At 74.5% G+C, this 54,676-nt stretch carries 61 protein-coding genes (1 of these 61 cut by a window edge); 28 read left to right on the top strand and 33 right to left on the bottom strand.

All coding sequences use genetic code 11. The features are described from left to right. Positions 1-201: 201 nt before the first annotated feature. Complete coding sequence (locus tag AB0F68_RS26615) at positions 202-690, top strand: flagellar biosynthesis protein FlgA (RefSeq protein ID WP_357343066.1); 489 nt, start codon at positions 202-204, stop codon at positions 688-690. A gap of 13 nt (positions 691-703) precedes the next feature. Here the strand turns inward: AB0F68_RS26615 and AB0F68_RS26620 are convergent, their stop codons facing one another. Next, positions 704-889: a hypothetical protein gene (locus AB0F68_RS26620; RefSeq protein ID WP_151465544.1), complete on the bottom strand. Its 186-nt coding sequence runs from the start codon at positions 887-889 to the stop codon at positions 704-706. A gap of 102 nt (positions 890-991) precedes the next feature. Between AB0F68_RS26620 and AB0F68_RS26625 the strand changes: the two genes are divergently transcribed. Then, complete coding sequence (locus AB0F68_RS26625; RefSeq protein ID WP_357343068.1) at positions 992-1,675, top strand: hypothetical protein; 684 nt, start codon at positions 992-994, stop codon at positions 1,673-1,675. A gap of 24 nt (positions 1,676-1,699) precedes the next feature. Here AB0F68_RS26625 and AB0F68_RS26630 read toward each other — a convergent pair whose 3' ends face one another. Then, positions 1,700-2,182: a DUF2231 domain-containing protein gene (locus AB0F68_RS26630; RefSeq protein WP_357343070.1), complete on the bottom strand. Its 483-nt coding sequence runs from the start codon at positions 2,180-2,182 to the stop codon at positions 1,700-1,702. Positions 2,183-2,356: 174 nt separating this feature from the next. On the opposite strand from AB0F68_RS26630, the gene AB0F68_RS26635 reads away from it, so the two are divergent. Together AB0F68_RS26635 and AB0F68_RS26640 are read left to right on the top strand one after the other, a co-directional pair. After that, positions 2,357-2,785 carry a Fur family transcriptional regulator gene (locus AB0F68_RS26635; RefSeq protein ID WP_357343072.1) on the top strand — a complete coding sequence of 143 codons (429 nt, stop codon included), beginning with the start codon at positions 2,357-2,359 and terminating at the stop codon, positions 2,783-2,785. A 64-nt stretch (positions 2,786-2,849) separates the two neighbouring features. Next, positions 2,850-3,701: an oxygenase MpaB family protein gene (locus tag AB0F68_RS26640; protein ID WP_357343074.1), complete on the top strand. Its 852-nt coding sequence runs from the start codon at positions 2,850-2,852 to the stop codon at positions 3,699-3,701. A 7-nt stretch (positions 3,702-3,708) separates the two neighbouring features. Here AB0F68_RS26640 and AB0F68_RS26645 read toward each other — a convergent pair whose 3' ends face one another. The 11 genes from AB0F68_RS26645 to AB0F68_RS26695 all read right to left on the bottom strand — a co-directional run bounded on the left by AB0F68_RS26645 (position 3,709) and on the right by AB0F68_RS26695 (position 11,971). Next, positions 3,709-4,557, bottom strand: coding sequence for a PD-(D/E)XK nuclease family protein (locus AB0F68_RS26645; RefSeq protein ID WP_357343215.1), 849 nt, complete (start codon positions 4,555-4,557; stop codon positions 3,709-3,711). A gap of 132 nt (positions 4,558-4,689) precedes the next feature. After that, a complete protein-coding gene (locus AB0F68_RS26650) occupies positions 4,690-5,304 on the bottom strand; it encodes a MarC family protein (RefSeq protein ID WP_357343076.1) in 615 nt (204 codons plus the stop codon). A 31-nt stretch (positions 5,305-5,335) separates the two neighbouring features. Next, positions 5,336-6,202 carry a PHP domain-containing protein gene (locus AB0F68_RS26655; RefSeq protein ID WP_357343078.1) on the bottom strand — a complete coding sequence of 289 codons (867 nt, stop codon included), beginning with the start codon at positions 6,200-6,202 and terminating at the stop codon, positions 5,336-5,338. A 30-nt stretch (positions 6,203-6,232) separates the two neighbouring features. After that, the gene (locus AB0F68_RS26660; protein WP_357343080.1) at positions 6,233-7,498 is read right to left on the bottom strand and encodes a hypothetical protein; all 1,266 of its coding nucleotides are present in this window, start codon (positions 7,496-7,498) and stop codon (positions 6,233-6,235) included. After that, positions 7,495-8,181, bottom strand: a complete 687-nt coding sequence (locus AB0F68_RS26665; protein ID WP_357343082.1) for a SigE family RNA polymerase sigma factor — start codon at positions 8,179-8,181, stop codon at positions 7,495-7,497. The genes AB0F68_RS26660 and AB0F68_RS26665 overlap by 4 nt, the downstream gene beginning before the upstream one ends. A gap of 102 nt (positions 8,182-8,283) precedes the next feature. Then, complete coding sequence (locus AB0F68_RS26670; protein ID WP_357343084.1) at positions 8,284-9,159, bottom strand: PH domain-containing protein; 876 nt, start codon at positions 9,157-9,159, stop codon at positions 8,284-8,286. A 6-nt stretch (positions 9,160-9,165) separates the two neighbouring features. Continuing rightward, positions 9,166-9,324: a hypothetical protein gene (locus AB0F68_RS26675; RefSeq protein ID WP_167544553.1), complete on the bottom strand. Its 159-nt coding sequence runs from the start codon at positions 9,322-9,324 to the stop codon at positions 9,166-9,168. Positions 9,325-9,442: 118 nt separating this feature from the next. After that, complete coding sequence (locus tag AB0F68_RS26680; protein ID WP_357343086.1) at positions 9,443-10,141, bottom strand: TFIIB-type zinc ribbon-containing protein; 699 nt, start codon at positions 10,139-10,141, stop codon at positions 9,443-9,445. Positions 10,142-10,194: 53 nt separating this feature from the next. Further along, on the bottom strand, positions 10,195-10,818 hold the full coding sequence (locus AB0F68_RS26685; protein WP_357343087.1) for an RNA methyltransferase: 624 nt from the start codon (positions 10,816-10,818) through the stop codon (positions 10,195-10,197). Between the two features lie 53 nt (positions 10,819-10,871). Continuing rightward, positions 10,872-11,363 (bottom strand): hypothetical protein, encoded by a 492-nt coding sequence (locus AB0F68_RS26690; RefSeq protein ID WP_357343089.1) that lies wholly within the window; start codon positions 11,361-11,363, stop codon positions 10,872-10,874. A 92-nt stretch (positions 11,364-11,455) separates the two neighbouring features. Beyond that, positions 11,456-11,971 (bottom strand): MaoC family dehydratase, encoded by a 516-nt coding sequence (locus AB0F68_RS26695; protein WP_357343091.1) that lies wholly within the window; start codon positions 11,969-11,971, stop codon positions 11,456-11,458. 546 nt (positions 11,972-12,517) lie between these two features. Here AB0F68_RS26695 and trxA point away from each other — a divergent pair. From trxA to AB0F68_RS26710, 3 genes are all read left to right on the top strand, one after another. After that, positions 12,518-12,886, top strand: coding sequence for a thioredoxin (trxA, locus tag AB0F68_RS26700; protein ID WP_262286952.1), 369 nt, complete (start codon positions 12,518-12,520; stop codon positions 12,884-12,886). 175 nt (positions 12,887-13,061) lie between these two features. After that, on the top strand, positions 13,062-13,502 hold the full coding sequence (locus tag AB0F68_RS26705; protein ID WP_357343094.1) for a hypothetical protein: 441 nt from the start codon (positions 13,062-13,064) through the stop codon (positions 13,500-13,502). Beyond that, complete coding sequence (locus AB0F68_RS26710) at positions 13,499-14,401, top strand: MFS transporter permease (protein ID WP_357343096.1); 903 nt, start codon at positions 13,499-13,501, stop codon at positions 14,399-14,401. Before AB0F68_RS26705 ends, AB0F68_RS26710 begins: the two co-directional genes overlap by 4 nt. On the opposite strand, the gene AB0F68_RS26715 is transcribed toward AB0F68_RS26710, so the two are convergent. From AB0F68_RS26715 to AB0F68_RS26725, 3 genes are all read right to left on the bottom strand, one after another. Further along, a complete protein-coding gene (locus AB0F68_RS26715) occupies positions 14,315-15,781 on the bottom strand; it encodes a dynamin family protein (RefSeq protein ID WP_357343098.1) in 1,467 nt (488 codons plus the stop codon). The genes AB0F68_RS26710 and AB0F68_RS26715 overlap by 87 nt on opposite strands. Beyond that, positions 15,778-17,634, bottom strand: coding sequence for a dynamin family protein (locus tag AB0F68_RS26720; RefSeq protein ID WP_357343100.1), 1,857 nt, complete (start codon positions 17,632-17,634; stop codon positions 15,778-15,780). The genes AB0F68_RS26715 and AB0F68_RS26720 overlap by 4 nt, the downstream gene beginning before the upstream one ends. A gap of 101 nt (positions 17,635-17,735) precedes the next feature. Then, positions 17,736-18,662 carry an IniB N-terminal domain-containing protein gene (locus AB0F68_RS26725; RefSeq protein WP_357343102.1) on the bottom strand — a complete coding sequence of 309 codons (927 nt, stop codon included), beginning with the start codon at positions 18,660-18,662 and terminating at the stop codon, positions 17,736-17,738. Positions 18,663-18,951: 289 nt separating this feature from the next. Between AB0F68_RS26725 and AB0F68_RS26730 the strand changes: the two genes are divergently transcribed. From AB0F68_RS26730 to AB0F68_RS26755, 6 genes are all read left to right on the top strand, one after another. After that, positions 18,952-20,211 (top strand): Hsp70 family protein, encoded by a 1,260-nt coding sequence (locus AB0F68_RS26730; RefSeq protein ID WP_357343104.1) that lies wholly within the window; start codon positions 18,952-18,954, stop codon positions 20,209-20,211. A 5-nt stretch (positions 20,212-20,216) separates the two neighbouring features. Next, positions 20,217-22,790, top strand: a complete 2,574-nt coding sequence (locus AB0F68_RS26735; RefSeq protein WP_357343106.1) for a LuxR C-terminal-related transcriptional regulator — start codon at positions 20,217-20,219, stop codon at positions 22,788-22,790. Between the two features lie 35 nt (positions 22,791-22,825). Beyond that, a complete protein-coding gene (locus AB0F68_RS26740; RefSeq protein WP_357343108.1) occupies positions 22,826-24,652 on the top strand; it encodes a nitrate- and nitrite sensing domain-containing protein in 1,827 nt (608 codons plus the stop codon). Continuing rightward, on the top strand, positions 24,653-25,099 hold the full coding sequence (locus AB0F68_RS26745) for a roadblock/LC7 domain-containing protein (protein WP_357343110.1): 447 nt from the start codon (positions 24,653-24,655) through the stop codon (positions 25,097-25,099). It abuts the gene before it with no gap. After that, on the top strand, positions 25,077-25,457 hold the full coding sequence (locus tag AB0F68_RS26750) for a DUF742 domain-containing protein (protein WP_357343112.1): 381 nt from the start codon (positions 25,077-25,079) through the stop codon (positions 25,455-25,457). Before AB0F68_RS26745 ends, AB0F68_RS26750 begins: the two co-directional genes overlap by 23 nt. Before the next feature lie 71 nt (positions 25,458-25,528). Next, a complete protein-coding gene (locus AB0F68_RS26755; RefSeq protein ID WP_357343114.1) occupies positions 25,529-26,275 on the top strand; it encodes a cellulose binding domain-containing protein in 747 nt (248 codons plus the stop codon). 22 nt (positions 26,276-26,297) lie between these two features. On the opposite strand, the gene AB0F68_RS26760 is transcribed toward AB0F68_RS26755, so the two are convergent. Next, a complete protein-coding gene (locus AB0F68_RS26760; protein WP_357343116.1) occupies positions 26,298-26,678 on the bottom strand; it encodes a DUF393 domain-containing protein in 381 nt (126 codons plus the stop codon). Positions 26,679-26,770: 92 nt separating this feature from the next. Here AB0F68_RS26760 and AB0F68_RS26765 point away from each other — a divergent pair, with 92 nt between their 5' ends. The 3 genes from AB0F68_RS26765 to AB0F68_RS26775 are packed head-to-tail and all read left to right on the top strand — an operon-like array spanning position 26,771 to position 30,036. Beyond that, positions 26,771-28,807 (top strand): intein-containing Rv2578c family radical SAM protein, encoded by a 2,037-nt coding sequence (locus AB0F68_RS26765; protein WP_357343118.1) that lies wholly within the window; start codon positions 26,771-26,773, stop codon positions 28,805-28,807. A 23-nt stretch (positions 28,808-28,830) separates the two neighbouring features. Beyond that, a complete protein-coding gene (locus AB0F68_RS26770; protein WP_357343120.1) occupies positions 28,831-29,580 on the top strand; it encodes a hypothetical protein in 750 nt (249 codons plus the stop codon). A 48-nt stretch (positions 29,581-29,628) separates the two neighbouring features. After that, positions 29,629-30,036: a CoA-binding protein gene (locus tag AB0F68_RS26775; RefSeq protein WP_357343122.1), complete on the top strand. Its 408-nt coding sequence runs from the start codon at positions 29,629-29,631 to the stop codon at positions 30,034-30,036. A 13-nt stretch (positions 30,037-30,049) separates the two neighbouring features. Here AB0F68_RS26775 and AB0F68_RS26780 read toward each other — a convergent pair whose 3' ends face one another. Next, positions 30,050-30,658 (bottom strand): TetR family transcriptional regulator C-terminal domain-containing protein, encoded by a 609-nt coding sequence (locus AB0F68_RS26780; protein ID WP_357343124.1) that lies wholly within the window; start codon positions 30,656-30,658, stop codon positions 30,050-30,052. Between the two features lie 88 nt (positions 30,659-30,746). Between AB0F68_RS26780 and AB0F68_RS26785 the strand changes: the two genes are divergently transcribed. Next, positions 30,747-31,397, top strand: a complete 651-nt coding sequence (locus AB0F68_RS26785; protein WP_357343126.1) for a hypothetical protein — start codon at positions 30,747-30,749, stop codon at positions 31,395-31,397. 40 nt (positions 31,398-31,437) lie between these two features. Here AB0F68_RS26785 and AB0F68_RS26790 read toward each other — a convergent pair whose 3' ends face one another. Next, positions 31,438-32,634 carry an acyl-CoA dehydrogenase family protein gene (locus AB0F68_RS26790; RefSeq protein ID WP_154229816.1) on the bottom strand — a complete coding sequence of 399 codons (1,197 nt, stop codon included), beginning with the start codon at positions 32,632-32,634 and terminating at the stop codon, positions 31,438-31,440. 180 nt (positions 32,635-32,814) lie between these two features. On the opposite strand from AB0F68_RS26790, the gene AB0F68_RS26795 reads away from it, so the two are divergent. Beyond that, positions 32,815-33,246, top strand: coding sequence for a DUF4190 domain-containing protein (locus AB0F68_RS26795; RefSeq protein ID WP_357343128.1), 432 nt, complete (start codon positions 32,815-32,817; stop codon positions 33,244-33,246). Positions 33,247-33,249: 3 nt separating this feature from the next. Here the strand turns inward: AB0F68_RS26795 and AB0F68_RS26800 are convergent, their stop codons facing one another. Further along, the gene (locus tag AB0F68_RS26800) at positions 33,250-34,140 is read right to left on the bottom strand and encodes an SDR family NAD(P)-dependent oxidoreductase (protein ID WP_357343130.1); all 891 of its coding nucleotides are present in this window, start codon (positions 34,138-34,140) and stop codon (positions 33,250-33,252) included. A 114-nt stretch (positions 34,141-34,254) separates the two neighbouring features. Between AB0F68_RS26800 and AB0F68_RS26805 the strand changes: the two genes are divergently transcribed. After that, positions 34,255-34,854, top strand: coding sequence for a DUF4190 domain-containing protein (locus tag AB0F68_RS26805; protein ID WP_357343132.1), 600 nt, complete (start codon positions 34,255-34,257; stop codon positions 34,852-34,854). Between the two features lie 56 nt (positions 34,855-34,910). Here AB0F68_RS26805 and AB0F68_RS26810 read toward each other — a convergent pair whose 3' ends face one another. Further along, positions 34,911-35,867 (bottom strand): CoA ester lyase, encoded by a 957-nt coding sequence (locus tag AB0F68_RS26810; RefSeq protein WP_357343133.1) that lies wholly within the window; start codon positions 35,865-35,867, stop codon positions 34,911-34,913. A 126-nt stretch (positions 35,868-35,993) separates the two neighbouring features. Here AB0F68_RS26810 and AB0F68_RS26815 point away from each other — a divergent pair, with 126 nt between their 5' ends. Both AB0F68_RS26815 and AB0F68_RS26820 read left to right on the top strand, forming a co-directional pair. Then, entirely contained in the window at positions 35,994-36,818 is an 825-nt protein-coding gene (locus AB0F68_RS26815) for an SDR family NAD(P)-dependent oxidoreductase (protein WP_357343135.1), read from the top strand. Between the two features lie 49 nt (positions 36,819-36,867). Beyond that, positions 36,868-37,584: a GNAT family N-acetyltransferase gene (locus AB0F68_RS26820; RefSeq protein ID WP_357343137.1), complete on the top strand. Its 717-nt coding sequence runs from the start codon at positions 36,868-36,870 to the stop codon at positions 37,582-37,584. A gap of 3 nt (positions 37,585-37,587) precedes the next feature. On the opposite strand, the gene AB0F68_RS26825 is transcribed toward AB0F68_RS26820, so the two are convergent. Beyond that, on the bottom strand, positions 37,588-39,747 hold the full coding sequence (locus AB0F68_RS26825) for an APC family permease (protein ID WP_357343139.1): 2,160 nt from the start codon (positions 39,745-39,747) through the stop codon (positions 37,588-37,590). A gap of 66 nt (positions 39,748-39,813) precedes the next feature. Next, the gene (locus tag AB0F68_RS26830) at positions 39,814-40,770 is read right to left on the bottom strand and encodes a DMT family transporter (protein ID WP_357343141.1); all 957 of its coding nucleotides are present in this window, start codon (positions 40,768-40,770) and stop codon (positions 39,814-39,816) included. A gap of 104 nt (positions 40,771-40,874) precedes the next feature. Here AB0F68_RS26830 and AB0F68_RS26835 point away from each other — a divergent pair, with 104 nt between their 5' ends. Then, the gene (locus AB0F68_RS26835) at positions 40,875-41,570 is read left to right on the top strand and encodes an HAD family hydrolase (RefSeq protein ID WP_357343143.1); all 696 of its coding nucleotides are present in this window, start codon (positions 40,875-40,877) and stop codon (positions 41,568-41,570) included. 27 nt (positions 41,571-41,597) lie between these two features. On the opposite strand, the gene AB0F68_RS26840 is transcribed toward AB0F68_RS26835, so the two are convergent. Together AB0F68_RS26840 and AB0F68_RS26845 are read right to left on the bottom strand one after the other, a co-directional pair. After that, a complete protein-coding gene (locus AB0F68_RS26840; protein WP_357343145.1) occupies positions 41,598-42,113 on the bottom strand; it encodes a hypothetical protein in 516 nt (171 codons plus the stop codon). Between the two features lie 69 nt (positions 42,114-42,182). Beyond that, positions 42,183-43,052, bottom strand: coding sequence for a PhzF family phenazine biosynthesis protein (locus tag AB0F68_RS26845; protein ID WP_357343147.1), 870 nt, complete (start codon positions 43,050-43,052; stop codon positions 42,183-42,185). A 33-nt stretch (positions 43,053-43,085) separates the two neighbouring features. On the opposite strand from AB0F68_RS26845, the gene AB0F68_RS26850 reads away from it, so the two are divergent. The 3 genes from AB0F68_RS26850 (at position 43,086) to AB0F68_RS26860 (ending at position 46,297) form a co-directional block, all read left to right on the top strand. Further along, on the top strand, positions 43,086-44,372 hold the full coding sequence (locus AB0F68_RS26850) for a CBS domain-containing protein (protein ID WP_357343149.1): 1,287 nt from the start codon (positions 43,086-43,088) through the stop codon (positions 44,370-44,372). Next, positions 44,365-44,973 carry a DUF1003 domain-containing protein gene (locus AB0F68_RS26855; protein WP_357343151.1) on the top strand — a complete coding sequence of 203 codons (609 nt, stop codon included), beginning with the start codon at positions 44,365-44,367 and terminating at the stop codon, positions 44,971-44,973. Before AB0F68_RS26850 ends, AB0F68_RS26855 begins: the two co-directional genes overlap by 8 nt. A gap of 175 nt (positions 44,974-45,148) precedes the next feature. Then, entirely contained in the window at positions 45,149-46,297 is a 1,149-nt protein-coding gene (locus tag AB0F68_RS26860; RefSeq protein ID WP_357343153.1) for an Mrp/NBP35 family ATP-binding protein, read from the top strand. A gap of 68 nt (positions 46,298-46,365) precedes the next feature. Here AB0F68_RS26860 and AB0F68_RS26865 read toward each other — a convergent pair whose 3' ends face one another. Then, positions 46,366-46,788 (bottom strand): preprotein translocase subunit TatB, encoded by a 423-nt coding sequence (locus tag AB0F68_RS26865; protein ID WP_357343155.1) that lies wholly within the window; start codon positions 46,786-46,788, stop codon positions 46,366-46,368. A 70-nt stretch (positions 46,789-46,858) separates the two neighbouring features. Beyond that, positions 46,859-48,169 carry a trypsin-like peptidase domain-containing protein gene (locus AB0F68_RS26870; RefSeq protein ID WP_357343216.1) on the bottom strand — a complete coding sequence of 437 codons (1,311 nt, stop codon included), beginning with the start codon at positions 48,167-48,169 and terminating at the stop codon, positions 46,859-46,861. A gap of 209 nt (positions 48,170-48,378) precedes the next feature. On the opposite strand from AB0F68_RS26870, the gene AB0F68_RS26875 reads away from it, so the two are divergent. Continuing rightward, complete coding sequence (locus AB0F68_RS26875) at positions 48,379-49,029, top strand: O-methyltransferase (RefSeq protein WP_357343218.1); 651 nt, start codon at positions 48,379-48,381, stop codon at positions 49,027-49,029. A 9-nt stretch (positions 49,030-49,038) separates the two neighbouring features. Here AB0F68_RS26875 and AB0F68_RS26880 read toward each other — a convergent pair whose 3' ends face one another. Next, positions 49,039-50,496, bottom strand: a complete 1,458-nt coding sequence (locus AB0F68_RS26880; protein ID WP_357343157.1) for a leucyl aminopeptidase family protein — start codon at positions 50,494-50,496, stop codon at positions 49,039-49,041. Between the two features lie 144 nt (positions 50,497-50,640). Continuing rightward, on the bottom strand, positions 50,641-50,808 hold the full coding sequence (locus tag AB0F68_RS26885; protein WP_013283866.1) for a DUF3117 domain-containing protein: 168 nt from the start codon (positions 50,806-50,808) through the stop codon (positions 50,641-50,643). Between the two features lie 190 nt (positions 50,809-50,998). On the opposite strand from AB0F68_RS26885, the gene AB0F68_RS26890 reads away from it, so the two are divergent. Then, complete coding sequence (locus AB0F68_RS26890; RefSeq protein WP_357343159.1) at positions 50,999-51,817, top strand: PaaX family transcriptional regulator C-terminal domain-containing protein; 819 nt, start codon at positions 50,999-51,001, stop codon at positions 51,815-51,817. A 4-nt stretch (positions 51,818-51,821) separates the two neighbouring features. Beyond that, positions 51,822-52,613 (top strand): enoyl-CoA hydratase-related protein, encoded by a 792-nt coding sequence (locus AB0F68_RS26895; protein ID WP_357343161.1) that lies wholly within the window; start codon positions 51,822-51,824, stop codon positions 52,611-52,613. Between the two features lie 11 nt (positions 52,614-52,624). Here the strand turns inward: AB0F68_RS26895 and AB0F68_RS26900 are convergent, their stop codons facing one another. The 4 genes in view from AB0F68_RS26900 to AB0F68_RS26915 are tightly spaced (at most 55 nt apart) and all read right to left on the bottom strand, a layout consistent with a single transcriptional unit that may run on beyond the window. After that, complete coding sequence (locus tag AB0F68_RS26900; RefSeq protein ID WP_357343162.1) at positions 52,625-53,248, bottom strand: hypothetical protein; 624 nt, start codon at positions 53,246-53,248, stop codon at positions 52,625-52,627. A 55-nt stretch (positions 53,249-53,303) separates the two neighbouring features. Beyond that, complete coding sequence (locus AB0F68_RS26905) at positions 53,304-53,888, bottom strand: DNA-3-methyladenine glycosylase I (RefSeq protein WP_357343164.1); 585 nt, start codon at positions 53,886-53,888, stop codon at positions 53,304-53,306. A 47-nt stretch (positions 53,889-53,935) separates the two neighbouring features. Next, positions 53,936-54,430 (bottom strand): SRPBCC family protein, encoded by a 495-nt coding sequence (locus tag AB0F68_RS26910; protein WP_357343167.1) that lies wholly within the window; start codon positions 54,428-54,430, stop codon positions 53,936-53,938. Further along, on the bottom strand, positions 54,427-54,676 hold the 3' portion of the coding sequence (locus tag AB0F68_RS26915; protein WP_357343168.1) for a DivIVA domain-containing protein. Its footprint extends 446 nt past the window's final position; only the last 250 of its 696 coding nucleotides appear in the window; the start codon falls outside the window, past its right edge — the gene reads right to left on this strand; the stop codon is at positions 54,427-54,429. Before AB0F68_RS26915 ends, AB0F68_RS26910 begins: the two co-directional genes overlap by 4 nt.

Consider the following 54,676-nt stretch of genomic DNA (forward strand, 5'->3'; position numbering starts at 1 on the left):
GTCATCGGCGGCGTTGACACCCACGCCGATACCCACACCGCCGTGGTCATCGACGAGATCGGCCGGATGCTTGGCCATCGCCAGTTCCCCACCACAGGCCGGCGGGTTTTCCACAGGTGAGCCGGCTGGGGCGGCGGCGGGGGTCGCGCGCGGCCTAGCCTGCCCGCGTACCGGATCGGATCCGTGGGCGGGAGGGCACTGGTGGCGGGTGGGGAGGCACCGCTGCGGCCGGTGCGCTGGCGCGGGCTGCCGCGGGGCCGGACGCTGCTCCGGATGGCGCTGGTCGCGGTGCTGCTCGGGCTGGCCGCGGCCGTCCTGCGGACCCCGGCAGGCTGCCCGCCAGGTGCGACCCGGGCCGTGGCACCCGCGCCGGGCAGTCCCACCCCGGCCGGCGGTGATCACTCCACCGCCCTGCCGCTGCCCGCCGGGGCGGTCGGGGTTCCGATCCGGCTCGCCGAGCCGGCCGCGCTGGCGGTGCTCCACCCGGGCGCCCGGGTGGACCTGCTGGTCGTGCCCGTCGGCGGCGCGCCGACCCTGCTCGCCCCGCGGGCGCTGGTGCTCGAGGTGGTGGGGGCGGCCGGGGCGGTCGACGGCTCCTCGGCCCTCTACCTGGCGCTCCGCCCGGAGCAGGCCCACCACGCGGTCGGCCTGCCCGACAGCAGCCGCTTCGCCGTGGTCGTACGCGAATGACCGCGGCGGAGGATCAGTCCCAGTGCGGCGGGCGCTCGGCGAGCAGCCAGTCGTCGTTGCCGGACGACCGCTCGCCCCAGCCACGGTCGGTGTCGTCGGTGGTCTGCTCGGGCAGCACCACGAAGTCTTCGCTGAGGTCGACCACGCGGTCGTCGTCGCCGCGCGGGACACGGATGCCGGGATCGCTCACGAGCGGCAAGGATACCGCCGGAAGGGAAACCGTCGACCGTCGCGGCATGAACGCCGGTGGCCCGTCGCGTCGGGCGGCCGACCGGCCGGGGCGTTGGTAGCGTCGGACGGCGTGACGACGCCGAGCGGTGGCAGCCCCGAGGACGAGACCTGGCGACGCCCGGACCAGCCGGCCGGCGAGACCCCGGCGGCCGGCCCGGACCAGCCCGGCTCGCCGGACCGGCCGGTCAGCGGGCCGCCCGACCAGCGCGACAGCTCGGCGGCCGGCAGCAACCAGCCCGAGGGCTCGGCAACCAGCGGGAACGCGCCCATCGCTGGCGCGGGGACCCGGCCGGACGATGTGGCGCACGGCAGCCCGCCGGCCGGCGGGGTGCCGCCCTCGGAGCCCAGCCCCTGGTCGCGCGACGGCCACGCGGACAGCCCGTGGGCGAGGCCCGGCCAGGGCGCCACCCCGGCCGGCGGCGGGTCCGGGCAGGTCCTGCCGACCGGCGGCTCTTCCGGCCAGGCCGCCCCGGCGGGTGGCTGGCCTCAGCCGGCCGCCTCGGCCTCTGGTTGGGCCCCGGGCGGCGCGCCGGCCGGGTACGCCGGGCCACCGCCGACCATCCCGCCGCCGCCCGGCTGGCGGCCGCCGGTGCACGTGCAGCCGGCGCCACCCCGGCGACTCCCGCCACAGGACATGGCCGCCATGGACCGGGCCGAGGGGCAGGCCCAGCGGCTCACCTACGGCATCGGCGCCGTCGCCGGCGTCGTGCTGGTGCTGCTCACCTGCCTGCTCTGCTCGCGCGTGCTCTTCTGAGCCGGCCGGCTCGGCACCACCGGGTCAGACGATGCCGCTCCACACCATCTTGGCGCCGCTGTCACCGGTCAGGTAGACGTACAGCAGCGCGAACACGGCGAGCACGACCACCACCCCGGTGAGCACCAGGGGCAGCCAGCGGGGCAGGTTGCGGGTCCGGGCGAAGCCGCTGGTCACCAGCAGCAGCAGGAGCGCCGCCACGGCCAACCCGACGGTGAACCAGAACAGCTTGTCGCCGTACTCGGAGTGCTCGTGGATCTTCTGCAGGCCCTCGGGCGGGTAGCCCCGCTTGCGCAGCACCTCTTCCAGCGCCTCGCCGGACTCCGTCGCCACCCAGGTGACGATCGGGGTGAGCACGGCGAGGATCGCCACCGCCCAGTCCAGCCGGGGCCGCCAACGGGGCAGCACCCCGTACGCGACGGAGAGCAACGCCAGCAGCGGCACCAGCACCACGGCGGCGTGTACGACCAGGACGTGGCCCGGTAGACCGTTGACTTCCCTGAACACCAACACCTCCGGCGAGTGGACGGGATCGCGCGGCCAGCCTACGACGGGATGATCAGCCGTCGCGCTTCCGTACATCGACACACGCACGGGTCGCCGGCGCGGTTCACCTGTGGCCCGGGCCACCCGCGGTCACGCTCGCTTGTCGGCCCGGGGACCCCGTGCTGTCATGGACACATGTCAACCGGTGAGGAGCTGCTCCGGTCGAGGGGCCTGCGGGTCACCCGACCGCGCCTCGCCGTGCTGGACGTGCTCTCCGGCGGCGGTCACCTGGAGGTCGACGAGATCACCCGCCGGGTCCGCGAGCGCCTCGACTCGGTCTCCACCCAGGCCGTCTACGACGTGCTCGGCGCGCTCTCCCGGGCCGGGCTGTCCCGGCGGGTCGAGCCGGCCGGCAGTCCCGCCCGCTACGAGGCCCGCGTCGGGGACAACCACCACCACGTGGTGTGCCGGGGTTGCGGCGAGATCGCCGACGTCGACTGCGCCACCGGCGACGCCCCCTGCCTCGACCCGAACGTCGCGCACGGCTTCGAGGTGGACGAGGCGGAAGTGACCTTCTGGGGGCTGTGTCCGGCCTGCCAGGCCCGCCGCTCCGCCGACGACTGAGCGCCCGCGCCGGCTTCGGGCCGGGGAAAGGCCCGGTCCGCCCGGCGCGTGGCACTCTTGGGCGGTGGACTCCGATGACCTCGGCCTGTTCGGTCCGGGATCGGTCACGTGGAAGGTGCACGAGGAGCCGATCCTGATCGTCGCCGGCCTGCGTTCGCTCTACCTCCAGGCGCTGCACCCCCGCGCGATGGCCGGCGTGGCGCAGAACAGCAACTACAAGACGGACGCCTGGGGCCGGCTGGTCCGCACGGCCACCTACGTGGCGACGACGATCTACGGCACCACCGCCGAGGCGGAGGCGGCCGGCCGGCGGCTGCGGACGCTGCACGCCCGGATGCGGGCCACCGACCCGTTCACCGGCGAGTGGTTCCGGATCGACGACCCCGACCTGCTGCGCTGGGTGCACGTCACCGAGGTGGAGTCGTTCGTGAGTACCGCCCGGCGGGCCGGGCTCGCGCTGACCGACGACGAGGTGGACGGCTACTACGCCGAGCAGCGGCGAGCGGCGGCCCTGGTCGGGCTGGACCCGGCCGACGTGCCGGGCAGCGCCGCCGAGGTGGCCGACTACTACCGCCGGATCCGCCCCGAGCTGCGGATGACCAGGGAGGCGGCCGAGACCGCCCTCTTCCTGACCGCCCCGCCGATCCCGTGGAAGCTCAGCCTGCCGGTGAAGCTGGGCCTGCACCTCGGCCCGCCGCGCTGGGCCTACCTGGGGATCGCCGGCACCGCGCTGGCGCTGCTGCCGGCCTGGGCCCACCGGCTGTACGGCGGCCTCGGCCTGCCCACCACCGCGCTCTCGGCCGACCTGAGCGTCCGCGCGTTGCGCCTGGCCCTGGCGGCGGTGCCGCGTCGCTATCGGGAGGGCCCGTTGCAGCAGGCCGCCAAGGAGCGCGCCGCCCGCCTGGCCGCGGCCTGACCACCCCTCAGAGCGAGGCGGCTCCGTCCGGGCCGACGGGGCGCTCCACGGCCGTCCACGGATCCTTGGCCGGGACCTGGGCGCCGGCCGGGCAGGTGCGCCGGTAGTCGCACCAGCCGCAGCGGGGCCCGGGCTCGGCGGGGAACGCCGCGTCGGGGTCGGCGCCGTCGGCGACGGCCCGCTCGGCGGCCATGATGTCCCGCGCCGTGTCCTCGGCCCGGGTGAGCTGCCGCTGCAACGACTCCGGGCTGTGCTCGTGCGCGGCGACCGTGCCGGTGGGCAGGTGGTGCAGCTCGACCCGGCGGCACGGGCGGCGGAACACCCGCTCGGCCGCGTAGGCGTAGAGCGCGAGGGCCTGCGAGCCGCGCGCGTCGTCGCCGTCCAGCCCGGTGCGGCCGGTCTTGTAGTCGACGATGACCAGCTCGGGCCGGCCGTCCGGGCCGGGACGGGAGTCGATCCGGTCGGTGCGGCCGTTGAAGGCGAGCACCGCGGTCTTCACGGCGACCACCCGCTCGACCCCGACCGGCTCGTCGGCCGGGTCGAGCCCCGCCACGTAGGACTCCAGCCAGGACAGCGCCCGCCGGAAGGCGTCCCGCTCCTGCTCGTCGTCGCGGTAGCCCTCGCGGACCCAGGTGCCCTTGAGCAGGGTGCCCAGCACCTCGGGGCGGCGGCGGTCGGGGGCCAGCGCGTACCAGTTCTTCAGGGCGGTGTGGACGCTGGCGCCGAGCGAGTTGTGCGCCCACGGCGGACCCTTGGGCGGTGCCGGGCGGTCCACGTACGAGTAGCGGTAGCGGCGGGGGCAGTCGGCGTAGGCGCCGAGCTTGCTGGGGGTGCAGACGAAGAGCCGTTCGGGCATGCCCTCGAAGCCGAGCTGCTCGGCCTGCTCGGCGCGGGGCCGGGGTGGCCGGCCGCCGGTGGGTCGCCCGGTCGGGGGGGGTCGTCGCACGCCTGAGATCCTGCCACCCCGGTACGACAGCGCCGCGCCGGCTCAGGCCATGGTGAGGTACCGCGTGACGAACGCGGCGATCGCGTCGGCGATGAGCTGCACGGCGATGGCGGCCAGCAGCAGGCCGGCGATCCGGGTCAGCACCTCGATGCCGCCCGGCCGGAGGACCTTGACGATGCCGCCGGAGAAGCGCAGCACCACCCAGACCGCCACCATGACCGCGACGATCGCGGCGGCGATGGCGAGGTAGTCGGTGAAGCCACCGGCCCGCTGCACGAAGAGCATGGTGGCGACGATGGCGCCGGGGCCGGCCAGCAGCGGGGTGCCCAGCGGCACCAGCGCGATGTTGGAGGTGGCCTGCTGGTTCGGGTCGTCGGACTTGCCGGTCAGCAGCTCCAGCGCGACGAGGATCAGCAGCAGCCCGCCGGCGGCCTGCAACGCGGGCAGGTCGACGTGCAGGTAGGCCAGGATCGTCTGGCCGGCCACGGCGAACACCACGATCACGCCGAGCGCCAGCGCGACGGCCTGCCAGGCGGCCCGGTTCCGGTCGCGGGCGGCCAGCGGGCCGGTCAGCGCGAGGAAGATGGGCATCATGCCGGGCGGGTCGACGATCACCAGCAGGGTCACGAAGACCTCGCCGAAGAGCTTGAGATCCACCCGGACACGGTAGCCGCGCCGCCGGAACGCTTCAGCCTGAAGCGACCGGGGTCACCCCCCGGGCCAGCTCGACGATCCGCTCGTACGCCTCGACCCCCGTGGTGTACGCGCCGAGCTGGACGGTCTTGTGCGTGCCGTGAAAGTCCGACGCCCCGGTGACCAGCAGCCCCAGCTCGGCGGCGAGCGCGCGGACGTGCTCCCGCTCGACCGGGCTGTGGTCCTCGTGGTCGGCCTCCAGGCCGGCCAGCCCCGCCGCCGCCAGGTCCATGATCAGCTCGTCGGCCACGATCCGGCCGCGCCGGCTGGCCCGGGGGTGGGCGAAGACCGGCACCCCGCCGGCCGCCCGGACCAGCGCCACCGCCCGGAACACGTCGATGTCCTCCTTGGGCAGCCGGTACCGCTCCCCCAGCCACCGCGGCCCGAACGCCTCGTTCGTGGTGGCGACCAGCCCGGCCCGGATCAGCGCCTGGGCGATGTGCGGCCGGCCGACCGTCCCGCCGGCCGCGCCGGCCAGGATCTCGGACCAGCTCACCCGGATCCCGTCGGCCTGGAGCAGCCGCACGATGCGCTCGCCGCGCTCCTCCCGGGCGCGCCGGACCCGGGCCAGCTCGGCGACCAGCTCCGGCTCGGTCGGGTCGAAGAGGTACGCGAGAAGGTGCAGCGGGATCGCCGGCTCGACGCCGAACCAGCGGCAGGAGAGCTCGGCGCCCCGGACCAGGGTGAGCCCGGGCGGCAGGGCCGCGACCGCCGGCTCCCAGCCGGCCGTGGTGTCGTGGTCGGTGAGCGCCACCACGTCGAGACCGGCCGCGGCGGCGGCCCGGACCAGCTCGGCGGGGCCGAGGGTGCCGTCGCTGGCGGTGGAGTGGGTGTGCAGGTCGATCCGGGCGGCCGCGCTCATCCCGTCGACGCTACGCCCACCCCGCCCGGGTCAGGAGCGGGTGTCGGCCACCACGACGGGCCGCTCGCCCGGGGCCACCCCGTCCAGCGTCGAGACGGTGGGGCGCTCGCCGGCCAGCACCCGGTCCGGCCGCACCCGGACCAGGCCGCCGGTGGCGTCCACGTGCAAGGCGGCTCCGCTCCGGGTCCAGGCCACCGCCCCGGCGACGGCCGGGCCGGCCGGGTGGGTCGCGGCGCCGGCGCCGAGGCCGGCCAGGTCGACCAGCAGGGCCTCCCTGCCCGCGGCGTTGAGCAGCAGCCACCGGCCGTCCGCGGAGACCGCTCCGAGGCCGTCGGTGGCCAGCGCCGGGCCGCAGCCGGTGCGGACCGGGGTGAGGTCGCGGGCCGGGTCGAGCAGGGCCACGCAGGGCCGCCGGGGCGTGCCGGCGGAGACCAGGCCGACCACCCGGCCGTCGGGCAGCGTGCCGTAGACGGCGAGCACGTCCCGGTTCGCCCCGCCGGGCACTCCGCCCGCGGCCCGCCGCCACATGCTGACCCCGCCCCGGTCGGGCTGGCGGATCAGCACGGCGTCGCCGGCGAAGCCGATCGGCGCCACCCCCTCCGGGGCTGCCGTCCGGCTGCTGGCCAGGAGCTGGCCGCCGACCACGCCGGCGGCGAACAGGTAGGGGCCGTCGCGCCAGGCGACCTGCCGGCCGTCGGTTGCCACCACCACGGCGTCCGCCCCGGCGAGCAGCACCTGCGGCGCGCTGCCGTTGGGCGGCACCCACCAGAGGGTACGGCCGGCCGGGGTGGCCGCCGAGGTGATCAGCCAGCCGCCGTAGTCGGGGACCCGCTGCGCCCGTTCGACGCCGCTCACCCCGGTCAGTTCCCGGCGCTCGCCACCGCTGGTGTCCAGCCACGAGTTGACGATCAGGTCCAGCTCAGCGCGGACGGGACCCTTCGCGGGCACCGGTCCGGCAGCGGTGGGCAGCGGGGAGGCCGAGAACCCACGCGGGTCACCGAGCACCACGGTCGGCGTGCCGCCGTCCCCGGTCGGCCCGCCGAGCTGCGCCATGCCGGTGGTGACCAGCACGGTCGCCACCCCGGCCAGGGCGAGCCCGGTCAGCGTGCGACGCCGTCCGGTGCGCCGGGCCCGCCGGAGCGCCGCGCCGGCCGGGTCGGCGGCGAGTGGCCGGGGCGTGGCGACGCGCGCGGCCAGCGTCTGCCGCAGCGCCCGCTCCAGCTCGTCCTCGGTCACGGGGAATGGACGCTCCGGCCCGCCCGTCCGGTTGTCGTAGGAGTTCGACGTGCGGCTCATCGGGACTCCACCGGGACGGACGCGGCGGGCCGGGCGGGAGCCGCGTCGCCGGGGATCGCGCTCGGCCGGACCGCCGGCGGCACCGGGGCGGGCGGTGGCGGCGCGGCGGGCTCCCGGAGCACCCGTGGCGGGGTACGCGGCGCGGGCGGCGCGACCTGCTCCGCCGGCTCGGCCGGCAGGCCGAGCGCGGCCTCGGAGCCGAGCCGGCGGCGCAGCGTGTTCAGCGCCCGGGAGGTCTGGCTCTTCACGGTGCCCGGCGAGATCTCCAGCAGGGCGGCGGTCTGCGCCTCGGACATGTCCTCGTAGAAGCGGAGCACCAGCACGGCCCGCTGCCGGGCCGGGAGCGCCTGGAGGTGCCGCCACAGCGCGTCCCGGTCGAGCTGCTGCTCGATCTCGTCGACCCCGGCCCGCTCGGGCAGCACCTCGGTCGGGCGTTCCCCGTGCCACCGGCGGCGCCACCAGCTGGTCGAGGTGTTGATCAGGACCCGGCGGGCGTACGGCTCGATGGCGTCGATCCCGCCGAGCCGCTTCCAGGCCAGGTAGGTCTTGGTCAGCGCGGTCTGGAGCAGGTCCTCGGCCGTCGCCCAGTCACCCGCCAGCAGGTACGCGGTGCGCAGCAGGGCGCCGGAGCGGGCCGCGACGAAGTCGCGGAACTCCTCCTCCAGCGGGTCCCTGCTCGCCACGCTCACCTCCGCGCCCGGTCCTGCCTGGCAGATTGCCACGTCAGAGGGGGACGGGTCGACGGCGAATGGTGCGCAGTTCCTCCGATGTTCGGACGAAAACTTTCAGGCGCCGTCGTCGGCCTTCGCCTCGTCGGCCTCCTTGCCCAACCGCGCCTCGACGGCCTGCGGCTCGTACATCTCTTCCACGACGCGCAGGTAGAGCTCGTTCGGGTTGGGCAGGTTCTTGATCTCGCGGAGCGCCTGCTCCTGGCCGGCCGACTCGAGCACGAAGGTGCCGTAGTTGAGCGCGCGGCCGGTCGGGGTCTGCTCGTATTTCATGTCGGTGACCCGGACCAGCGGCATCATCGCGACCCGGCGGGTGATGATCCCGTTGACCACCATGACCCGCTTGTTGGTGAGGATGAAGCGGTCGTACCACCAGTCGGCGACCCGCCAGGCGACCCAGCCCATCACGGCGAACCAGAGCAGCACCGCGACGGTGGTCAGCGCTCCGACGTCGCGCCCGGCGAGGAAGCCGGAGAGGTAGCCGAGCACGAAGGTCGCCGCGATGCCGACGATGATCGGGGTGGAGAGGTGGATCCAGTGCCGCTTCCACTCGCCGCGGTAACGCTCGGTGGGGAAGAGGTAACGCGCGACCAGCGAGCTGGGCTCGTCCTCCAGCGGCAGCACCCGGCGGGGGGCCATGCCGGCGGCGTCGGCGCGCAGGCCGGCCAGCTCGTCCTCGGAGATCTGCGGGTTCTGGTAGGCGGCCTCCGGGTCGCGGATCCAGGCGCGGCCGGACCGCCCCTCCCCGGCGTATCCCGGTCCGTCGCCGAAGGCGGCGTCGTCCGAAAGGGAGGGACCGCCGCCGTAGCCGGAACCGGCGCCGAAGCCGGGGCCGTCGTCGGGGTCGATGCGGGGGATCGGCTCGGTGTCGCGCTCCCGGCGCTCCCGGTCGGGATCGTCGGGGTCGAAGGGTGGACCGGAGGGGCTTCCCATTGGCGGCTAGGCGACCAAGTTGGTGAAGAAGTCGCCGAAGCCCTGCGCGATGTCCATGATGCCGCCACCGAGAGACTTGAACACGTCGGCGGCGGAGTTCGGCCGGTAGGCGATGAAGAAGATCAAGAATGCGAGGCCGGCCCAGGTGAGGACCTTCTTGACCATAGCGGGCCATCCTCTCGCGCGGAGCCGGGTCCGTTTACCGCAGCGGCACCCAGAGTATCAGTATGATGTCGTAGAGTGAATATCTGCGTCTGTTCTCCGACTCGCCGATGCCGGCCGGTCAGGCCCGCCCGTGCAGGTACGGAGATGGTGCGCCGTACACGAGTTCGGGCGGTGTCCACTCGGTGAGGTCGTGCAGCACGACTTCTTCCGCGAGGAGGTGACCCGCACTCGCCGGCCAGGCTATCGCATGTAGCCACATTCCCCGAGCCTCGCCGGCGTACGCGCTTCGATCGGTCGGCGAATTCACGAGCCACAGTGGAGTGGGGTGGCCGTCCACGCGGATCTTGGCGTGTGGCACCCGCTCGGGGTGACCAGGGCCCGGGTCGGACAGCGCCTCCGCCACCTCGGGGCCCGGATCGGGGCCGGGCAGGCCGGCGAGGCGGGAGCCCAGCCCGACGCCCGGCTCCTCGGCGACGAAGAGCAGGTCGGCCGGTCCACCGTCGAGCGGAGCCGGGCCGGCGCAGGCCACCGCCGTGGCGCGCACGCCGGACCGGTCGTCCCCGGCCCACGCCACCCCGGTCAGCGTCCAGCCGGTGGGCAGCGGCCACGGGCACCAGAGCGGCATCCCCGGCCGTGCGGACGGGTCGGCGTCGGCGGCCACCCGCTCCACCACGCTCGCCATGATCTCGGCGCCGATGTGCTCCGGCACGTGCAGTGGCGGCACCGGGCCGCAGCGCAGGCACCGGTATTCGCCGTGCATCAGGTCCGGCTCCCGGACCGGGCCCGCGCACCTCGGGCAACTCACCGCGACACTCACGTGTTCACCGTCACCCGGGACCGGCGGGGCGTCAAGCGGAGCGGCCGGATCGGTCACTCCGGGGGCGGTCCGGCGTACGCCCGGATCCAGGCGTGCATGGCGATCCCGCTGGCCACGCCCGCGTTGATCGAGCGGGTGGAGCCGTACTGGGCGATCGAGAAGAGCTGGTCGCAGGCGGCCCGGGCGACCTCGGAGAGCCCGGGCCCCTCCTGACCGAAGAGCAGCGCGCAGCGCCGGGGCAGGGTGGCGGTCTCCAGCGGCTTCGAGCCGGGCAGGTTGTCGATGCCGACCACCGTCAGCCGCTCCCCCGCCGCCCAGGCCACGAACTCCTCGATCGTCGGGTGGTGGCGGACGTGCTGGTAGCGGTCGGTCACCATGGCGCCCCGCCGGTTCCACCGTCGCCGGCCGACGATGTGCACCTCGGCGGCGAGGAAGGCGTTGGCGTTGCGGACCACCGTGCCGATGTTGAAGTCGTGCTGCCAGTTCTCGACGGCCACGTGGAAGTCGTGCCGGCGCCGGTCCAGGTCGGCCACCACGGCCTCGCGCCGCCAGTAGCGGTAGCGGTCCACCACGTTGCGCCGGTCGCCCTGGGCGAGCAGCTCCGGGTCGTAGCGCGGGTCGTCCGGCGGGTCGCCGGGCCAGGGCCCCACGCCCACGTCGAGCTGGTCGTCGGTCACGGTCTGAAGAGGGTACGGCCAGCCCGGCGGCCCGGCCGCCACGGGCCCGGCGGTCAGCGGAGGTCCAGCGCGCCGGCGAGCCGGTCGAGGAAGCGCCGGTCGGCGGGGCTCGGCGCGGCGTCACCGGCCCGGCAGACCCGGGCTGCCACCGATTCCACCCACTGGCGGTACGCCGCCGAGTCGGCGGGGTCGGCGCGCCGCCGCAGCACCCGTACCGCCGCGCGGGCGGCGGCGAGCAGGTCGACCAGGTCGGTGAGGCGCTCGTCCCGCTCGGCGGCGCCGTCGTGGCGGGCGTAGATGGCGGCGACCACGGCCCGGATCAGGTCGCTGTCGAAGGCGCGGCCGGCAGCCACCGCGTCCAGCCCGGCGAGCCCGGCGGCCACGCCGCGCGGCGGGCGGCCCGGACCGGGCGAGGCGGCGGCGACGAGGACCCGCCCCGGCAGGTCGGTCAACAGGTCCCACTCCGCCGCGGAGTAGACGGCGGTGGTCAGCGGTGCGGCACGACGGCCGGCAGAGGGCGGCTCTCCGGCGACGGAGTGGCTCATGGGGACCTCCGGCGTCAGCATATGCCCCGGAACGGGAAAAGGGCCCCATCCCCGCAGATCGGGAAAGGGGCCCTTCCGGGCGTACGCGAAGGTCAGCGCGGCTCGGGGAAGCTGGGCCGCTCGGGGTCGACGCCCTGGGGCACGGCGGCGGCCGCGTACTCCTTCTTGGGGACCATGACCTTGCGGCGGAACACGCAGACCAGCGTGCCGTCCTGGTTGTAGCCGCGGGTCTCCACGGCGACGACGCCGCGGTCCGGCTTCGAGGAGGACTCCCGCTTGTCCAGCACCGTCGTCTCGCCGTAGATGGTGTCGCCGTGGAAGGTCGGGGCGACGTGCCGCAGTGACTCGATCTCCAGGTTGGCGATCGCCTTGCCGCTGACGTCCGGCACCGACATGCCGAGCAGCAGCGAGTAGATGTAGTTGCCGACCACCACGTTGCGCTTGAACTGACTCGCCGACTCGGCGTAGTGGGCGTCCATGTGGAGCGGATGGTGGTTCATGGTGAGCAGGCAGAAGAGGTGGTCGTCGTACTCGGTGACCGTCTTGCCCGGCCAGTGCCGGTAGACCGCGCCGACCTCGAACTCCTCGTAGTAGCGGCCGAACTGCATCCTTGTCCCCTTCGACGGGCGGCGATGGAGTTCGGCACAGCATGCCTTACCGCTTGTTAAGGCGATGGGCGGGGCGCTGCCGGTGCGGAAAAGTCACACCCGGACCGACCCGGGTGGAGACGCAATGAGCGGCGGGGCCCTCCCCGGCACCCGCCGCCCACGCTCTGATGCGAGAGATTCTGCCGTACGCCGGTACTGTATCGACAGAGACGGGCGTCACATTTATCTTTTCGTAACACTACTCGGCGTGACTCGCGATCACTCCACAAGCGATCTCCGCGGGCCGGATCGCCGCTTGTCAAGCATCAAGTTACCGCTTCGTAGCGCGCACGCTGCGTGATCTCTTTGGAAGCGCTCCCATCACGTCCCGTCACGCAAATGCGGCATGCACTTGCGGTCCGCACCACGGGGAAGACAGACTGCGCTCGATACGTCGGAGCGTCACCACCGCGTCGCGCAGCGTTTCGTCGCGCACGTCACGGGAATGCGGAGGCATTCACCCTGGTTCCAAGGGACGTAGGAAACACGCGCTGATCGGAGAGTGCAATGGCAACGGTTGAGCTGACCACGGCCAACTTCGACGAGGTGACCGAACGCGACGGCATCGTCCTGCTCGACTTCTGGGCCGACTGGTGCGGCCCGTGCAAGCGCTTCGCCCCCGTCTACGAGCGCTCGTCCGAGAAGCACTCGGACATCGTCTTCGGCAAGGTCGACACCGAGGCGCAGCAGGAGCTGGGTGCCAAGTTCAACATCAGCTCCATCCCGACGGTGATGGCGATCCGCGACGGCGTGATCGTCTACGCCCAGCCGGGCGCGCTGCCGGAGTCGGCGCTGGAGAACCTGATCGAGCAGGTCCAGCAGCTCGACATGGACGACGTACGCAAGAAGCTCGCCGAGCACGGCCACAAGCACTGACCGGCGACGAGCACTGAGCCGGCGACCGGCTCCGACACACCGGCCGGGCCCCCTCGGGGGCCCGGCCGGTGTCGTCCGGGCGGCGTCGGGGCCCGGAAAGAGCGACACGGACAGTCAGGAATGGCCGACAGACCGACGCCTTCCGGACATGTTTCTCCCGTATCGTCACCAGCCGATGGAGACCTTGACCACCCGCGGGCGTGCCGTCCGGCTGGGCGCCACGCTGCTCGGGCTGGCGCTGCTCCTCCTCGGCACCGTGCGCGGCACCGACGACGACTTCCCGTTCGGGCCGTTCCGGATGTACTCCACCTCCGACCCGCCGGACGCGCCCGCCCCCGACACCCGGGTGGAGGGCGTCGACCGCACCGGGGCGGTGGTGCCGCTCGGCCAGGACGCCACCGGCATCCGGCGCGCCGAGATCGAGGGCCAGCAGGACCGGTACGCCGCCGATCCCGGCCTGCTGCGCCGGGTCGCCGAGGCGTTCGCCGAGCGCCACCCGGCCGCCCCCGCGCTGGTCGAGGTCCGCATCGTGGTCCGCTGGTACGACATCCAGGGCGGTCGCCCGACCGGCCGCTGGACCGACCGCACCGCCGTACGCTGGAAGACCATCCCGTGACCGGCTGGCTGACCGAGGCGGTCCCGCGCGGCCGGGTGGCCGCCTTCCGCACCCTCGTCTACCTCTTCGTCGCCGCCGACCTGGTGGTCTTCACCCCCTGGGTACGCACCCGGGTCGACGTGCCCGGCGACCTCTACCAGCCGCTGCTGATCGGCCGGCTGCTCCCGCTGCCCACCCCCACCCCGGCCCTGGTCGGCGTGATCTTCTGGGTGCTGGTGGCGGTCTCCCTGCTCGCCTCCACCGGCCGGGCGCCGCGGCTGCTCGGCTGGACGGTCTTCGCGCTCTACTTCGAGTGGATGATCGTCGCGATGAGCTACGGCAAGGTCGACCACGACCGGGTCGGGCTGCTCGTGGCGCTGGCCGTCCTGCCCACCGCCGGGCGGGCCCGGCACGGCGACCCGACCCGCACCGAGGCGGGCGGCTGGGCGCTGCGGGTCACCCAGATCGCGGTCATCTGCACCTACTTCCTGGCCGCCTGGGCCAAGTTCCGCTTCGGCGGCCTGGACTGGGCCACCGGCTCGGTGCTGGCCCGGGCGATCATCCGGCGCGGCACCGACCTGGCCGACGTGATCGCCCAGGTGCCGCACCTGCTGATCGTCGCCCAGTTCGGCATCCTCGCCTTCGAGCTGCTCAGCCCGCTGGTCTTCCTGCTGCCGGAGCGGTGGCGGCTGGCCATGGTCGGCTTCTTCTACTCGTTCCACCTGGTGACCATCGCGACGATCACCATCTCGTTCGCGCCGCACCTGGTGGCGATGACCGGCTTCCTGCCCCTGGAGAAGGTCCGCCCGATCGCGCTGCTCCGCCGGCGCCGCTCACCGGCCCCCCTCGGCCAGCTCGGCGAGCATCCCCTCGCAGCTGCGGACGACGACCTGGGCGCCGCGCCGCTGGGCCAGGCGTAGCAGCGGATCCTCCGCCCGGTTCCGCCACCGCCACTGCGCCTCGGCGGCGACCTCCCAGAGCCGGTGCACCGTCGCGTCGTGCTCCACGCCGAGGCGGGCCGCCAGGCCGACCCCGTCGCCGCCGACCAGCCGCGCCGCCTCCTCGGCCAGCTCGGCGTCGAACCCCAGCCGGCTGGTCCGCAGCGCGGCGAGCAGGCGCAGCTCGCGGAACTCGTGCGCCCCGACGAGGATCTGCTCGACCCGGCCCAGCAGCTCGTCCGCACCCCGGCCGGGCTCGGCCCGTAGCAGCGCCTCGACGGCCGCCAGCGCCGACCGGGCCTTCAGCGTGTCCCGCCGGTCGACCAGGAAGCGGGCCATCGACTCGCGCAGCTCGGTCAGGCCGCTGCGCCGGATCAGCTCGGCGGAGAGCTTCGCCCGGCTGTCGCAGCCGGTACGGATCAGCGTGGTCGCCAGCCGGATCCCGAACAGCCCGAGCCGGGCCAGCAGCCCGGCACGGACCCCGGCGTCGAGCCGGACGGGCAGGTCGCCGCGGACGAAACGATCTGCCGAGAGCAGGTGCGGCTCTAGCTCCGGGCGGGGCACCCGGGCCAGCGCGGCGAGCACGGCGTAGTCGGACTCGCTGAGGATCCGGCCGGCCAGGCCGAGCAGGCCGCTGCACGGGACGACGTGCACGCTGAGCTCGTTCACCCGGGGGTCCCGGTGCTGCCGCCGGGCGAGCTGGCGGGCGGTGAGCAGGCCGTCGATCCGACCGCCACCGGTCTCGTCCACCCGGGACAGCACCATGATCACGTGCACCGCGGCGGCCTGCCCGACCGCGCTCTCCCGGCTGGTCTCCAGCACCCGCAGGTCGCTGTCCCGGCCGTCACGGGTCAGGTACAGCACCGCGTCCGCGTCCCGCAGCACCCGCTCCATCACCGGCGCCCGGCCCTGCTCGTCGAGGCCGGTGGCCGGCGTGTCGATCAGCGTCACCTGGCGCAGCGTCCGGGTCGGCCACTGCACCGCGATGTCCCGCAGCTCGCCCGCCCGCCAGCCGACGAGATCCACCCGCATCCCGGTCGCCGACTTGGCGATCGCCAGCTCCTGCGGCGGTTGGCCGGTCGCGTACGCGGTGGCTCGCGGCTGCGGCCCGTCCTCGTACCAGGTGAAGACGCTGCTGCCGTCCACCCCGTCGACCGGCGCGACCTCCTCGCCCATGATCGCGTTCAGCAGGGTCGACTTGCCGGACCGCCACGGGCCGGCGATCGCGACCCGCAGCGGTTGCTCCAGCCGGGCCAACTGGTGCCGCAGGTGGTCCGTCGCCCTCGGGTCGTCCCGGTAGTGCTGGAGCGCCTGGTGCAGCAACCCCCACACCGCCTCATCCAGCCGCAGCCCGACGGTCATGGCCGGGGTTCCAGCGGCGCCGGGCGGGCCGGGCCGGTCAACTGCTGGGCCTGCTCGAAGAGCCCGGCCAGTCGGGTCATCTTCAGCCGGATCTCGCGCTGCCGCTGGTCGCGGACGGCCGCGTCGGTGTCGGCGGCCTGCTTGGCGCTGCGGAACGACCGGATGATGGCCTCCTGGAGTTCCTCGGTCAGCCCGGTGAAGTGGTCCCGCAGCATCCGCTGCACCTGCCGGGCGGCGTCCCGGCGGTCCTTGGTGACCCGGACGAAGAAGTCGTCGACGTGCCGCTGGATCGCCGTCTTGACCACCGCCTGGCGGCGCCGGAGCAGCTGCTTGCTCTCGTCGCGGATGCTCTTGCCGCCGAACAGCGCGCCGACCCCGACGGAGAGCGGGTTGATCATGGGCATCCCGGCCAGCGTCGTCGCCAACCCGACCATCAACAGGCCGCCGTACGAACCGCGCATGCCGCTGATCAGCTTCTGGCTGGTGGTGAACCGGTCGACGGGAGGCCGTTCGAGCTCCGGCAGGCCGTCGCCGAGGTCCGCCGGTGTCGTCATCGACCAGGGTGGCAGCACGTCCCCGCCGTACCGGGAGAAGTTGTCGGCCACCCGGCGGGCGGCCCAGTCGCAGCGCCGGACCAACCACTCGTGGTTGGCCTCCGCCGCCTCCAGGAGGCTGCGCTCCAGCCACTCCTGGAAGCTGTCCCAGCTGACCAGCGGGTCGGCGCTGTCGAACGCCTCGTCGACCTCGCGCAGGATCCGCCGGGTCCGGTCGCGCAGGTCGTACTCGATGTCGGAGAGCAGGTCGGCCATCTCGTCGGCGAGCGTGTTCTGCCACCTCGTGGAGCAGCGACGCAACTCGTCGACCTCACGTTGCGCCGCGTGCAGCCGCGAGATCGGGCCGGACTGCTCCTCGGCCTGCTGGCTCTCCAGCTCGGCGCGCAGCGGCGCGGCCAGCTGTTCGACTACCGTCCGGGCGGTCACGGCGACCGCGGCCCGGGCCAGGCGGTCGGACTTGCCGGCGAGGTCCCGCTGCAACCGGGCGATCAGCACGGGGAAGCCGGACTCGGCGTTCAGCTCCCGGTCGTCGCCGACCGCCGCGCGCAGCCGCAGGGCCGCCGAGACCGGGATGACCGGCGCCGGCACCCCGGCTTCGGCCAGGTGCTGCCGGTTGCGCTCGGCGACCGCCCGCCAGTCGGGTACGAGATCGGTCTTGGTCTGCACCAGCACCACGTTCGGGTGCGACCGGGCGACGTGCAGCAGCATGGTCAGCTCGCCGGCCGAGAGTTCCCGGGTGGAGTCGGACACCAGCAGCACGGTGTCCGCCCACGCCGGCGACGCGGTCGGGCCGGCGGCGCTCAGGGTGGCCACCTCCTCGGTGCCCGGGGTGTCCACCAGCACCAGCCCGGAGCCGAGCAGCGCGCGCGGCAGTCCGATCTCGACGTACGCCGGGCCGCCGCCGGGCCGACGACCAAACGTGCCGGCCACCCCCGCGGCGACCTGGTCCAGCGGCACCGGAGTCCGCTCGCCGGTCACCGGGAGCACCGGCCCGGCGGGCCGGCCCGGGGCGGGTGGCGGCGCCTGGACCACGGCGACCGACGGCACCTCGGCGTGCTGCACCACGGTCGGCAGCACGGTGGTGCGGCCGTCGCCGACCGGGCAGGCGGGCGCGTTGACGATGGCGTTGATCAGCTGACTCTTGCCCTGCTGCGACTCGCCGATGACCAGCACGCGCAGCCTCGGGTCCAGGAGTTGCACCCGCTTCTGCCGCACGGTCTGGAGCAGATCGCCCCGCCCGTGTGCGCCACACGTACGGGCGATCTCATCGAGCACATCCAGCCAGATCCCCGCGATCACGCACCAAGTGTGCGGATTTCGGCTCAATTATCAAGAGGGCCGCGAACGGGAACAGGAGCGGGAGGCCGGATCGGGCCTCCCGCTCCTGGCTGAGCCCTCGCTCAGAACAGGCCGCCCAGCAGACCGCCGTCGGTCGAGCCGTGCACGTCACCGTGGACCCCCGCGCCGTCCACCCCGGCGTCGCCGGACACCCCGTCGGTGATCCCGCCGGTCAGGCCGCCGACCGTGCCCGTCACGCCGCTGACCGTGCCGGTGACGCCGGACAGGGTGCTGTCCACCTGGTGCGTCACACCGTCCACGGTGGCCGGCACGTGCACCGGCGGCACCACACCCGAGCCGTCACCCAGGCCGAGCCCGCCCAGGGTCTGGTCGACGCCGAGCGAACCGACGACGCCGTCGACCTGGCCCTGCGTACCGGAGAGGACGCCGAGGTCGCCGCCGAGCACCCCACCGTCGTGCAGCAGGTCGAGGCCGGCCGTGGTGCCGAGCGGGTCGCCGACCGTCCCGGCGACATCCCCGACGACCGGGTCGGCGACGGTGTCCACCGCGCCCACCACGTCCGAGTCGAGGGTGTCCGCCACGTCGTGCACCCCGGTCAGGTCGGTGCCGAGGCCGCCCGGCCCGACGCCGAGGCCGATGCCCGGGACCAGGGCCGCCCCGGCGTACAGGCCGGCCGGGTCGACCGCGATGGCGCCCAGCGCGCCGGCCGACACGTCCACACCGCTGTGGGAGCTGCTGACGCCGACCTGGTACGGCACCGCCTGGAGCTGGCCGACCACGTCGGTGGCGTCGCTGGTCAGCGGGTCGAGCCCGAGCTGCCCGACCACCGGGGCCACCGGCGCGAGCCCCGCCGCGCCGGGGGCGTAGTCGACCACCAGCGGCACGACGTCCTGCACGTCGGCGGCGGTGACGTCGGTGAGCCCCGCGGCCTGCAGCGCACCCTCCGGGTCGAGGTCGAAGGCCGACCGCGCGTCGGGGTCGGTGAGCAGGTTGAGCACGAAGTCGTGCAGGGTCTGGTGCGAATCCATGGGGACTTCTCCTCGAACGTAGCGTCAGCACCGTCGTGCCGCGACAGTGACGCTATGGCCGGGGGTCCGTGGTCGTCATCGGGGCGCGACCCGCAACCCGCCCCGGCCGATTAGGGGGTCGTCGCCCCTCGGGTGTTAGGGGGACAGGGGGAGCCGGGCCGGCCCGAGTTAGGGTACCGGGTCGGAGGCGATCTCTGGTACGAACGTAGGAGCCCACGGGGTTCGCCGGGGGTGGGTCGCCACGGTGCCGACACCGTCGCCAGGGCCACTCGCGGTGGAGGAAAAACGAATGCCGTACGTCCTGGGACTGGACATCGGGAACACCGGCACGGCCGCCACCGTCGCACGGCGACGGGGCGACACCTGGGCCCGCCCCGAGGTGGTGGCGCTGGGCGCCGGCTCGGCCGTCGTACCGTCGGTGCTGCACCTGGCGCCGGACGGGTCGCTCATGGTCGGCGAGCCGGCCGCCGACGACCACAGCCGCACCACCCGGGACTTCGTCCGTAGGGTCGGCGACGACGTGCCCCTCCTGCTCGGCGGCGAGCCGTGCCCGCCGGAGACGCTGGTCGCCGAACTCGCGACGTGGGTGGTGCACCGTGTCTCCGCCCACGAGGGCGGGTTCGCCGAGGCCGTCGTGCTCAGCCACCCCGCCGGGTGGGGCCCGCACCGGCGCGACCTGCTGCACCGGGCACTGTGGGGCCTCGACCTGCGCAACGTGACGCTGCTCCCCCGCACGGTCACGGTGGCCGAGAGCCATGCGGCGCGCGGGTTCCCGGGCACCACGGCCGCGGTCTACGCCCTGGGCGGCAACACCTTCGAGGCGGCGCTGGTCCGCCGCAACGCGCGGGGCCGGTACGAGACGTTCGGCCTGCCGCAGGGCCTGGAGACGCTCGGCGGCACCGACTTCGACGAGGCGCTCGCCGAACACGTCCGGGCCGCGCTCGGCCGTGAGTTCGCCGGCGCGGAGACGTACCCGACCCTGCACGGGCTGCTGGCCGAGTGCGGCCGGGCCAAGCACGAGCTCACCGTCGGCCCGGAGACCGACGTCATGCTGACCCTGCCGAGCGGGCCGGTCCGGGTGCCGGTGACCCGGGCGCAGTTCGAGGACATGATCCGGCCCGCGGTACGGGCCACCGTGGACCTGCTGGTGCAGACCGTGCACTCCGCCGGCCTGACGCCGGCGCAGCTCGACGGCGTCCTCCTGGCCGGCGGCTCGGCCCGGATCCCGCTGGTCACCGAACTGCTCGCCGCGGCCCTGCCGGTCCCGGTCGAGGTCGAGCCGGATCCCCAGCTGACCGCCGCCACCGGGGCGGCGCTGGCCGCCTGCCAGGTGGTGTCACCGCGGCCCCGCCGCCCGGCGCCGGCACCCGCCTCCGCGCCGGTCAGTGACGCCGGGCCGGCCCTTCCGGCGTGGCGGCCCGCCGAGCCCGACCGGACCGTCCACGGCGAGCCGCCGGCCCGGCCGCCCGTCCGGATCACCCCGCTGAACCTGCCGAAGGCGTCCCGTCTGGCACTGGCCCGCGGCCGGAGCCGGGACCGCGAAGGATGACCGTCATGATCATGAGTGCCGCGGCCGACGCCCGGCTCGTGCTGGGCACGGGACCGACCACCCTGCTCGGGGTGGTCGCGGCGGATCCCGGGCGTCCCCTCGCCGTCGGCGTGACGGGTCCCGGCGGCCACGGAAAGAGCGCCCTGCTCAGGGAGCTGGCGCGGGCCCACCGGGACGCGGGCAACACCGTGCGGGAAGGCGCGCCCAGCGGGTCCGGCCCGGTCGATCCGGAGGCCGTGCTGCTGGTCGACGACGCGCACCTGCTGGACGACGCACGGCTCGAGACGCTGCGCCGGCTGGTGGTCGGCCGCCAGCACCGGCTGCTGGTCGGCTACCGCCCGTGGCCGCGGCGGGCGGCGCTGGCCGCGCTGGCCGACGCGCTGAAACGGGACGGGCAGCAGGTCGTGCTCAGCCCGTTCACCGCCGAGCAGACCCGCGACTACCTCGCGGGCGTACCGGAGCTCGGCCCGAAGAGCGAACTGGTCGCATTCGTGCACGCGCAGACCGGCGGTGTCCCGCGGGACGTCGACCGGCTGGTCCGGGGCCTGTGCGGGCAGGAGAGCCGGCCCGGTTTTCCGACCGAGCCACCCCGGCCGGCCGTGCTCCAGTTCGGGCCGGACCTGGAGGAGCTGCCACCGGACGTCCGGCGGCTGCTGCTGGCCGTCGCCGCGGGCGTGCCGCTGCCGGTGGACCTGCTCGGGCCGCTGCTCGACCGGGAGCCGGAGGCGGTGGACGAGCTGGTGGCGTACACCAGGGCGGCCGGCCTGCTCGGCGCCGACGGCCGGCTCGCGCCGATCGTGCGGCGCGCGGTCATCACGCTCAGCCCGGCCACCGAACGCACCGCGATCTGGCGCCGCCTCATCGAGGTGCAGCTCGGTCGCGGTGCGGCGGTGCTCCCGCTGGTCCGGGCGCTGCGCGCGGCCGGCGCGCTCGACGACTGCCCGGCCGCGGCGCTGGCGGCCGCGGCCGAGGAGGCGCTCGGCGCCGAGCCGGCGCTCTCGGTCGAACTGTTCGCCGCGGCCGCCGCGAGAGGGCTGCCGGCCGCCGCCCGTCAGGCGGTCGCCGCGGCGCTCGCCGGCGACCTGGAAGCCGCGCTGCGGCTGGCGAACCGCCTGCTCGCGACGGCCACTTCGGCCGTGCGGGCGGAGGCGACCACGGTGGCCGGGACGGCGCTGGCGCACCGCGGCCAGGTGGAGCGCAGCGTCGAGCTGTTCCGGTGGTCGGGCCACGCCGCGTCCACCGCGTTCGCCACCGTCGGGGCGCTCGCCCTCGGCCGCCCGGCCGCGGGCACGGACCAGCCCGACGACCCGGCCGGCGGGCCGCCGAGCCTGCATACCAGTGCCGCCCGGCTGATGGCCGAGGGGGTACGGGAGAGCATCACCGGCCCGCCGACCAGCGCGCTCTCCCGGCTGGTGCAGGCGACCGCACTGCTGGAGCCGGACGGGCGGCGGGCGCTCCTGCCGGACAGCCCGGCCGCGCTCGCCGCGTTGACCGCGATCCACTGTGCCGAGTTGGACATCGCCGAGGGGGTGCTCGACCGGGCCGTGACGACCGGCATCGGTGGGCCGTTGATGGCCCGGCGGCACCGGCTGTTGCAGGCCTGGATCCGGATGGTCCGCGGCCAGACGGCCGGCGCGGCCGACCACCTCGCCGCGCTGACCGCCGACGAGCGACCGCTGGAGTCGCGCGACCTGCTGCTGGCCAGCGCGCTCCAACTCGGCATCGCCCGGCGCAACAGCGACCTCGGAGGGCTGCAACGCGGTTGGGGGCCGGCCTTGGAGGCGGTGGTCCGGCACCCGGTGGACCTGTTCACGCTGCTGCCGCTGGGCGAACTCGCGGTGGCCGGCGCCCGGTTGGGCGACCTGGCCCGGCTGGAGCCCTACCTGCGGGAGGCCTGGCTCCTGCTGGACCGGCTCGGCAACCCGGCGCTGTGGAGCGCGCCGCTGCACTGGACCGGGCTGCACGCCGCGATCCTCACCGAGCAGCCGGCCGTCGCCGACGCACACGTCGCCGCCCTGCTCGCCGCGGCCGACCACAGCCGGTACGCCGCCGTGGTCGCCGCGGCCGCCACGAGCTGGGTCGAGGTGCTGCGTGGGGTCGTGGACCCGGTCCGGGTGGAGGCCGCCGCCCGCGGGTTGCACGACGCCGGGCTGTGCTGGGACGCCGCCCGCCTCGCCGGACAGGCCGCGATCCGGACCTCGGACCGGCGGGCGATGACCACCCTGCTGGAGTGCGCCCGGGTGCTCCAGGCCCGGCCGCCCGCCCGCACCGGCGGGGCGCCCGTCGGGGCGGACGACGGCTCGGCACCGGTCGCCGACGCCGTCACCGGTCCCACCCGGTACCGGCTCAGCGACCGCGAGCACGAGGTGGCCGAGCTGGTGCTGGCGGGGTTGACCTACCGGGAGGTCGGCGACCGGCTCTTCATCTCGGCGAAGACCGTGGAGCACCATGTGGCGCGGATGCGGTCCCGGCTGAACTGCGCCAACCGGGCGGAGCTGCTGGCCCTGCTGCGCACCATCGTCGCCGACCGGTCGAGCGCGGCGGGCCGGCAGCCGTGGCCGGAACGGGACCCGCGGTGAGCCAGGGGGAAGGGCTACGGCTGAAGGTGGGTGCGTTGGCGGCCGTCCTGCTGACCCTGTGGGCGTACTCGGCGGTGCTCACCGGCCGGGACGCCGCGGACCTGGTCCGGGTCCGGGTCCTGGCCGACACCCTGGGCCAGCCCACCGACCTGCTGATCCTCCAACTGCAGCGGGAACGCCGGTTGACCGCCGAGACGATCGCCGGGGCCGGACGGACACGGGCCGCGCTGGCCGAGGCGCGGGACCGGACGGACGGCACGGTCGCCCCGGTGCGCGCGTTCACCGAAGGCCACGACCCGCGGCTGCTCACCGCGGGCGCGGTGCGGGACCGGGCCGATGAGCTGGTCCGCCAGTTGACCGGGCTGGCCACCCTCCGGTCCGAGGTGGACGGCGGGCGACTCGACCGGCCCAGCGCGGTCGCCGGATACGACCGGCTGATCGATGCCGCCTTCGCGGTGTACGGCCCGGAGTGGGGCGGACGCGAGGACGAACTGGCCGGCGAGACCCGTGCGGTCGTCGCGCTGGCCCGGGCCCGCGAGCTGCTCGCCCGGGAGGACACCCTGGTGACCGCGGCCCTGGCCGGCGGCGAGATCGACGACGACGACCGGCGCCGCCTGGCCGAGCTGGTGGCCACCCAGCGGTACGCCCGGGCGACGGCGGCCGTGGGGCTGCCGGCCACCGGACGGGACCAGCACCGGCGGCTGGTGGAGAGCCCCGGATTCGCCGAGCTGCTCCGGCTGGAGGACCGACTGCTCCGCACGCCGGGTGCCGACGTCCCGACCGGGATCAGCGCGCAGCGCTGGCGGGTGACGGTCGACCCGGCCCTGACCGGACTGCGGGAGCTGGTGATCGTCGCGGCACGCGACAGCGTCGAGCGGGCCGCGCCGGCCGCCGCGCTGGTGGTCACCCGGACCGGCGTGGTGGTGGGGCTGGGGCTCATCGCGGTGCTCGTCGTGCTGGTCGGCTGGTCCCGCACCCTCCGCCGGCTGGCCGACGGAGGGGCCGGTTCCCCGCCGGAGGCGACCTCCACCGGCGAGCTGTTCCTCCGGCTGACCCGACGCAACCAGGCCCTGCTGCGCGACCAGCTCACGCTGCTGGACGCGATGGAGCGACGGGAGCGGGCGGCGGAGGAGACCGCCGACCTGTTCCGGCTCGACCATCTCGCCACCCGTGTCCGGCGCAACGTCGAGAAGCTGGTCATCCTCGCCGGCGGGAGGCCGGCCCGCCGCTGGCGGAGACCGGTGCCGCTGCTCGACGTGGTCCGCGGGGCGGTCGCCGAGGTGCCGGACTACCACCGGGTCCTGGTCGCACCGCACTGGCCGTGGTCGCTCGCCGGGTCCGGCGTCACGGACGTCGTCCACCTGCTGGCCGAGCTGATCGAGAACGCGGTGGCCTGCTCGCCGGAGCACACCACCGTTCGGGTCGCCGGTGAGCCGGGGCCGCAGGGCTGCGCCGTGGTGATCCTCGACGACGGGCCCGGCCTGGCTGCCGCCGCGCTGGCCGAGGCGAACGACCTGCTGGACCGGCCGCCCCCGGACGGCCCGCCCGCCGGCGGGACCGGGCTCTACGTCGCCGCCCTGCTCGCCGCCCGCTGCGGCGCCCGGGTCTCGCTGCGGCCCGGCCCGCGCGGCGGAACCGCCGCCGTCGTACTGCTCCCAACCGGCCTGGTGACCGCGACGGCACCCCACGGCGGCCCGGTCGCCGGCGGCGAGGCCCTGCCGGCCCGGGCCACGCACCCGCCGGCCGGCGGCGGTGGGCTGCCCACGCGGATCCGCCAGTCCGGGGCGGTCCGGCCCGCACCCGGCGCCACCGACCCCGACATCGTCGAGACAACGCTCCGCAACAGCGGCGAGAGGACCTAGATGACTCCTTCAGCGGTCACCACCGACAGCCTGACGGCCGCCCTGGACGGCCTGGTCGACCGGGTCCCCGGGGCCGAGGTCGCCGTGGTCCTCTCCCCCGACGGGCTGCTGCTCGGCCGGTCCCGGAACCTGCCGGACCGCCTCGCGGAGCAGCTCTCCAGCCTGGTCAGCGGCCTGTACGTGCTGGGACAGGCGACCGCCCGGGTGTGCGCCACCGGCGCCCTGCGGCAGGTCATCGTGCAGATGTCACGCGCGTTCGTGTTCATCGCCACCACCCGGGGCGGAGCGATCCTCACCGTCCGGATGGGCGACGACGCCGACGTCGGCGACATGGCGTACGAGGTGGCGCTCTTCGCGGCACAGGCCGAGCGGGCCCTGCCCGTGTACCTCGAGCCGGCCGGCACGGGGACAGGCGGGGACAGCGGTGCGCACCACTGGAGACCATGACGAGGCGTGGTACGACGAGGACGCCGGGCCGGTGGCCCGGCCGTACACGCTGACGCGGGGCCGTCTCACCTCCGACCACGGTCGGCTCGATCTGATCTCCATCGTCGTGGCCCGGCGGGCGGCCCCGGCCTCCGCTCAGCTGTTTCCCGAGCAGGCCCGCATAATCGAGCGGTGCCACCGTCCACTGTCGGTGGCGGAGGTCGCTGCCGAACTGGGGTTGCCGTTGGGTAGCGTCCGGGTACTACTCGGGGACCTGTTGGCGGCGGGGCTGATCGAGACGCACGAGCCGCCGACGCTGTCCGAGGTGCCGTCCAGGGCACTGCTCGAGGCGCTGCTCGACGGGCTCCGCACGCTCTGACCGGCGGGGACCACGGGGACCGGAGGACCGCGGGCTCCGGTCCGACGGACGACCTGAAGGGGGAAGGGCCAGTGCCGGCACCACCGTCCCCGCCACGGCGGACCCTGCCGATCGTCCTGTTGGACGGTGTCGTCGCCGTGGCCGCGTCCGCGCGTCGCGCCGTCCTCGGCCGGGGTGACGGCTCGCGGCTCGCGCACGTCGCCATCGTGGCCGCGCTGGGCGTGCTGCTGGCCACCGCCTACTCGATCGTCACCGTGCTGCGCACGCCGGAACGGCTGACCCCGGTGGCCGTCGGGCCGGGTGCGGGCGTGCCGGCGACCGAGCCGGCCGAGACCGGCACGCCGGACGAGCGGCCGGGTGCGATCGTCGCCACCCCCCGGAGCTCCACACCCCCCGTGACCCGGGCGGCGCCACCGGCCCCCGGCCCGCCGGCCGCCCCGCGGTCGGCCGGGACGCCGTCGGCGACCACCGCGGCGCCACCCGCACCCGTCGCGCTGCGCGCCGACTTCGCCGTCGAGGAGAGCGCCCTGCTGAGCTACGGCGCCGCGGTGACGATCAACAACCCGGGTACGGCGCCGGCGCCGGACTGGCACCTCGTCATCGTGCTGCCCCGCGAGTCGCTCCAGGTCACCTCGGTGACCGGGGCCCGGACCAGCCGGGACGGCGCGACGTGGACCTTCGTGCCGGAGGGGGACACCGGACGGGTGCCCGGCGGCGGCATGGTGCGGGTGACGTTCCGGGTGAGCGGTGCGGCGATCAGTGCCACCCCCACGGCCTGCACCATCGACGGCACCGCCTGCACCGGCCTGCCCGACTGACCGGCCGGGCCGGGCCGGGGGGTCAGTCGCGGCCGGCGGAGGGCACGGCGCAGGCCGCGGTGCCGCCGGGCAGCCGGTGGCGGTTGCGGGCCACCCAGCGGTACGCCGGCCAGGCGGCCGCGCGTACCGGAGGCAGCCGCAGCCCGGCCCCGGCGATCCGCCAGAACGGGTTGCTGTCGCCGAGCAGCCGGGCGATGGCGTCCGGTCCCGCGGCGCGTACGCCGTCCGCGCCGACCCACTGCACCGCCTCCTCGCACTCGGCGGCGGTCAGGCCCAGCGCGTCGAGGTCGGCGAACTGCCAGGGCAGCACCCGGGCCCCGGTCGGGATCCGACGCTCGATGATCTGTGCGCAGCGGGTGCAGAACGCGCAGTCGCCGTCGTAGACGAAGGTCGACGTCTCCATACCCCCATCCTGCACCCCGCCCGCCCCACTCCGGTGACCGGTGTTCGGCGGGTCACTTGCGCTTCGTTCGTACGCGTGTTCGAATGAACCACATGCGCTGGGACAACCTCTCCGCTCCCCCGGACGAGGGGACTCCCGACGGGGCAGCGCCAGCGACTCCACCCCTGCCGCTGGCGCTCCCCGGCGCGATCGCCCGCACCTTCGACACCCCCGGCTTCGCCGGCATGACCTTCTACGAGGTACGCGCCAAGTCGATCATCAATCGGGTGCCGGGCCAGTCCCGCGTCCCGTTCGAGTGGACGATCAACCCCTACCGTGGCTGCAGCCACGCGTGTGTGTACTGCTTGGCGGGTGACACGCCGATCCTGATGGCCGACGGCCGCACCAAGGCGATCAGCGAGCTGGAGGTCGGCGACCGGATCTACGGCACCGAGCGGCGCGGGGCCTACCGGCACTACGTGGTGACCACGGTGCTCGACAAGTGGTCGACGGTGAAGCGGGCCCACCGGGTCACCCTGGAGGACGGCACCACCCTGGTGGCCAGCGGCGACCACCGCTTCCTCACCGAACGCGGCTGGAAACACGTGACCGGCAGCATGCGGGGTGGCGGCCGGCGGCCCTACCTGACCACCCGCAACCGGCTGCTCGGCACCGGCCGGTTCGCCACCGCCCCGAAGCGCTCCGCCGACTACCGGCGGGGCTACCTCTGCGGCGTGGTGCGCGACGCGGACCATCCGGGCAGCCGCTTCCGGCTGGCCACCGCCGACGAGGAGGCGCTGGAGCGCGCGGAACGGTTCCTCGCCGACGCGGGGATCGGCACGGAGCGGATGCCGGGCCCGCCGGTCCGGGCCGGTCGCCGGTCGACGACCGCGATCCGCACCGCCCGGCCCGGTGACGCCGAGGCGGTCGCCGAGCTGATCGGGCCGGCGGACGAGCCGACGGACGACTGGTGGCTGGGCCTCCTCGCCGGCATCTTCGACGCCGCCGGCAGTTGCCGGCGCGGCGTCTTCCGGATCAGCGTGGGCGACGACGGGAGCCTGGGCCGGGTGAGCGCCGCCCTGGACCGGTTCGGCTTCCGGTGGGTGCTCGACGACCCGGGCAACCTCAACCGGGTGCGCCAGCTCCGGCTGACCGGCGGCCTGCCGGAGCGGCTGCGCTTCTTCCACCTCGCCGACCCGGCGGTCACCGACAAGCGCTCGATCGAGGGCATGGCGCTCAAGTGCCGGGCCCGGCTGCGGGTGACCGGCATCGAGGACCTCGGGCTGGAGCTGCCGCTGTGGGACATCACCACCGGCACCGGCGACTTCATCGCCAACGGGGTGGTCAGCCACAACTGCTTCGCCCGCAACACGCACACCTACCTCGACCTCGATGCCGGGGCGGACTTCGACCGCAAGGTGATCGTCAAGGTCAACGCCGGCGAGCTGGTGCGCCGGGAGCTGGCCGCCCCGAAGTGGCGCGGCGCGCACATCGCCATGGGCACCAACGTGGACTGCTACCAGCGGGCCGAGGGGCGTTACCGGCTGATGCCCCAGATCATCGAGGCGCTGCGCGACTTCGCCAACCCGTTCTCGATCCTGACCAAGGGCACCCTGCTGCTGCGCGACCTGCCGCTGCTGCGGCAGGCCGCCGAGGTGACCCGCGTCGGGCTGTCCTACTCGGTGGGGTTCGTGGACGAGGCGCTGTGGCGGGCGGTCGAGCCGGGCACGCCGAGCCCGCGCCGCCGCCTCGACGCGGTACGCCAGCTCACCGACGCCGGCTTCGCCGTCGGGGTGCTGATGGCGCCGATCCTGCCGGGGCTGACCGACGACGACGAGTCGATCGACGCCACGGTGGCCGCGATCGCCGCGGCCGGGGCCACCGGCGTCACCCCGCTGCCGCTGCACCTGCGCCCCGGCGCCCGCGAGTGGTACGCGCACTGGCTGGCCCGCGAGTTCCCGCACCTGGTTCCCCGCTACCGCCAGCTCTACCAGGCCGGGGCGTACGCGCCGCAGGCGTACCAGCGGGAGGTGACCGCGCGGGTGCGGATGGCGGCCCGCCGGCACGGGCTGCACCGGGGCGAGGTCGGTGAGAACCGCCAACTACCGGCCGCGCCCGCCCCGGCGCCCGAACAGCTGACCCTGCTGTAGCCACAGCCGCCTACGATGCGCCCGTGCGGGAGATCATCGCGGCGGCGCTGCGCCGCCAGCGGACCAGCGTCCTGGTCGCACCGGCGGCCGGGTTCGGTGGTGGTCTGCTCTCCCGGTGGGCGGACTCGCTCGGCGGAGTCGTCGGGCTGCTGACCCTGGTCCCACCTGTCCTGTTCCTCGCCATGTTGATCCGCGAGCTGATGCGTCGGCCGGGCACCGCCGAGTTGCGGGTCGACGAGAGCGCTCGGGCCTTCTTCTCACCACCGCGCACCGCGCTCACCTACCTGCCGATCCTCTCCGGATGGTTCGCCTTCATGGGTGTCGACACCGCCGACCGGGCCGGCGGGAATCCGCTGCGCTGGACGTTGATCGCCGTGTACGCGGTGCTCTGCGTCGCGATCACGGTCGTGCACTGGCGGCGGATGCCGTTCGTCGCACTGACCACGGAGGGCGTCACCACCGGCGCGCCCCGCCCCCTCGCCGTCGTGCCGTGGGAGGCACTCGGCGCGGAGGTGCCGGTCGAGCCGGGCGTGGCCGGCCGCTACGTGCGCCTGCCGATCGAACGGCCGGAGCTGGTCCGCCGGGCCGGCCGGGGGCCGCGATTGAGCGCCTTCCTGCCGGTCCGGGAGCTGACCGTCGCCCCGGCGCTCCTGGCCGCCGCCATCCAGCACTACGCCACTCATCCGCAGCATTGGGCGGCCATCGGCACCGCCGCCGAGTACGCCCGACTCCGGCACGCCCTCACCGGGGTGCCGCTGAGCGCACAGCCCTGACCCGGTGCTCCCCCGGTCGCCGGAGGCCAGCCGGGCTAGTCTCGGGGAATGCGTTCCGCCCAGCAGATCCTCGCCGACTCCGCCGTGATCGCCGTCGTGGGTGCGTCCCGGGACCCGGGCAAGGCCGCGCACCGCGTGCCGCTGGAGATGCAGCGGCACGGCTGGCGGATCATCCCGGTGAACCCGACCGTGGACGAGCTGTTCGGCGAAAAGGCGTACCCGTCGCTGGCGGACATTCCGCACCCGGTCGACCTGGTCGACGTGTTCCGTCCGGCCCGGGACGCCGTCGAGGTGGTCCGGGAGGCGGTGGCGATCGGCGCGCCGGCGGTCTGGTTGCAGCTCGGGATCGTCTCGGCCGAGGCGCGGCGGATCGCCGAGGAGGCGGGAATCGACTACGTCGAGGACCGCTGCCTCATCATCGAGCGGGCCGCCGGAGGCCTGAGCCGCCGGGGCTGACCTCGGGAGCGGGTCAGGCAGCCTGTTCGGGGCCGAGAAGCAGGTCGAGCTGGGTGTCGAGGGCGGCCAGCGCGGTCTCCGGCGGGTAGTGCCCGCCGAGCAGGTAGATGCCGAGCCCCTCCATCACCGCCAGCAACCCGACCGCGGCCCGTTCCGCGTCCACCCGGCCCTCTGCCCCGGCCGGTTGCCCGGCACGAATCAGGCCGGCGATGAAGCCCAGCAGGGCGGCCGTCTCGTCGTGCAGCGCGGCGGCGACGGCCGGGCGTACGGCGGTGTAGGCCAGGAACGCCAGCGCCACGCGGCCGTCGGCGCGGCGCTCCTCGTCCAGCGGCAGCAACTCGGCCAGCATGGTCCGCAGCAGCGCGCGCGGCGTCGGCGTCGCGCCGAGCGCCGCGACCGCCCGGGTCACCCGGGCCTCGTTGCGTTCCCGGACCACGGCGAGCGCGAAGGTCATCATCTCGTCCCGGGTGCGGAAGTAGTGCTGCACCATCCCGGAGCTGACCCCGGCCGCGGCGGCCACGTGCCGGAGGCTGACCGCCTCCAGTCCCTGCTCGGCCGCGACCCGCATGAGCGCGTCCGCGATGAGCGCCCGGCGCTCCCGGTGATCGACCCGCTTCGGCATCCCCCCATGCTTTCACAATACGACTGCATTGACATAGCCCTGCCGAGCGTTTACGTTGCAACTGCAATGCAAAGGAGGGTGGGCGGGGATGGGGAAGATCGACGTGGTGAGGCTCGCGCGCCGTGCGGTGGCGTACGAGTGGGGCATGTGGCGCAGCCTGGCCCGGTGGCTCCTGCGGCGGCCCTACCGGATGGCGCCGGGCGCGGAGACGTTCGGCTACGCCGGCGTGGTGCAGCCGATCCTCGGCGTGTTCATCGCGCTGTCGACGATCGAGATCCCGGTCCTCGACCTGATCCTCCGGCACACCGTCGACTGGCCGACGGTCCGGCAGGTGGCCATCGGGCTCGGCGTCTGGGGCGTGCTGTGGATGGTCGGGCTGCTCGCCAGCCTCCGGATCCACCCGCACGTCGTCGACGACACCGGCCTGCGGATCCGCAACGGCGTCTCGCTCGACGTGCTGATCCCGTGGAGCGCCGTCACCCGGGTGGAGGCCCACTACCGGTCGCTGCCGTCCAGCCGGGCCGTGCAGTACGACCCCGAGGACCCGGCGGTGCTGAACCTCGGCGTCGGCAGCCAGACCGCGGTGGACGTCGTGCTGCGGGAGCCGCTGTCGGTGCGCCTGCCGAAGGGGCCGAGCGAGCCGGTGCGGGAGATCCGGCTGTACGCCGACGACCCGAAGGCCCTGGTGACCCGGGCCCGCCGGCACGTACCGGCCGGAGCGTCCCGGGCCGACGGCTGAGGTGCCGCCCCGCCGGAGCGTCCGGCGGGGCGAACGGCCGTCAGAGCTTGTACTCCTTGAGCAGGCCCCGGGAGATGATGGTCTTCTGGATCTCCGAGGTGCCCTCGCCGATGAGCAGGAACGGGGCCTCCCGCATCAGCCGCTCGATCTCGTACTCCTTGGAGTAGCCGTAGCCGCCGTGGATGCGGAACGCCTCCTGGACGACCTCGGCGCAGTATTCGGAGGCGAGCAGCTTGGCCATCCCGGCCTCGACGTCGTTGCGCTGGCCGGCGTCCTTGAGCCGCGCCGCGTTGACCATGAGGGCGTGGGCGGCCTCGATCTTCGTACCCATCTCGGCGAGCTTGAACGCGACGGCCTGGTGCTTGGCGAGGGGCTGGCCGAAGGTGCGGCGCTGCTGGGCGTACGCGACGGCCAGTTCGAAGGCGCGGATGGAGATGCCGCAGGCGCGGGCGGCCACGTTGACCCGGCCGACCTCGATGCCGTCCATCATCTGGTAGAAGCCGCGACCGACCTTCTCCTCGCCGCCGAGCACGGCCGAGGCGGGCACGGTGACGCCGTCGAGCACCATTTCGGTGGTCTCGACGCCCTTGTAGCCCATCTTGTCGATCTTGCCGGGAATGGTCAGGCCGGGCGCGGTCTCGCCGAAGCCGGGCTCCTTCTCCAGCAGGAAGGTGCTCATGTTGCCGTAGACCGAGTCGGCTCCGGTGTCGGTCTTGACCAGGGTGGCGACCACCGAGGAGTAGGCGCCGTTGGTCAGCCACATCTTCTGGCCGTTGAGCACGTAGTTGTCGCCGTCGCGGACCGCCTTCGACTTGATCGCCGAGACGTCGGAGCCGCACTCGGGCTCCGACATCGAGAAGGCGCCGCGCACCTCCCCGGTGGCCATCCGGGGCAGCAGCCGCGCCTTCTGGTCGGCCGAGCCGTGCTGGGAGATCAGGTACGCCACGATGAAGTGGGTGTTGACGATGCCGGAGATCGACATCCAGCCCCGGGACAGCTCCTCCACCACGAGGGCGTAGGTCAGCAGGGACTCGCCGAGACCGCCGTACTCCTCGTCGATGGTGAGGCCGAACAGCCCCATCTCGCGCATCCCGTCGAGGATGTCGGTGGGGTACTCGTCGGCGTGCTCCAGCCGCTGGGCGTGCGGAATGATTTCCTTGTCGGCGAACTCCCGGACGGTTTCCAGGATCGACCGCTGCACGTCGGTCAGGCCGGGCGTCTGGGCGAGTCGGGCCATCTCAGCCTCCGGGGGATCGGCGCATTACTCATGGGTAACTGAACGCTCGGTCAGTATCGGCCCCGGGACCGGCGGAGCCAAGGTGACCAGTCCACACAACCGCTGTGAAAAGGTTCACCGCTGCGGGTAGCGTCCGCAAGGGAGAGGGCCGTCGACCTGCAGCGAGGGGGCGAGGAGGGCGTGAGCCAACCACCCGGTGAGCCGGATCAGCCGCCGTCGCCGTACGAGCCGCCGGCCTACGGCCAGCCGTACGGGGAGCCGCAGCAGCCGCACTGGGGGCACCAGCCGCCCGGGGCCGCCCAGCCGCCCTACGCCCCGCAGCCCCCGTACGGCCAGTACGGGCCGCCCGGCCCGGGTCCGCAGCCGCGCGGCGGCGGGCCGAACGTGCTCGCCATCCTGTCGCTGGTCTTCGCGTTCGTCTTCGCCCCGGCCGGCATCGTCTGCGGCCACCTGGCCAAGCGGCAGATCCGGCGGACCGGCGAGGAGGGCGACCAGCTCGCCACCTGGGGGCTGATCCTCAGCTACGTCTTCACCGCGATCGGCCTGCTGGTCTGCTGCGGCTGGATCGGCCTGGCCATCTGGGCCGACTCGGACAACGGCGGCAACTACTGACCGTCAGCGGAACTCCGCCTCCCGGACGCTGTTCCCGCCGTCGACCACCAGCATCTGCCCGGTGATGTAGGACGCGGCCGGCGAGCAGAGGAAGGCGATGGCCGCCGCCACCTCGTCCGGTGTGCCGGGGCGGCCGACCGGGGTGCCGAGACCCTGCTTGATCTCGACCATCGTGGACGCCGCGGTGTGGATGATGCCCGGCGCCACCGCGTTCACGGTCACCCCGTCGGCGATCATCTCCATGGCCAGCGCGCGGGTCAGCCCGACCACGCCGGCCTTCGCCGCCGCGTATCCGGCCTCGGTGGGCAGCGCGTTGACCGGCCCGGCGGTGGCCGCCAGGTTGACGATCCGCCCCCAGCCCCGCTCGGCCATCCCGCTGATGAACGCACGGCTGCACAGGAACGCGGTGGTCAGGTTCCGGTCGATCTCGCCGCGCCACTCGTCGTAGGTCAGCTGGGCCACCGGCCGGAGCACCTCCGGGCTGGCCCGGCTTGCCAGGCCGGCGTTGTTGACCAGCACCTCGACATCGCCGAGCTGCTCGGCCACCGCGTCGGCGAGCGCGCCCACCTCGGACTCGTCGGTGAGGTCGGCGACAAAGCCGGTGACGCCCAGCTCGCCGGCCCGGTCGTGGATCCGCCGGGTGGTGGAGACGATCGCCACCCGGGCGCCCAGGTCGGCCAGGCGGCGCGCGGTCGCGTATCCGATGCCGTCCGGACTGCCCGCGCCGGTGACCAGGGCGACCCGGCCGTCCAGGCGCATGGTGGTCGGCTCTTCGAGCGGTGCCGGCTGGTCCTGGTCGGCGGACCCGGCCGGGCCGCCGGCGCGGGGCCGTCGCACCAGCCCGGGCCGGCTGACGTCCCGTCGTGACCGACCACCGCGCGCGTCAAGTGCCATGCCGCGATCCTGCCCGCTGTGGACGATCCGGGCAACGCGGCACCCGGAAAGGGGGTCCTGCGACTTGCCCGCCGGTGGCTACCCTGACCGCACCACGTCCATGGAGATGATCGAATGAGCTATCCCCCACCGCCCGGTGGTTGGCACGACCCATCGGCGGCCGGGTCGCAGTCGAGCCCGCCGGCCGACCCGACGTTGCCGATGGCCGGCAACCCCATCCCGGCCCAGCCGACCTCGGCGGACCCGTACGCGCCCGCCGACCCGTACGCCGGCATGAAGTCCGGCGACCCGTACGCCGCCCCCGGCTACCCGCCGGCCGGCAACCCGTACGCCGCCCCCGGCTACCCGCCAGCCGGCAACCCGTACGCCGCCCCCGGCTACCCGCCGCCCGGCGACCCGTACGCGGCGGCCGGCTACCCGCCGCCGGGCTACCCCGCGTACGCGCCGCCGTCCAGCAAGACGAACACCCTGGCCATCGTGGCGCTGGTGCTCTCGCTGGTCGGCTTCACCTCCTGCATCACCGCCCCGATCGGCGCGATCATGGGCCACGTCGCCCGGAAGCAGATCCGGGAGACCGGCGAGCAGGGCGAGGGGATGGCCAAGGCGGCCATCATCGTCGGCTGGATCCTCACCGCCCTGCTGGTGCTGCTGATCATCTTCTACATCGTGATGATCGTGATCGCCGTCAACTCGGACAGCTCCAGCAGCTACTGACGCGGACGGGCCGCCCCGGTCGGCCGGGGCGGCGCGTCGCGGTCAGCGGCCCGGCATCACTCCGACGGCGGGGTGAACGACGAGGTACGGCTCATCCCGGCGGCCCGGCCCTTGGCCGCGATCACCAGCGCCATCTTGCGGGACGCCTCGTCGATCATCTCGTCGCCGAGCATCACGGCGCCGAGCTTCCCGCCCGCCTCGGACGTGTACCAGTCGTACGCGTCGAGGATCAGCTCGGCGTGGTCGTAGTCGGCCTGGGCCGGCGAGTAGACCTCGTTGGCCGCGTCGATCTGGCCCGGGTGCAGCACCCACTTGCCGTCGAAGCCCAGCGCCGCCGAGCGCTTCGCCACCTCGCGGAACGCGTCGGTGTCCCGGATCTGCAGGAACGGGCCGTCGATGGCCTGCTTGTCGTGCATCCGGGCGGCCATCAGGATCCGCATCAGGATGTAGTGGTAGGGGTCCCCCGGGTAGTCCGGGATGAGCGCGCCGACCACCAGCGACTTCATGTTGATCGAGGCCATGAAGTCGGCCGGGCCGAAGATGATCGTCTCGACCCGGGGCGAGGCGGCCGCGATCGCATCGACGTTGACCAGGCCGGCGGCGTTCTCGATCTGCGCCTCGATGCCGATCCGGCCGACCTCCAGGCCGAGGGTCTTCTCGATCTGGGTGAGCAGCAGGTCCAGCCAGTGCACCTGCTCGGCGTTCTGCACCTTCGGCAGCATGATGCAGTCCAGGTTGGCCCCCGCGCCCTCGACAACCTCGATGACGTCGCGGTAGGTCCACGGCGTGGTCAGGTCGTTCACCCGGACCACCCGGGTCTTGCCGGCCCAGTCGCCCTCGTTCAGCGCGGCCACGATGTTCTTCCGGGCGTCCGGCTTGGCCAGCGGCGCGACCGCGTCCTCCAGGTCAAGGAAGACCTGGTCGGCGGGGAGGCCCTGGGCCTTGCCGAGCATCTTGACGCTGGAGCCGGGTACCGCGAGGCAGGACCGGCGGGGGCGACCGACTGCGGCCATGGATGCGCTCCTTCCAGCGTCCGGCGGGCACGCCGACGCCACCAGGTGAAAGACGAGAACTTAACGATCCCAAAGGGCGTTGTGACGCCACGGTAACCTCGTGCCGTGACCGGGGTGAATGGACCTGTGGAAGATCTCACTGAGCGTCGGACCGTGGTGGTGACCGGCGCCAGCTCGGGCATCGGCCTGGCCGCCGCGGTCGACCTGGCGCGCCGCGGCGACCGGGTGGTACTGGTCGGCCGGGACCCGGCCCGGCTGCGGGCCGCCGGGGAACGGGTCCGCGAGTGCTGCGGCGACCAGCCCGAGCTGTTCCGCGCCGACTTCGCCGTGCTGGACGACGTTCGCGGCCTCGCCGAGCGGCTGCGCGCCACGTACGACCGGATCGACGTGCTGGCCAACAACGCCGGGGCGATCGTGCTCCAGCCGGTCACCACGGTCGACGGCTTCGAGCTGAGCATGCAGGCCAACCATCTCGCGCCGTTCCTGCTCACCAACCTGTTGCGGGATCGGATCGGCCGGATGGTGGTGACCGCCTCGGGTGCGCACCGCAGCGGGGTGCTCGACCCGGACGACCTCAACGCCACGCTGCGCCGCTACCGGCCGATGCGCGCGTACGGCACCAGCAAGCAGGCGAACATCCTGTTCACCGCCGAGGCGGCCCGGCGCTGGCCGGAGGTGCCGGCGTACTCGTTCCACCCCGGCGTGGTGCGGACCCGGTTCGGCAACGAGAGCCGTCTGGTCGCCGTCGGCATGCGGCTGCTGCCGTTCCGCAGCCCCGAGCGGGGCGCGGAGACCCTGGTCTGGCTGGCCAACCAGGACCCGTCCCGGCTGGTCCACGGCGGCTACTACGCCGACCGGCGGCTCCGCCGGCCGCTGCCCAAGGCGGCCCACCCGGCCCTCGCCGCCCGGCTCTGGAGCGCCAGCGCCAAGGCCGTCGGGATCGACGCCTGAGCCGAATCCCGGGCGACCGGCCGGGCCGACCGCTGCCATACTCCGCCGCATGACCGAGCACGCGGGAGCGACCCTGCGCGTCGGGGGCGCGGACGCCGACCTGGCCGCCCGGATCGACCGGGAGCTGACCGCCTTCAACAACGCCGCCACCGGCGCCACCGACGAGGCCGACCTGACGGTGCGCGTGGTCGACCCCGACGGCGAGCTGGTGGCCGGGCTGACCGGGTGGACCTGGGGCGACCGGGCCGGGATCAACACCGTCTGGGTGCGGGCGGACCGCCGCCGCGACGGCTGGGGCGGCCGGCTGCTGCGGGCCGCCGAGGAGGAGGCCCGGCGGCGCGGCTGCACCGAGATCTCGGTGGCCTCGTTCTCCTTCCAGGCGCCCGACTTCTACCGCCGGCACGGCTACACCGACACGGGCATCCGGGACGGCATCCCGGGCGGCCACGTCGACCACCAGTTCTGGAAGCCGCTCGTCGACGACCCGGCCGGGGTGCTCCGGGTGGCCGCCCTGGTCGACCTGAGCAACGACCCGGAGGCCGGCCGGCGGTACGAGGACGCGGTGCTCGCGCTGCTCGGGCGGCACGGCGGGCGGCTGGAGCGGCGGCTGCGCACCGGGGACGGCCGGACCGAGGTGCACCTGATCCGGTTCGCCGCGCGGGCCGGCTACGACGCGTTCCTGGTCGACCCGGAACGGGTGGCACTGCGCGCCGCGCTGGGCGACGCCGCCCCCACCACCCAGGTCCTCGACGTCCACGACGTCTGACGCTCACTCGGCGAGGTGGACCGGGACGCTGGTGACCACCACGCCGGGCAGTGCCCGCAGAGCGGCGCGGAGCCGCTGCTCGGCGCGGCTGTGCAGCGGGCGGTGCCAGCGGCGGCGGAGCACCACCTCCGGCACGATCACGGTCAGGGTCAGCTCAGGCCGGGTGGTGCGCAGCGCCTCCAGATAGTGCGCGAGCGGCCCGATCACCGCCCGGTACGGCGACACGATGGTCTCCAGCCGCAGGTGGTCGCCCCAGGCCCGCCACTGCTCGCGGAACCGGTCCGCCTCCGCCTCCTCCGGCGCGATGTGCACGGCCAGCGTCGGCTGGCCCAGCGACGCCGCGTACGCCAGGGCCCGCAGCGACGCCCGGTTCAGCCGGGCCACCGGCACGACGACCAGGTGGCGTACCTCCTGGGGCAGTTCCTCGCCCTCGGCGGACCTGGCGGGTCCGGGCGGCGCGGGCGGCGCGGGCGGGCGCAGCGCCAGGGCGTGGTGCAGCCGGGCGTAGTGGCGGTGGATCCGCCGGAAGAGCAGCACCAGCAGCGGCACCGCGACCACGACCAGCCACGCGCCCTCGGTGAACTTGGCGACCGCGGCGGTCAGCAGCACCAGCCCGGAGAGGGTGGCGCCGACCGCGTTGAGCACCAGCCTGCGGCGCCAGCCCGGGCCCCGGCGGCGCCGCCAGTGCACCACCATGCCGGTCTGGGACAGGGTGAAGGCGAGGAAGACGCCCACGGCGTAGAGCGGGATCAGTTTTTCGGTGTGCCCGCCGAACGCGACGAAAATGACCGCGGCGGCGAGCGAGAGCGCGACCAGGCCGTTGCTGAACGCCAGCCGGTCGCCCATGTGCAGGAACCGGCGGGGCGCATGGCCGTCCCGGGCCATGAAGAAGAGCAGCCGGGGGAAGTCGTTGAACGCGGTGTTCGCCGCCAGCAGCAGGATCAGCGCGGTGGTGGCCTGGAGGACCGCGTAGCCGGGGCCGGTCGGGAAGGTCACCCGGCCGAGCTGGGAAAGCACCGTCTCGCCCGGCCGCGGGACCAGGCCGTCCAGGTGGATCAGCCCGACCAGGCCAGCGAAGAGCGCGACCAGCATGGCGACCATCCAGCCCAGCGTGGTGCGGGCGTTGCGCCACTCGGTGGGCCGGAAGGCGGGCACCGCGTTCGAGACCGCCTCGATGCCGGTCATCGACACCGCGCCGGAGGCGAACGCACGCAGCACCAGCAGCAGGCCCAGCCCCTCGGCGGCCGGCACCGCCGGCGGCGGCACCGGCGCGAAACCCCGGCCCGCCGCCCGTGCGTAGCCGACCACCAGCAGCGCGAGGACCGCGACCACGAAGGCGTACGTGGGGAGCACGAAGAGGTTTCCGGCGGTGCGCACGCCGCGCAGGTTGCCGGCGAGCAGCACGGCGATAACCAGCACTCCGAGCGGCACAGTGACCGGGTCCAGCCCGGGCAGCGCCGAGGTGACCGCGTGCACCCCGGCCGCCACCGACACCGACACGGTCAGCACGTAGTCGAGCATCAGCCCGGCGGCCGCCGCCAGCCCCGGGGTGCGTCCCAGGTTGTCGCCGGCCACGATGTACGAACCGGCCCCGTGCGGGTACGCCGGGATGGTCTGCCGGTAGGACAGCCCGACCGCGACCATCAGCACCACCAGCAGGGCGGCCAGCGGCAGGGAGAGCCCGAGCGCGGTGCTGCCGGCCAGCACCAGCACGCCCAGCATCGCCTCCGGCCCGTACGCCACCGAGCTGAGCAGGTCGGAGGAGAGGATGGGCAGGGCGACCAGCTTGCGCATCCGCTCGTAGAGCACGGAGGCGCTGGAGATCGGCGGGCCGAACAGCGTCCGGCGGGCCCGGGTGAGCAGCCGCCCGGTCCGCGAGCCGGGCACGTGGGCCGGCTCGGTGGCGACCAGTTCGTCCGGCTCCTCGACGGTGAACATCTCGATCGGCACGAGCCGGCCGAACCGGGTCGGCCGCGGGGGCCGCCCATTGCGCCCGAGGGTCGGGTCGACGGGCAGCTCGTCCGGGCCGCGCGGCTCCCGCCAGCGCTCGCCGATCCGGCTTAGGGCAGTTCGTTCCTCGGGGCCGAGCGGCGGGAACTCCGCCGACGGGGTGACGATCGTCCCCCGGTCGGCCGCGTCGTCGCGATCCCCTTCCGCCCCCACCCTCCGCACTTTCACCGAAACCGGCGCCCCGGGAAGCACTTTCTGGCGAATGCGCGGTGGATCGGCTCAGTCGGCCAGCGGGGCGGGGTCGGCGGGCACCGCGACCGGCTCGGTGCGGCGGCCGGCGCGGGCACCGCCGAGGATGACGACGGCGACGCCGGCCAGCAGCAGGGCCAGCCCGGGCAGGGCGAGCGGGCGGGGCAGCTGGCCCAGCCAGACCCAGGCGATCAGCGCCGCCCCGGGCGCCTCCAGCAGGATCAGCACGCTGACCGTCGTGGCGGAGACCCGGTGCAGGGCGTAGTTGAACATCGAGTGGCCGAGCAGCTGGGCGCCGGCCACCAGGCCGAGGATGGCCAGCCAGGTGCCGCCGTCGTAGCCGTGCAGGCGTACCCCGCCGACGAGGCAGACCACCAGCAGGATCGCCGCGCAGACGCCGTAGCAGATGGTGGTGTAGCCGGTGGTGCTGATGCTGGCCCGGGCCCGCTCGCCGAAGGCGGTGTAGACCGCCGCGAACATGCCGCCCGCGACGGCCAGCAGGTCACCGGCGAAGGCCCGACCGGAGGCGCTGAAGTCGGCGCCGGTGGCCAGCACCGCGCCGAGCACGGCGACCGCGATGCCGGCCCAGACCGCCGCGGGCAGCCGTCGCCCCTGCCAGCGGGCGATCAGCCCCTGCCAGACCGGCTGCGTGGCGCCCAGCGCGGTGGCCGCGGCCACCGACGTGAGCTGCGCGCTCGGCATCCAGGTGGCGAAGTGGGCGGCCAGCGCCACCCCGGAGAGTACGCAGTACAGCCCCTCCCGCCGGCCCGCGCCGACGGTCAGCGCCCGGAACTCCGCCCGCCGCCGGGTCAGCGAGACCGGGCCGAGCACGGCCAGCGAGAGCACGTTGCGCCAGAAGGCGATGGCGAGCGCCGGCGCGGCGGCGAACGCGACCAGCGGCGCGGAGGACGAGACGGCCGTTACGGCCAGCGCGAGCGCGCCGACGGTCAGCGCGTCGAGCGACGGGCGGTGCGGAGGGTGGGGCACGGGGAGCAATAATCACACGCCTTCCGACACCACTTACCGTCAGCACTCCGTTACGATCATGCGCGTCCCGGCGATCCCCCCTCGACGTCCGGAGGCGTTTCCCCTTGCCCAGATACCAGGCGGTGTTGTTCGACTTCTTCGGCACGCTGACCCGCTGCGTCCAGCGCGGGTCCGCCCACCGGACCATCGCCGAGCTGCTCGGCTGCTCGGCCGACACCCTGATCGAGGTGCTCGACCGCAGCTACTACCAGCGCGCCAGCGGGCGGTTCGGCAACGCCGAGGCGACCCTGCGCTGGGTCTGTGGGCAGGCCGGCGTGCACCCGTCCGACGAGGCGGTACGCGCCGCCGTCGCCTCCCGGCACCGGGCGGTGCGCGCCGACACCCGGCTGCGGGCCGAGGCGGTGCCGGTGCTCGCGGCGCTGCGCGGGCAGGGCGTCCGCACCGGTCTGATCAGCGACTGCACGCACGAGCTGCCGGCGTTCCTGCCCCAGCTCGCGGTCGCGCCGCTGCTCGACGTGCGGATCTTCTCGGTGCAGGTCGGGCGCTGCAAGCCCGATTCGGCGCTCTACCTGGCCGCCTGCCACCGGCTCCACCTCACGCCGGCCGACTGCCTCTACGTCGGCGACGGCGGCAGCCAGGAGCTCACCGGCGCCGAGCGGGCCGGCATGACCGCCGTCCGGCTGGCCGCACCGGACCTGGCCGGTCACATGGTGTTCAACGCCGACCACGGCTGGGACGGCCGGGTGCTGACCTCGCTCACCGAGGTGCTCGACCTGCTCGACGTGGTCGCCGTCGGCTGACCGGCTGACTGGCGCGGGCGCGCCGGCTCAGCGGCGGCGGACCTTGTGCAGCCGGAACGGCTTGCGGGTGGCGCGGACCACCGGGGTCTCCCGCGGCTGCTCGGCCAGCGCGTCGGCCGGCAGGTCGGCGCCGGCGACCGCGCTGCCCGCCGGGCTCAGCCGGTTCACCGCACAGCCCTCGGACGCCCAGCGGGCCACCAGGTCGGCGGTGGGGCCGGAGGCGTTCAGCCGCTTCGCGGCGACCAGCGGCGCCGCGGTCTCCCACTCCTCGGTGCCCGGCCGGAGCCGGGTGACCCGGGCCGGCCAGGTGACGATCCGGCCGCCGTGGTCGCCGCGCAGGGTCACCTCGGCCGCGTCCGCGTCGGCCAGCCCGGGGGCGGACTGCTCGCCCGGGCCGGTCACCACCAGCAGCACGCCGTCGAGCGGCAGGCACCACAACGCGTACGCCGGCCCGCCGGCCACCGACACCCAGGCGACCGCGGCCTTCTTCACCGCTTCGTCCACCAGGGGCGGGGTCAACCGCTCGTCCACCTCGTCGCTCACTCCGGCATCCTCCCACTCCCGCTCGCCGAGCTGGAGTCGATCAAACCCGGCGGCCGGCCCGCCGGGCGCTCAGCCGACGAAGGGCGGGACGGCGATCTCACCCCGGGCCACCGGCATCACGTGGCCGGCGACCGTGGCGCCCACCGCCACCCCGCCGGCCGCGGTCACCGTGCAGGCCAGCGCGGACGGCCGGTTGATCTCGATGCCCTGGCGGACCGCGTACTCGGAGCGGCCCTCCCCGGGCAGCAGGCCGCTGGCCACCAGCCAGACACCGAGGCCCAGGGCGGCCGAGCCGGTCGCCGGGTCCTCCGGCACGCCGAGGCCCGGCACGAAGACGCGGGCGTGCGCGGTTTGCGAGTAGGCGTCCCAGGAGAAGACGCTGACGTGCTCCACGCCGTACCGCTCCGCCGCCGCCGCGTTCACCTTGGCCCGGGCCACCGCGTCGGGACGTACCGGAAGGTAGGGGAACTCCAGGCCACAGCCGGCAACCCGGGGCGCCGGGCCGGCGTGGTCGGCGGCGCTGAGGCCGGCCATCTCCAGCAGCGGCTCCGGGTCGAGCTCGGGCCCGAGGGTGGGGGTGCCCCCGGTGAGGGTCGCGCCGGTGGGGGTGACCTCGATCGGCAGCACCCCGGCGCCGCACTCCTGGGTGACCCTGCCCACATCGAACATGCCGCGCCGGCTCGCGGTCACCGCGGCGCCCACACTGGGATGCCCGGCGAACGGCAGTTCCTCGGCCGGGGTGAAGATGCGTGCCCGGTAGGTCGCGCCGACCTGCGTCGGCGGCAGCACGAACACCGTCTCCGACAAATTGAACTCCAGCGCGAGCGCCTGCATCTGCTCGGTGGCGAGCCCTTCCGCGCCGAACACCACGGCCAGCGGGTTGCCGGCGAACGGGCGGTCGGTGAAGACGTCCACGATCTCGTAGGCCAAGGTCGACATGTTGATAAACACTAGGCCCTTAGGCTGGTGCCCGTGAGCACGCCGAACCGGGTCTACATCGCTCGACTCGCCGGAGTCGCCGTCTTCGACCCGAACGGCGACCAGGTGGGTCGGATCCGCGACGCCGTCGCGCGGATGCGGCCGACCCAGCGCCCGCCCGAGGTGGTGGGGCTGGTCGCCGAGATGCCGATGCGGCGGCGCATCTTCCTCTCCATCAACCGGATCACCTCCATCGACCCGGACGCCGTGGTGCTCGGCAGCGGCACCCTCAACCTGCGCCGGTTCGAGAAGCGCCCGAACGAGCTGCTGGTGCTCCAGGAGCTGCTGGACCGGCGGGTCCAGCTGGACACCGGGCAGGCCGGCTCGGTGGTCGACGTGGCGATGGAGAGCAGCCGCGGCGGCGAGTGGGCGCTCACCCGGGTCGCCGTCCGCGAGCAGACCGGCCGGCTCGCCCGCCGCGGCCACCTGCACCAGGTGGAGTGGGACCGGGTGCGCGGCCTCGGCAGCCTCAGCGACAACCGGGGTACGGCCAACCTGCTCGCCGTGCTGGAGGACATGCGCCCCGCCGACCTGGCCAACGCCCTCCAGGACCTGCCCGACGCCCGGCGCAACGAGGTGGCCGCCGCCCTGGACGACGAGCGCCTCGCCGACGTGCTCGGCGAACTGCCCGAGCACGACCAGGTGGAGATCCTGGCCGCGCTGGACCGGGAACGCGCCGCGGACGTGCTGGAGGAGATGGACCCGGACGACGCCGCCGACCTGCTCAACGAACTGCCCCCGCCCGAGCAGGACGTGCTGCTCGACCTGATGGAGCCGGACGAGGCCACCCCGGTCCGCCAGTTGCTGCGCTACGCCTCCGGCACCGCCGGCAGCGTGATGACCTCGGAGCCGGTGATCCTGCCGCCGGACGCCACGGTCGCCGAGGCGCTGGCCCGGATCCGCGAGCCGCAGCTCTCCCCCGCCGTGGCCGCGCAGGTCTTCGTGACCCGCGCCCCGCTCACCACGCCGACCGGGCGCTACCTGGGCATTGTCCACTTCCAGGCGCTGCTCCGCGAGCCCCCGGCCGACCTGCTCGGCGGGGTCGTCGTGAACGACATAGACCCACTGCGGCCGACCACCCCGCTGCCCGAGATCACCCGCCGGATGGCCACCTACGACCTGGTCGCCATGCCGGTGGTGGACCGGGGCATGCGGCTGGTCGGCGCGGTGACCGTGGACGACGTGCTGGACCACTCGCTGCCGCGCGACTGGCGGGACCGGGACGCCATGTCGACCGGGCCCGCCACCGACGACGGGCCCCTGGACGGCGGCAATGGCTGACCAGCGACGAGCCGAGCGGCTGGACCAGCCACGCGCGCCCCGGGGCCTCCGGCTGCCCCGGATCGACGCGGAGACCTTCGGCCGCTGGTCCGAGGGGATCGCCCGCGGGATGGGCACCGCGAACTTCATCGTCTACATGACGCTGGTGATCGCGGCCTGGTTCGCCTGGAACACCCTGGCCCCGGCGAACCTGCGCTTCGACCCGTACACCTTCACCTTCCTGACGCTGGTGCTCTCCCTCCAGGCCTCGTACGCGGCCCCGCTGATCCTGCTCGCGCAGAACCGGCAGGCCGACCGGGACCGGATCGCGCTGGAGGAGGACCGGCGGCGGGCCACCATGCAGAAGGCCGACACGGAATACCTGGCCCGGGAGATCGCCGCGCTGCGCATCGCGATGGGCGAGGTGGCGACCCGGGACTTCCTCCGCTCCGAGCTGGCCCGGCTGGCCGAGGAGCTGGACGAGGCGGCGGAGCGGCGGCGGAAGCTGGAGCGCCGCCAGCACGGGCGGGAGGCCCGGCGGCAGTCCGGCGGGGAGCCGCTCGACGAGCCCCGCGACGACCTCGACGGCGACTTCGCCCACGACGGGCGGCTCGAGAGCTGAATCCGCCCGCAACGTATTGAACGCCGCGCACCTCAAGGGGCCAGGCGAGCGGCGTTCGGCCCGATCGTCCCACTTCCCGGCACGACCCGTCCACCCCTCGGGCGGCCATCGATTCGCTCACACCGGCCCCCCGCCACCGGCGGGCGCCGATGAGCACCGACGTAGCATTGCGGGCATGTCAGCACCCGTCAGCACCGTCTCCGACGCGATCCAGGCCGCGCTGGCCACCGTCAACGACCCGGAGATCCGTCGGCCGATCACCGAGCTCGGCATGGTCCGCTCCGCCGTGATCGGCGACGACGGCGTGGTCCGGGTCGAGCTGCTGCTCACCGTGGCCGGCTGCCCGCTGAAGGACAAGCTGCGTACCGACATCACCACCGCCGTCGCGGCGGTGCCCGGCGTCACCGGCGTCGAGATCGAATTCGGCGTGATGAGCCCCGAGCAGCGCCAGGAGCTCCAGTCGAAGCTGCGCGGCGGCGGGGCCACGGCCGAGCCGGTCATCCCGTTCGCCCAGCCCGGCTCCCGCACCCGGGTCTACGCGGTCGCCAGCGGCAAGGGCGGCGTCGGCAAGTCCAGCGTCACGGTCAACCTGGCCGCCGCGCTGGCCGCCCGCGGCCTCTCGGTCGGCGTGGTGGACGCCGACATCTACGGCCACTCGGTGCCCCGGATGCTCGGCGCCGACGGCGCGCCCACCCGGGTCGAGGACATGATCATGCCGCCGCAGTCGCACGGCGTGAAGGTCATCTCGATCGGCATGTTCACCCCGGGCAACGCGGCCGTCGTCTGGCGCGGCCCGATGCTGCACCGGGCGCTGCAGCAGTTCCTCGCCGACGTCTACTGGGGCGATCTGGACGTCCTCCTGCTGGACCTGCCCCCGGGCACCGGCGACATCGCCATCTCGGTGGCCCAGCTGCTGCCGAACGCGGAGATCCTGGTCGTCACCACCCCGCAGGCGGCCGCCGCCGAGGTGGCCGAGCGGGCCGGCGCCATCGCGCTGCAGACCCACCAGCGGGTGGTCGGCGTGATCGAGAACATGTCCTGGCTGGAGCTGCCGGACGGCTCCCGGATGGAGGTCTTCGGGGCCGGCGGCGGCGAGGCGGTCGCCGAGTCGCTGACCCGGACCATCGGCGCGCAGGTGCCGGTGCTGGGGCAGATCCCGATGGACACCCGGGTCCGCGAGGGCGGCGACGCCGGCAACCCGATCGTGCTGGCCCAGCCGGACGCCCCGGCCGCCCGGGCGCTGGTCCAGGTCGCCGAGCGACTCGCGGTGCGCCGCGAGTCGCTGCTCGGCAAGCCCCTGGGTCTCAAGCCTGCCGGTCGCTGACCTTCCGGACAGCTTCGCCACCGACCCTCTTCGGCCCGCGGCCGAGGGGGGTCGGTTCAGTTACGGGGTCAGGTGGCGTCGTCGTAGGAGGGGCGGGGAGCCGGGGCCGGGGCGCCGCCGGTGGCGGTGGCCGGGCGGGTGCCGGTGGAGCGCACGTCGGCCGCCTTTGCCACGTCCTTCAGCTGGTCGTGCACGCCGGTCACGTCCGAGCGCAGGTCGTCGTACATGCTCTGCAGCGGCTTCCGGAGGGCCTGCTCGTCCTCCTCGCTGAGCAGGTGCTTCCGGATGAACGCCTTGGGGTGCAGGTCCTCCAGCTGGATGTCCGTGCCCAGCTCGCGGCTCAGGTCACCGGTGGCGTTCCGCGCCATGTTGCGCAGGTTGCGGACCATCCGGAGGCCGTCGTTGATCACCGTGGGCAGCCGGTCCCCGAAGATCAACAGCGCCAGGAGCAGCAGGGCGCCGATCTCCCACCAGTTCAGGTTCTCGAACACTCGGTCTCCTCGTCCGTGTCAGGGCAAGACTACGCACGTCAGGTGGCCGACCGGGAGGGGGTGAGGGTCCTCACTTGGCGTCTGCGGCGAGCGTCACCGAGGCGTTCTGCCGATTCGACCCGCGCCGGTACTCCACCGTGACCACCGAACCCGGGGCGTACTTGCGGACCAGCGCCACCAGGTCGGTCGGGTCGTTCATCGGGTGCCCGTCCAGCCGGAGCACCACGTCCCCGGTACGCAGCCCGGCCGCCGCGGCCGGCCCGGCCGGCTCGACGCCGTTGAGGCGTACGCCGCCGCCGCTCACGCCGGTGCCGCCCACCTGGGCGCCGATCACCGTCCGCCGGGCCTTGCCGGTGCCGATGATGTCCTCGGTGACCCGCTTCGCCTGGTTGATCGGGATGGCGAAGGCGAGCCCGATGTTGCCGGCCTCCTGCCCGTCCGCGACCAGCGACTTGATCGTCGAGTTCACCCCGACCACCCGGCCGGCACCGTCGACCAGCGGGCCGCCGGAGTTGCCGTGGTTGACCGCCGCGTCGGTCTGGATCGCCGCGTAGTAGCGGGTCGGTCCGCCCGGCTCGCCGGCCATCATGGTGCGGTCCAGGGCGCTGACGATGCCGGCCGTGACCGTGTTGGCCAGGGAGAGCGGCGAGCCGATGGCGAGCACCGGGTCGCCAACGGCGAGCGCGTCGGAGTCGCCGAACTCCACCGGCTTCAGCCCCGCGCGGGTCACCTTGATGACCGCGATGTCCGACTCCGGGTCCTGCCCGACCACAGTGCCCGCCGCGCTGCTGCCGTCGTTGAAGACCACCGTGGCCTTGCCGGGACCGTCGGCGACCACGTGGTCGTTGGTGACGATGTGCCCGTCGGCGCTCACCACGAAGCCGGAGCCCTCGCTGGTGCCGCCGAGGCTGGCCACCCGGACGGTGACCACGCTGGGCAGCACCTTCTCGGCGACCCCGGCCAGTGACTCGGGCTTGCGCTGGGCCAGCGCCGGGGCCTGCCCGGCCTGCGCGCCGAGCGTCGGCACGCCCCCGCCGCCGCGCAGGAACGCGTAGGTCAGGGCGCTGCCGAGCGAGCCGGCGAGCACGGCGGTGATCAGCGAGATCAGCACCACCTGGCGCAGTCCCGGCCGGGTCGGCGCGTCCGGGTCGGTCACCGGCTCCGGCTCGCCGCTGCCGGCGATCGGGGCGGCCGGGACCACCACGGCGGCCGGCGCGTACGGGTCGCGCCAGGGGTCGGCGAGCGCGTCGGACCACCAGGGTGAGGTCGCGCCGCCCCCGGCACCCGGCGGCGGCTGCCCGGGCGCCGGCCCTCCCGCCGGTGCCGGGCTCCCGCCGGGCTGGCGCCAGTCCCAGCCGTCGGTCACGTCGGTGCCTCCCAGTCCGTCCCCCAGGGTCCCGCGCCGGGGGGCCGGCGGAGCCGACCGTGCCGTACGGGACTCCGTCCAGGATTGCACGGATGCCCCGAGTGGAGTCAGGGGTTGCCGCGCGTGATCGTCTGAGGGCCGACTCGCGGCTGCGCCCGTTGAGGCACGCCTCTAGGCTCTCAGTGCCAACCGACCCCTCGCACCACTCCGCCCGGAGGTGTCCCATCGCCACGGTCGCCGGCTCCGGCAACTCGACCGCCCAGGCGCTCCAGTTCGCCGAGTCGTACGTCACCGAGGATCTCGTGCTGCGGACGGCCCGCGCCCTCGCCCATGAGGTGGGCGTGGACGCCGTGACGCCGGGCGCCGGAGCCGCGCTGCGCCTGCTCGCCGCCGCCGGGAACGCGCGCGCGGTGGTGGAGATCGGCACCGGCACCGGAGTCAGCGGCGTCTGGCTGCTGCGCGGCATGCGCCCCGACGGCGTGCTCACCACCATCGACGTGGAGGTCGAGCACCAGCGCATCGCCCGGCGGCTGTTCCAGGAGGCGGGCTTCGCGTCGGGGCGTACCCGGATCATCACCGGCCGGGCCCTGGACGTGCTGCCGCGGCTCGCGGACGGCGCCTACGACCTGGTCTTCGTCGACGCCGAGGCGACCGGCTTCGCCGCCTGCGTGGACGCCGCGCTGCGGCTGCTGCGCCCCGGCGGCGTGCTCGCGCTCAACGGGGCCCTGGCCGGCGGCCGGATCGGCGACCCGGCCGCCCGCGACATGGAGACGGTCACCGTGCGGGAGACCATCAAGGCGATCCGCGAGTCGGAGCACTGGGTGCCGGCGCTGCTGCCCGTCGGGCACGGCCTGCTCGCCGCCGTGAAGGGCTGACCGCCCGGGTCAGCCCAGCGTGGCCAGCCAGCGCAGCAGCCCGCGGACGCCCCAACCGGTGGCGCCCTTGACCAGTTCGCCGTGCACGTCGTCCGACCAGGAGGGGGCGGACATGTCCAGGTGCGCCCAGCGGTCGCGCAGGTCGCCGGTGAACTCGCGGAGGAAGAGCGCGGCCACCACCGAGCCGGCGCCCCGGTTCGGGGAGCTGTGCAGGTCGGCGATCTCGCTGCCCAGGTACTCGACGTAGTCGTCGGCCAGCGGCATCCGCCAGGCCCGCTCGCCGGCCGCCGCGATCGCGCCCAGCAGGTCGGCGGCGAGGCCGTCGTTCTCGCTGTAGAGGGCGGCGTGCCGCTTGCCCAGCGCCACCGCGTTCGCCCCGGTCAGGGTGGCCAGGTCGACCAGCAGGTCGGGCTTCAGCTCCCGCACGGCGTACGCCATGGCGTCGGCGAGCACCAGCCGGCCCTCCGCGTCGGAGTTGGTGCTCTCGCTGGTCAGCCCGCCGTAGTGCCGGACGATGTCGCCGGGGCGGAACGCCGAGCCGCTGACCATGTTCTCGGCGAGCGGGGCCAGCGTGGTGACCCGCACCGGCAGGCCCAGCGCGGCGGCGCCCAGGGTGGCGGCGACCACGGCGGCCGCCCCGGCCATGTCCTTGCGCATCAGCTTCATGGCCGGCACCGGCTTGATCGAGATGCCGCCGCTGTCGAAGGTGATCCCCTTGCCGACCAGCACCACGTGGGTACGCGCGCCGGCCGGCCGCCAGTCCAGCTCGACCAGGCGGGGGCCGCTGGCCGAGCCGCCGCCGACGGCCAGGATGCCGCCGAAGCCCTCGGCGACCAGCTCCTCCGGCCCGCGCACCCGCAGGTGCAGGTCGGCGCGGCCGGACGCGGCGGAGGCCACCTGGGCGGCGAACCACTCCGGGTTCTTGGTGGACGAGGGGGTGTTGGTCAGGTCCCGGGCCAGCCGGGTCATCTCGGCCGTGGTCCGGGCGGTGGCCAGGATCGGCGCGAGCGCCTCCGGGTCGCCGACCACGACGTCCACCTCGGCCAGTGCGGGCCTGCCGCCGGCCTCGGTCAGGCGGTAGCGGTAGGAGCCGAGCAGCAGCCCCTCGGCCAGGCCGCGCAGTGCGTCCGGGGCTTCCGGAAGCGAAACCGTGATGTACGTCTCATCCTTGGCGGCCCGGGCCAGCGCCGCGCCGGCCACCCGCCAGTCGTGCTCGTCGCCCGCGCCGACGCCGAGCAGCCAGATCCGGGCGGGGCTGCCGCCGGGGCGCAGGTGCTCGCGTACCTCACCGGCGGCGCCGGTGAGCCGAGCGGCGGGCAGCAGCGCGACCGCCTCGGCCCGGACGTCGTCGCCGGGCGGGGCGGCAGTGGTGACCAGCGCGGCCGGGGCGTCCGGCCCTTCCGGACGAATGGGCAGGACGAGGGTGTCGGGCCGCGCGGGCCCGCTCACCAGACGAATGGCCAGCACGCTGGACCGTACCTCCGAAACTGCTCGAAGCGGGACACTTTGCCGCTCACCGACCGATGAAGGCCCTGAGCCACCGGCCGGGCCGGTGGCTCAGGGCAGGAGGAACCGTTCGCACGACGGACGTCGCGTGAACCTTTCCTCGAATCAGCCGGCGGCCGCCTTCAGCGCGTCACCCAGCGCGGTGGCCTCGTCGGGAGTCATCTCGACGACGAGCCGGCCACCACCCTCCAGCGGGACCCGCATGACGATGCCCCGGCCCTCCTTGGTGACCTCCAGCGGACCGTCGCCCGTCCGCGGCTTCATCGCCGCCATGTTGTCTCCCCTCAGACCTACACCAGGGTCGGTGGGTTGCCCCACAGCCACTTCGTCATGACCACCCGCAACCGTCGCGGGGGCGTCGACCAACGATTTTCCCTGATGAACACCGCCGGACCCAAACCGAAGCAGCATTGATGTAACAGCATCTAGCTTATCTTGGATAGGCCTGTCACAATGTGCGGTCATGCAGGCACGGTCGGCACTCTTCGACCTGTACGGCGACCATCTCCGGGCGAGGGGTGGCCGCGCACCGGTCGCCGCCCTGGTCAAGCTGCTGGCGCCGCTCGGGATCGCCCCACCGGCGGTCCGCACCGCGGTCTCCCGGATGGTCCGCCAGGGCTGGCTCGAACCCCTCCGGCTCGCCTCCGGGCCCGGATATTCGATCACACCAAAGGCGGCCCGTCGGCTGGACGAAGCGGGCGCCCGGATCTACCGCACCGGGCGGCACGCCTGGGACGGCCGGTTCGACCTGCTGGTGCTGGAGGCGCCCGGGTCCCGCCGGGACCGGCAGCGGCTCGCCGCCAACCTGACCTTCCTCGGCTACGGCACGCTGGACGACTGCACCTGGGTCGCTACCCGGCCGGGCGAGGACGTCGACGTCCTGCTCGCCGAGGCCGGGGTGCGCTACGAGCGGTTCACGGCGGCGCACGCCGCGGGCACCCCCGGTGCCATGGGCGTGGTCCGCCGCGCCTGGGACCTGGCCGAGATCGGCCGTGCGTACGAGCGGTTCGTCGCCGAGCAGAAGCCGTTGCTCACGGGCGTCACGGTGCGCAGCAGCGACGAGGAGGCGTACGCGGCCCGGTTCCGGCTCGTGCACGCGTGGCGTACGTTCCTGTTCCGGGACCCGCAACTGCCGCCGGCACTGCTCCCCGAGCGCTGGCCGGGCAGCAGCGCGGCCAGCTTCTTCGACCGGCACGCGGCCCGGCTCCGGCCGGCCGCCGACCGGTACGTCGAGCAGTGCCTCGACGCCAGCAACCGCCTCGCCCGACAGAAGGGTCGTTAGAAACGTGACCGAGCCGCTGCTCGTCGACCGCACCGACGCCGTCGTCACCCTGACGCTGAACCGCCCGACGGCGCTGAACTCGCTCGACGTGGCGCTCAAAGAGGCGCTCCGGGACACCCTGGCCGAGCTGGAGGCCGACCGGTCCTGCCGGGCGGTCGTGCTGGCCGGCGCGGGCGGCGCGTTCAGCGCCGGGCAGGACCTGCGGGAGCACGTGCAGACCCTGGAGTCCGCCGACGCCGACCCGCTGGGCACCGTGCGGGCGCACTACAACCCGATCGCCGCGCGGCTGGCCAACCTGCCCAAGCCGGTGATCGCCGCGGTGCGGGGCATGGCCGCCGGGGCGGGCGCGTCGCTGGCGTTCCTCGCCGACTTCCGGATCGGCGGCCCGAAGACCCGGTTCCTGATGGCCTTCGCCGGGGTGGGGCTGGCCGCCGACACCGGCGCCTCCTGGACGCTGCCCCGGCTGGTCGGCCACGCCAAGGCCGTCGAGCTGCTGATGCTCGCCGAGCCGGTGGGCGCCGAGGAGGCCTGCCGGCTGGGCCTGCTCAACCGGCTGGTCGACGACGACGAGCAGGTGCTCCCGGCCGCGCAGGAGCTGGCCGCCCGGCTCGCCGCCGGCCCGACCGTGGCGTACGGGGCGATCAAGCGCCAGCTCTCCATCGCCGACGCCGGCACCCTGGCCGACGCGCTGGCCGCCGAGGCCCAGGCCCAGGCGATCTGCGGCGCCACCGCCGACCACCGGGCCGCGACGATGGCCTTCGTGAACAAGCAGAAGCCGGTCTTCGAGGGCCACTGACCCGTCGCGGGTCAGTCGTCCTCTTCGGGATCCTGGTTGGCCTCGGCGCCGAGCACGAACGCCTGCATGGTCAGCTCGTCGCCGGCCGGTGAGACGAAGGCGGGCAGCTCGCGCGGGCCCAGCTCCTGCACGTAGGACCAGAAGAGCCGGACCGCCTCGGCGGGCGAGGCCGCCTCGATCGGCAGGTCGAGGCTGACCAGCCAGGAGCGGCGGGCCGGCGGCGGGCCGATCCGGTCGGCCAGCTCCCGGAAGCGGGCCGGGTCGAGCCCGGTGACCGGCCCGTCGAGGGCCAGGCCGGCGACCGGCACCGGCTCGTCGAGCACCCGCCGGGTGTACGTCACCACGAGCACGCCCGGACCGGCCTCGGACTGCGGGTCGTCCGGGTCTTCCCGGACCTCGCCGGTGGCCAGCGCGACCCGGCCGAGGGCCACCAGCCGCAGCGGCTCGTCGACCAGCACGGCGACCGGGTCACCGGGCCGGGGCCGGACGGCCGCGTCCAGCCCGGTCAGCTCCAGCGTGTCGTGGTGCACCAGCCGCTCGGCCTCGTAGCGCTCGGCGGGCAGCAGCACCGCCCAGGCGCCCGGCGCGGTGCCGCCCTCGATCGTCCCGCTCGCCCGCGACTCGGTGTCGGTCATGTCCCAATCCCATCACGCCGGACCGGGGCCGGTCCCGGCGCGTCTGCCGTCCGGGTCACGCCCCGGCGGGGTCGCGGGCCGCGTGGCAGTCGGCGAGGTGGTCGTCGACCATGCCGGTGGCCTGCATGAGCGCGTAGGCCGTGGTCGGCCCGACGAAGCGGAAGCCGCTCTTCTTGAGCGCCTTGGCCATCGCGGTGGACTCCGGGGTGAGCGCCGGCACCTCCGCGAACGACCGTGGCCGGGCCGCCCGGGGCGGCGGCGCGTAGGACCAGAGCAGCGCGGAGAGGCCGTCGGGCAGCGCCAGGGCGGCCCGGGCGTTGGCGATGGCCGCCTCGACCTTGGCCCGGTTGCGGACGATCCCCGCGTCGGCCAGCAGCCGGGCCACGTCGGCCTTGCCGTAGCCGGCGACCTTCTCGATCCGGAACTCGTCGAAGGCGAGCCGGAACGCGGGCCGCTTGCGCAGGATGGTCAGCCAGGACAGGCCGGACTGGAACGCCTCCAGGGTCAGCCGCTCGTAGAGCGTGTCGTCGCCGCGCAGCGGCCGGCCCCACTCCTCGTCGTGGTAGACGGCGTAGTCCGGGGTGCTCGCTCCCCAGGCGCAGCGGGGCAGCCCGTCGGCGCCGGTCACCAGGTCAGTCACGTCGTACACGGTAGGTCAGCCCACCGACAACGGCGGCGAGCGGCCGGTCAGGGCAGCCGGCCCTGCTCCACCAGCCGGGCGAACTTCTTCAACGCCTGGGTCAGGCTGAACTTCGAGCCGGGCCAGAGCACCGGCCAGGCCACCCGGCCGGCCGTCCCACCGGGCAGGTGGAACCACTCGTGCCAGACCACCTGGGTCCGGTTCCGCTCCATGGGGGTGCAGCGCAGCACACCGGGGCCGCGCAGCAGCTTGCCGCAGTGCACCACCCCGACCTCGTACGGCGCGTCCACCCGGACCACCCGCATCTCGTCGCGGAGCACGGCCGGGCCGATCGTGGTGACCGCCTCGACCAGGCTCCCCTCGCCGCCGTCCCCCTCGACCACCCGGACGGTGGTGAGCGGGATCCAGTCGGACTGCCGCTCCCAGGCGGTCAGCGCGGCGAAGACCCGCTCGGCGGGCGCTTCGACGATCACCGTCGCGGTGACCTCGGCGGCCCCGGGCTGCGCCGCCTCGGCGAAGCCGGCGCCGCCCGCGCCGGTCACGCGGACTCCGAGCGGACCACCGGTCCGCGCTCCCGATCGGTGTCGTCCTCGGCGGCGGCGTCGTGGTCGGCCGGGGTGGCGGTCGGGTCGGTGGGCGGCCGGAGGCCGACCTCGGGCGGGGTCTGGTCGACCGGGGCCGCCACCGGGGTGATCGGGGCCGGCCGGCCGGTGGCCGCCGCCGGGGTGGCGGCGGACGGCAGGGTGGCCACGTCCTCGACGGCGGCGGCGGCCGGGGCCTCCGCCACG

Source organism: Micromonospora sp. NPDC023966, assembly GCF_040639095.1.
Classification (GTDB): domain Bacteria; phylum Actinomycetota; class Actinomycetes; order Mycobacteriales; family Micromonosporaceae; genus Micromonospora.

Bases quoted from the DNA above. Each gene is read 5' to 3' on its own strand.
- AB0F68_RS26635 (WP_357343072.1), top strand. From the start codon at position 2,357: ATGTCAACCGGTGAGGAGCTGCTCCGGTCGAGGGGCCTGCGGGTCACC.
- AB0F68_RS26645 (WP_357343215.1), bottom strand. From the start codon at position 4,557: ATGCCCGAACGGCTCTTCGTCTGCACCCCCAGCAAGCTCGGCGCCTAC.
- AB0F68_RS26655 (WP_357343078.1), bottom strand. From the start codon at position 6,202: ATGAGCGCGGCCGCCCGGATCGACCTGCACACCCACTCCACCGCCAGC.
- AB0F68_RS26660 (WP_357343080.1), bottom strand. From the start codon at position 7,498: ATGAGCCGCACGTCGAACTCCTACGACAACCGGACGGGCGGGCCGGAG.
- AB0F68_RS26670 (WP_357343084.1), bottom strand. From the start codon at position 9,159: ATGGGAAGCCCCTCCGGTCCACCCTTCGACCCCGACGATCCCGACCGG.
- AB0F68_RS26675 (WP_167544553.1), bottom strand. From the start codon at position 9,324: ATGGTCAAGAAGGTCCTCACCTGGGCCGGCCTCGCATTCTTGATCTTC.
- AB0F68_RS26690 (WP_357343089.1), bottom strand. From the start codon at position 11,363: ATGAGCCACTCCGTCGCCGGAGAGCCGCCCTCTGCCGGCCGTCGTGCC.
- AB0F68_RS26695 (WP_357343091.1), bottom strand. From the start codon at position 11,971: ATGCAGTTCGGCCGCTACTACGAGGAGTTCGAGGTCGGCGCGGTCTAC.
- trxA (WP_262286952.1), top strand. From the start codon at position 12,518: ATGGCAACGGTTGAGCTGACCACGGCCAACTTCGACGAGGTGACCGAA.
- AB0F68_RS26705 (WP_357343094.1), top strand. From the start codon at position 13,062: ATGGAGACCTTGACCACCCGCGGGCGTGCCGTCCGGCTGGGCGCCACG.
- AB0F68_RS26715 (WP_357343098.1), bottom strand. From the start codon at position 15,781: ATGACCGTCGGGCTGCGGCTGGATGAGGCGGTGTGGGGGTTGCTGCAC.
- AB0F68_RS26725 (WP_357343102.1), bottom strand. From the start codon at position 18,662: ATGGATTCGCACCAGACCCTGCACGACTTCGTGCTCAACCTGCTCACC.
- AB0F68_RS26730 (WP_357343104.1), top strand. From the start codon at position 18,952: ATGCCGTACGTCCTGGGACTGGACATCGGGAACACCGGCACGGCCGCC.
- AB0F68_RS26735 (WP_357343106.1), top strand. From the start codon at position 20,217: ATGATCATGAGTGCCGCGGCCGACGCCCGGCTCGTGCTGGGCACGGGA.
- AB0F68_RS26745 (WP_357343110.1), top strand. From the start codon at position 24,653: ATGACTCCTTCAGCGGTCACCACCGACAGCCTGACGGCCGCCCTGGAC.
- AB0F68_RS26760 (WP_357343116.1), bottom strand. From the start codon at position 26,678: ATGGAGACGTCGACCTTCGTCTACGACGGCGACTGCGCGTTCTGCACC.
- AB0F68_RS26765 (WP_357343118.1), top strand. From the start codon at position 26,771: ATGCGCTGGGACAACCTCTCCGCTCCCCCGGACGAGGGGACTCCCGAC.
- AB0F68_RS26775 (WP_357343122.1), top strand. From the start codon at position 29,629: ATGCGTTCCGCCCAGCAGATCCTCGCCGACTCCGCCGTGATCGCCGTC.
- AB0F68_RS26780 (WP_357343124.1), bottom strand. From the start codon at position 30,658: ATGCCGAAGCGGGTCGATCACCGGGAGCGCCGGGCGCTCATCGCGGAC.
- AB0F68_RS26785 (WP_357343126.1), top strand. From the start codon at position 30,747: ATGGGGAAGATCGACGTGGTGAGGCTCGCGCGCCGTGCGGTGGCGTAC.
- AB0F68_RS26790 (WP_154229816.1), bottom strand. From the start codon at position 32,634: ATGGCCCGACTCGCCCAGACGCCCGGCCTGACCGACGTGCAGCGGTCG.
- AB0F68_RS26800 (WP_357343130.1), bottom strand. From the start codon at position 34,140: ATGGCACTTGACGCGCGCGGTGGTCGGTCACGACGGGACGTCAGCCGG.
- AB0F68_RS26805 (WP_357343132.1), top strand. From the start codon at position 34,255: ATGAGCTATCCCCCACCGCCCGGTGGTTGGCACGACCCATCGGCGGCC.
- AB0F68_RS26810 (WP_357343133.1), bottom strand. From the start codon at position 35,867: ATGGCCGCAGTCGGTCGCCCCCGCCGGTCCTGCCTCGCGGTACCCGGC.
- AB0F68_RS26820 (WP_357343137.1), top strand. From the start codon at position 36,868: ATGACCGAGCACGCGGGAGCGACCCTGCGCGTCGGGGGCGCGGACGCC.
- AB0F68_RS26845 (WP_357343147.1), bottom strand. From the start codon at position 43,052: ATGTCGACCTTGGCCTACGAGATCGTGGACGTCTTCACCGACCGCCCG.
- AB0F68_RS26855 (WP_357343151.1), top strand. From the start codon at position 44,365: ATGGCTGACCAGCGACGAGCCGAGCGGCTGGACCAGCCACGCGCGCCC.
- AB0F68_RS26860 (WP_357343153.1), top strand. From the start codon at position 45,149: ATGTCAGCACCCGTCAGCACCGTCTCCGACGCGATCCAGGCCGCGCTG.
- AB0F68_RS26885 (WP_013283866.1), bottom strand. From the start codon at position 50,808: ATGGCGGCGATGAAGCCGCGGACGGGCGACGGTCCGCTGGAGGTCACC.
- AB0F68_RS26890 (WP_357343159.1), top strand. From the start codon at position 50,999: ATGCAGGCACGGTCGGCACTCTTCGACCTGTACGGCGACCATCTCCGG.
- AB0F68_RS26900 (WP_357343162.1), bottom strand. From the start codon at position 53,248: ATGACCGACACCGAGTCGCGGGCGAGCGGGACGATCGAGGGCGGCACC.